This is a genomic window from Rhodococcus sp. NCIMB 12038, from assembly GCF_002165735.1.
Lineage (GTDB): Bacteria > Actinomycetota > Actinomycetes > Mycobacteriales > Mycobacteriaceae > Rhodococcus_F.
This window is the reverse complement of sequence record NZ_NHML01000030.1, coordinates 57,672-105,714: the sequence shown is the minus strand read 5'-3', so window position 1 is coordinate 105,714 and position 48,043 is coordinate 57,672. Positions and strand designations below refer to the sequence as shown.

Annotated in this window: 38 protein-coding genes (1 of these 38 running past the window's edge); 27 read left to right on the top strand and 11 right to left on the bottom strand. The window is 62.6% G+C overall.

What is annotated here, in order from left to right:
- Positions 1-258: 258 nt before the first annotated feature.
- The 8 genes from CA951_RS33595 to CA951_RS33555 all read left to right on the top strand — a co-directional run bounded on the left by CA951_RS33595 (position 259) and on the right by CA951_RS33555 (position 13,445).
- Entirely contained in the window at positions 259-915 is a 657-nt protein-coding gene (locus CA951_RS33595; protein WP_087560998.1) for an alpha/beta hydrolase, read from the top strand.
- Positions 916-928: 13 nt separating this feature from the next.
- Positions 929-2,002 carry a maleylacetate reductase gene (locus CA951_RS33590; protein WP_087560997.1) on the top strand — a complete coding sequence of 358 codons (1,074 nt, stop codon included), beginning with the start codon at positions 929-931 and terminating at the stop codon, positions 2,000-2,002.
- Entirely contained in the window at positions 2,002-2,964 is a 963-nt protein-coding gene (locus CA951_RS33585) for a 3,4-dihydroxy-2-butanone-4-phosphate synthase (RefSeq protein WP_087560996.1), read from the top strand. Before CA951_RS33590 ends, CA951_RS33585 begins: the two co-directional genes overlap by 1 nt.
- 246 nt (positions 2,965-3,210) lie before the next feature.
- Entirely contained in the window at positions 3,211-6,504 is a 3,294-nt protein-coding gene (locus CA951_RS33580; protein WP_087560995.1) for a protein kinase, read from the top strand.
- A 202-nt stretch (positions 6,505-6,706) separates the two neighbouring features.
- A complete protein-coding gene (locus CA951_RS33575; protein ID WP_087560994.1) occupies positions 6,707-7,801 on the top strand; it encodes a zinc-binding dehydrogenase in 1,095 nt (364 codons plus the stop codon).
- A gap of 280 nt (positions 7,802-8,081) precedes the next feature.
- Positions 8,082-10,118, top strand: a complete 2,037-nt coding sequence (locus CA951_RS33565; protein ID WP_087560992.1) for a hydantoinase/oxoprolinase family protein — start codon at positions 8,082-8,084, stop codon at positions 10,116-10,118.
- Complete coding sequence (locus tag CA951_RS33560; RefSeq protein WP_087560991.1) at positions 10,118-12,076, top strand: hydantoinase B/oxoprolinase family protein; 1,959 nt, start codon at positions 10,118-10,120, stop codon at positions 12,074-12,076. The genes CA951_RS33565 and CA951_RS33560 overlap by 1 nt, the downstream gene beginning before the upstream one ends.
- A gap of 124 nt (positions 12,077-12,200) precedes the next feature.
- Positions 12,201-13,445, top strand: coding sequence for an acyl-CoA dehydrogenase family protein (locus tag CA951_RS33555; RefSeq protein ID WP_087560990.1), 1,245 nt, complete (start codon positions 12,201-12,203; stop codon positions 13,443-13,445).
- 684 nt (positions 13,446-14,129) lie between these two features.
- Here CA951_RS33555 and CA951_RS33550 read toward each other — a convergent pair.
- Positions 14,130-14,531 (bottom strand): carboxymuconolactone decarboxylase family protein, encoded by a 402-nt coding sequence (locus CA951_RS33550; RefSeq protein ID WP_087560989.1) that lies wholly within the window; start codon positions 14,529-14,531, stop codon positions 14,130-14,132.
- Between the two features lie 203 nt (positions 14,532-14,734).
- Here CA951_RS33550 and CA951_RS33545 point away from each other — a divergent pair, with 203 nt between their 5' ends.
- From CA951_RS33545 to CA951_RS33520, 6 genes are all read left to right on the top strand, one after another.
- Positions 14,735-15,589: an N-acyl homoserine lactonase family protein gene (locus tag CA951_RS33545; RefSeq protein WP_087560988.1), complete on the top strand. Its 855-nt coding sequence runs from the start codon at positions 14,735-14,737 to the stop codon at positions 15,587-15,589.
- Positions 15,586-16,581: an NAD(P)-dependent oxidoreductase gene (locus CA951_RS33540; protein WP_087560987.1), complete on the top strand. Its 996-nt coding sequence runs from the start codon at positions 15,586-15,588 to the stop codon at positions 16,579-16,581. The genes CA951_RS33545 and CA951_RS33540 overlap by 4 nt, the downstream gene beginning before the upstream one ends.
- Positions 16,578-16,991: a cupin domain-containing protein gene (locus CA951_RS33535; protein ID WP_087560986.1), complete on the top strand. Its 414-nt coding sequence runs from the start codon at positions 16,578-16,580 to the stop codon at positions 16,989-16,991. Before CA951_RS33540 ends, CA951_RS33535 begins: the two co-directional genes overlap by 4 nt.
- The gene (locus tag CA951_RS33530) at positions 16,988-18,706 is read left to right on the top strand and encodes an NAD(P)-binding domain-containing protein (protein ID WP_087560985.1); all 1,719 of its coding nucleotides are present in this window, start codon (positions 16,988-16,990) and stop codon (positions 18,704-18,706) included. The genes CA951_RS33535 and CA951_RS33530 overlap by 4 nt, the downstream gene beginning before the upstream one ends.
- On the top strand, positions 18,703-19,548 hold the full coding sequence (locus CA951_RS33525; RefSeq protein WP_087560984.1) for an SDR family NAD(P)-dependent oxidoreductase: 846 nt from the start codon (positions 18,703-18,705) through the stop codon (positions 19,546-19,548). Before CA951_RS33530 ends, CA951_RS33525 begins: the two co-directional genes overlap by 4 nt.
- A 326-nt stretch (positions 19,549-19,874) precedes the next feature.
- Complete coding sequence (locus tag CA951_RS33520; protein WP_256974201.1) at positions 19,875-20,495, top strand: GntR family transcriptional regulator; 621 nt, start codon at positions 19,875-19,877, stop codon at positions 20,493-20,495.
- Between the two features lie 136 nt (positions 20,496-20,631).
- Here the strand turns inward: CA951_RS33520 and CA951_RS33515 are convergent, their stop codons facing one another.
- Positions 20,632-21,624, bottom strand: a complete 993-nt coding sequence (locus CA951_RS33515) for a DMT family transporter (RefSeq protein ID WP_179220411.1) — start codon at positions 21,622-21,624, stop codon at positions 20,632-20,634.
- A 162-nt stretch (positions 21,625-21,786) separates the two neighbouring features.
- Complete coding sequence (locus CA951_RS33510) at positions 21,787-22,413, bottom strand: flavin reductase family protein (protein WP_087560981.1); 627 nt, start codon at positions 22,411-22,413, stop codon at positions 21,787-21,789.
- 482 nt (positions 22,414-22,895) lie between these two features.
- On the opposite strand from CA951_RS33510, the gene CA951_RS33505 reads away from it, so the two are divergent.
- The 5 genes from CA951_RS33505 (at position 22,896) to CA951_RS33485 (ending at position 27,469) form a co-directional block, all read left to right on the top strand.
- Positions 22,896-23,843, top strand: coding sequence for an alpha/beta fold hydrolase (locus CA951_RS33505; protein ID WP_087561000.1), 948 nt, complete (start codon positions 22,896-22,898; stop codon positions 23,841-23,843).
- Positions 23,840-24,601 carry an SDR family NAD(P)-dependent oxidoreductase gene (locus CA951_RS33500; protein ID WP_087560980.1) on the top strand — a complete coding sequence of 254 codons (762 nt, stop codon included), beginning with the start codon at positions 23,840-23,842 and terminating at the stop codon, positions 24,599-24,601. The genes CA951_RS33505 and CA951_RS33500 overlap by 4 nt, the downstream gene beginning before the upstream one ends.
- A gap of 175 nt (positions 24,602-24,776) precedes the next feature.
- Positions 24,777-25,907: a zinc-binding dehydrogenase gene (locus tag CA951_RS33495; RefSeq protein WP_087560979.1), complete on the top strand. Its 1,131-nt coding sequence runs from the start codon at positions 24,777-24,779 to the stop codon at positions 25,905-25,907.
- A 142-nt stretch (positions 25,908-26,049) separates the two neighbouring features.
- Positions 26,050-26,295 carry a hypothetical protein gene (locus CA951_RS43050; protein ID WP_143543145.1) on the top strand — a complete coding sequence of 82 codons (246 nt, stop codon included), beginning with the start codon at positions 26,050-26,052 and terminating at the stop codon, positions 26,293-26,295.
- A gap of 226 nt (positions 26,296-26,521) precedes the next feature.
- The gene (locus CA951_RS33485; RefSeq protein WP_087560977.1) at positions 26,522-27,469 is read left to right on the top strand and encodes a LysR family transcriptional regulator; all 948 of its coding nucleotides are present in this window, start codon (positions 26,522-26,524) and stop codon (positions 27,467-27,469) included.
- 182 nt (positions 27,470-27,651) lie between these two features.
- Here CA951_RS33485 and CA951_RS33480 read toward each other — a convergent pair whose 3' ends face one another.
- From CA951_RS33480 to CA951_RS43615, 3 genes are all read right to left on the bottom strand, one after another.
- Complete coding sequence (locus CA951_RS33480) at positions 27,652-29,019, bottom strand: MFS transporter (RefSeq protein WP_087560976.1); 1,368 nt, start codon at positions 29,017-29,019, stop codon at positions 27,652-27,654.
- A gap of 223 nt (positions 29,020-29,242) precedes the next feature.
- Positions 29,243-30,178 (bottom strand): AraC family transcriptional regulator, encoded by a 936-nt coding sequence (locus CA951_RS33475; protein WP_179220410.1) that lies wholly within the window; start codon positions 30,176-30,178, stop codon positions 29,243-29,245.
- A 285-nt stretch (positions 30,179-30,463) separates the two neighbouring features.
- The gene (locus CA951_RS43615; RefSeq protein ID WP_179220409.1) at positions 30,464-32,644 is read right to left on the bottom strand and encodes a cytochrome P450; all 2,181 of its coding nucleotides are present in this window, start codon (positions 32,642-32,644) and stop codon (positions 30,464-30,466) included.
- Positions 32,645-32,922: 278 nt separating this feature from the next.
- On the opposite strand from CA951_RS43615, the gene CA951_RS33465 reads away from it, so the two are divergent.
- The 7 genes from CA951_RS33465 (at position 32,923) to CA951_RS33430 (ending at position 42,175) form a co-directional block, all read left to right on the top strand.
- Positions 32,923-35,100 (top strand): cytochrome P450, encoded by a 2,178-nt coding sequence (locus tag CA951_RS33465; RefSeq protein WP_179220408.1) that lies wholly within the window; start codon positions 32,923-32,925, stop codon positions 35,098-35,100.
- Between the two features lie 232 nt (positions 35,101-35,332).
- A complete protein-coding gene (locus CA951_RS33460; RefSeq protein ID WP_087560973.1) occupies positions 35,333-36,286 on the top strand; it encodes a VOC family protein in 954 nt (317 codons plus the stop codon).
- A gap of 263 nt (positions 36,287-36,549) precedes the next feature.
- The gene (locus CA951_RS33455; protein WP_179220407.1) at positions 36,550-37,794 is read left to right on the top strand and encodes an acyl-CoA dehydrogenase family protein; all 1,245 of its coding nucleotides are present in this window, start codon (positions 36,550-36,552) and stop codon (positions 37,792-37,794) included.
- A gap of 819 nt (positions 37,795-38,613) precedes the next feature.
- Entirely contained in the window at positions 38,614-39,003 is a 390-nt protein-coding gene (locus tag CA951_RS33445) for an EthD domain-containing protein (RefSeq protein WP_087560971.1), read from the top strand.
- A 70-nt stretch (positions 39,004-39,073) separates the two neighbouring features.
- Positions 39,074-40,468: an MFS transporter gene (locus CA951_RS33440; protein ID WP_087560970.1), complete on the top strand. Its 1,395-nt coding sequence runs from the start codon at positions 39,074-39,076 to the stop codon at positions 40,466-40,468.
- On the top strand, positions 40,465-40,803 hold the full coding sequence (locus CA951_RS33435) for a YciI family protein (protein WP_087560969.1): 339 nt from the start codon (positions 40,465-40,467) through the stop codon (positions 40,801-40,803). The genes CA951_RS33440 and CA951_RS33435 overlap by 4 nt, the downstream gene beginning before the upstream one ends.
- Positions 40,796-42,175 (top strand): FAD-dependent oxidoreductase, encoded by a 1,380-nt coding sequence (locus tag CA951_RS33430; RefSeq protein ID WP_087560968.1) that lies wholly within the window; start codon positions 40,796-40,798, stop codon positions 42,173-42,175. The genes CA951_RS33435 and CA951_RS33430 overlap by 8 nt, the downstream gene beginning before the upstream one ends.
- Before the next feature lie 206 nt (positions 42,176-42,381).
- On the opposite strand, the gene CA951_RS33425 is transcribed toward CA951_RS33430, so the two are convergent.
- The 5 genes from CA951_RS33425 to CA951_RS33405 all read right to left on the bottom strand — a co-directional run bounded on the left by CA951_RS33425 (position 42,382) and on the right by CA951_RS33405 (position 46,848).
- Positions 42,382-43,314: a VOC family protein gene (locus CA951_RS33425; protein WP_087560967.1), complete on the bottom strand. Its 933-nt coding sequence runs from the start codon at positions 43,312-43,314 to the stop codon at positions 42,382-42,384.
- Positions 43,315-43,344: 30 nt separating this feature from the next.
- Complete coding sequence (locus CA951_RS33420; protein ID WP_143543142.1) at positions 43,345-44,301, bottom strand: cytochrome P450; 957 nt, start codon at positions 44,299-44,301, stop codon at positions 43,345-43,347.
- A 310-nt stretch (positions 44,302-44,611) separates the two neighbouring features.
- Entirely contained in the window at positions 44,612-45,571 is a 960-nt protein-coding gene (locus tag CA951_RS33415; protein WP_087560965.1) for a PDR/VanB family oxidoreductase, read from the bottom strand.
- A gap of 64 nt (positions 45,572-45,635) precedes the next feature.
- Positions 45,636-46,382 carry an SDR family NAD(P)-dependent oxidoreductase gene (locus CA951_RS33410; protein ID WP_087560964.1) on the bottom strand — a complete coding sequence of 249 codons (747 nt, stop codon included), beginning with the start codon at positions 46,380-46,382 and terminating at the stop codon, positions 45,636-45,638.
- Positions 46,372-46,848, bottom strand: a complete 477-nt coding sequence (locus CA951_RS33405; protein ID WP_087560963.1) for a nuclear transport factor 2 family protein — start codon at positions 46,846-46,848, stop codon at positions 46,372-46,374. Before CA951_RS33405 ends, CA951_RS33410 begins: the two co-directional genes overlap by 11 nt.
- A gap of 187 nt (positions 46,849-47,035) precedes the next feature.
- Between CA951_RS33405 and CA951_RS33400 the strand changes: the two genes are divergently transcribed.
- Positions 47,036-48,043: the 5' portion of an alcohol dehydrogenase catalytic domain-containing protein gene (locus CA951_RS33400; RefSeq protein ID WP_087560962.1), read on the top strand. 15 nt of this gene lie beyond the right edge of the window; only the first 1,008 of its 1,023 coding nucleotides appear in the window; it begins with the start codon at positions 47,036-47,038; the stop codon falls past the right edge of the window.

The following is a 48,043-nucleotide window of genomic DNA, read 5'->3' as shown; positions in this document are numbered from 1 at the left end:
CCCCCCCGCCGGCGCACTGTTCGAACTCGCCGTCACCCACGACGACGGCGGCTGGGACTGCGACGAAAACCCCCAGGAACTCGGCACCCACTTCCAACTACCCAACCAATTCGAAGACCGCCGCGACGAAATCTTCAGCAACCTCGAACCCCTCGACGACTGACCCGGACCCCGAACCCGCGACGGGGCCCGGTCACCTGACCTGGGTCCTGGCACCCGAAGTCGCCAACAGCTGCATCGTCACTCGGAGGAATCCATATGGCCCACAACAAACACCTCGACAACGAACCGGTCCGGTGGGGTGCCGACTCAGATACCGCGCTCGGAGTCGTACTCGCGGTGCACGGACGCGGCCAGTCCCCGGCGTACATGCAGGAACAGGCTGCACGACTCGAAACGCGGGATTGGCACTTCTTCGCACCACACGCACACGCCGACACCTGGTATCCCCAGTCCTTTCTGGCTGCCATCGATGACAACGAACCCGACTTGTCGATGGCGCTCGACGCGATCGACCACTACCTCATCGCCTTGCAGGCTGCGGGATTCGGACCCGAGCGCATCGTAGTGTGGGGTTTCTCGCAGGGCGCGTGTTTGCTCGCGCACCATCTCCTCACCCGGTCCACACCTGTCACCGCAGCAATCCTGTGTACCGGCGGCTATCTGGGACCGGACCGTCTCGATCCAGCGATCGGCTCCCTGTCGGGTATCTCGACCGTTCTGCGAAGCATCGAAAACGATCCCTTCGTCCCATCACATCGAGTTGACGACACCGCGACACTGCTGCGCCTCGCTGGCGCGAGCGTCAACTGTCGCATCGATCCCGGCGACGAACACGTGATCTCCGATGAAGCGATAGACACCGCGAAACTGCTGATGCAACTCATCAGCACCGCAACTTCCCCGGCCACATAAGAGGAGCAACATCATGGAGTTCGATCACGAAACGCTCGGTCAACGGGTGCTGTTCGGGACGCACAAGGCGGCCGCTAATCTCAGCGAGGAGGTCCGCCGCCGCGGCGCTGAACGGGTAATGCTCATCGACGGAACGGGCGTCGGGCTCGGCGACAAACTTTCCGTTGGACTTCCGATCGCCTTCCGACACAACGAAGTCGGCGCGCACGTCCCGATCGAAATTGCCCGCACGGCGCGGGCAGTCGCAGTAAGCGGCAACGTCGATCTTCTGGTGTGTGTCGGTGGCGGCTCCACGACCGGCTTGGCCAAAGCCGTAGCCATCGACACGGGTCTGCCAATCGTCGCCGTTCCCACCACCTACGCCGGCTCGGAAGCCACCGACGTATGGGGGCTCACCGAGAACTCCCGCAAGACCACCGGAAGCGATGAGCTTGCCCTACCTCGGACGGTGATCTACGACGCCGCCCTGACTTTCGACCTACCGTCAAGTCTGTCGGTGGCCTCGGGCCTCAACGCGCTGGCACACTGCGTCGACTCGATGTGGGCGCCGCGCGCCGACCCTATCAACCAAGCTCTCGCCGCCGAAGGTATCCGTGTCCTCAATCGAGGATTGCCCCGTATCGCACGGGATCCGTACGACATCTTCGGCCGAGAGGAGTGCCTGTACGGTGCGTACCTGTCCGCCGTAGCGTTCGCGTCCGCCGGCTCGGGAATGCACCACAAGATCTGCCACGTGCTCGGTGGCGCCTACAATCTCCCACACGCGGACATGCACGCCTGCGTGTTGCCACACGTACTGGCCTTCAACGCGACTGCGGCACCTGACGCCGCATCGCGAATCGCGGAGGCGTTTGGAACCGTCGACGCCCCCTCCGGGCTCGCCCGGTTGCGTGCGGCTCTCGACGCTCCACACGCACTGCGCGACTACGGGTTCGACGAGGACAGCATTCCCGAGGCTGTTCAATTGATCCTGCCGGTCATCCCCGAGTCAAACCCCCGCCGGGTCGATGCTGATGTTCTCGCACAACTTCTGCACGCCGCCTGCACCGGCGTCACCTCGATCTTCGACCCCACGGACCGGTACTGATGAGTGCCACCCTGCCACCACAGACACTTGCTCGGTTACACAACAATCTCGCTCGGTCTGTGTGGGCACTGGATCACATCCACTATGCCTGCACCGTCCTCTCGAATGCCCAACCCGTCGTGCTCATCGACGACCGCCCGGGACGCGACGAAGGCTACATCGTCTACGCTGCCGCACACGCGAATCCCCTTCTGATGGCATTGACGATCCGACACACCTCCGGATTCGTCTGCGTCGCCGTCGACGGTGAGACCTGCGACCGGCTCGGGCTGCCTCCGATGTGGTGGCCGGACCACGACGGCCGGCCCCACCTGACCGTGACCGTCGACGCGGCGGTCGGCGTCGGAACCGGTATTTCTGCTACCGACCGCGCGCACACCGCTACCGTTCTCGCGAACCCCGATGCAACATCCGCCGATTTGACCCGACCCGGGCACCTCGTTCCTGTGCGAGCACAAGAGGCCCTGGCCGCCGACAGCCTCGGAATCCCCGAGGCTGCTCTCGACCTCGTGCAGACTTCCGGACACGGATCTGCAGCTGTATTCAGCACTGTGGTCGGCGTCGCCGATGCCACAACGAACGCCGGACGAGGCGAACTCGTCGAGTTCGCACTCGAGCACCGGATGCCGATTGTGACTCTCACTGACGTCCGGATCAGCCGAATCCATCGCGACGGTCACTGTGCACGCGCCGAAAGCGTGTCGCTACCTGACGCCCCGAGCAGCGACATCGAAGCGCTTGCCTGCACGAGTTGCGTGGACGAGCAGGCGCATCCAGTACTCTTTCCGACAGCCGCAGCGCCTGCGAACCGACTCGATGTCCTCACGCGGATGCGTGACGATCTGCTCCGGCTGAAAGCCGGGGCAATTACTCGCTCGCGACCGGCTCGAGCCCTTGTCGATCTCGATTGTCATTACGAAGCGGCTTCGCCATCGCCCGAGACGACGATCGCCGGCTTGTGACCTCGTCATCGGCCAGATGGCCGATTGATGTGCACGCCTGCATCTGAGCGTTGAGTTGGTCTGCGGTGGTTACGTATTCACCAATTGCGGTACTCGCCGACGGTGGTCGGGAACGCCCACAGCGCCCGTCCACCGTGGTTCGCCACCGAATGGCGGCGGCGAGCGATATTCTGGATTCACATCAGCGAGAGGTGTCCAGTGGTGCATTCTCGGCCGCGGTACGGACCGGACGAATCGACGTAGTCGATGACCGACTCCGATCCCTTCGCGACACAACAGGACGCGTCCGGTTCGCTCATTATGGAGCTGGCGGCGGCCGGGTTCGAGGCTGCCCAGGAGATCGGCCGGGGCGGTTTCGGCGTGGTCTACCGGTGCACGCAGGCCGCACTGGACCGGACCGTCGCGGTCAAGGTCCTCACCGCCGACCTCGACGAGCAGAACCGGAAACGGTTTCTGCGCGAGCAACGCGCGGCCGGCCGACTGACCGGACACCCAAATGTCGTCAACGTGCTCCAGGTCGGCGTCACCGACAGTGACCGGCCTTACATCGTGATGCCGTACTACGCTCAGGGCTCGCTCGACGCGCAGATCCGCCGCCACGGACCGCTCTCCCTGGAAGACGCGCTGCGACTCGGGGAAAGAATGGCCGGCGCGCTCGAGACCGCCCACCGCCACGGCATCCTGCACCGCGACGTCAAACCCGGCAACATTCTGCTCACCGACTACGCCGAGCCCGCGCTGACCGATTTCGGTATCGCCCACATCGCCGGCGGGTTCGAGACCACGGCCGGGGTGGTGACGGGCTCTCCGGCGTTCACCGCCCCGGAGGTCATCGCCGGCGCGCCGGCAAGCCCGGCCGCGGATGTCTACGGCCTCGGGGCCACGTTGTTCGCCGCGCTCACCGGGCATGCTGCCTTCGAACGCCGCAGCGGCGAGCAACTGGTGGCCCAGTTCCTGCGCATCACCGCCGAGCCCGTACCTGACCCCCGCACACACGGCATTCCCGACGACGTCAGCGCCGTCATCGAGGGCGCCATGTCCGGCGATCCGCAAGGCCGTCCCTCAGCTGCGGATCTGGCGCAGCAACTCCGTCAATGCCAACTTCGCCGGGGTGTCCCGGTCGACCGAATCGCCACGCACCCCGAATCAGAAGACCCGCCGCCCGATCCAGCGAATTCTTCCTCCTCGGCCGAGAGCCGGCCCCCCGGCGTGCTCGCCCGTTCAAATCGAACCGCCGAACTTCCGCTGGAACTGACCAGTTTCGTCGATCGGCGCACGGAGCTGGTTGAGGCGAAGAACCTGCTGTCGGCGTGGCGGTTGGTGACATTGAGCGGGATCGGCGGGGTGGGAAAGACCCGCCTGGCGCTACGGGTCGCCGCTAAGGTGCGTCGCGATTTCCCCGATGGCGTCTACCTGGTGGAACTCGGCGAGCTGCGCGACGAGTCGCTGGTGGCAGATGTGGTCGCCGCGGCAGTGGGGTTGGTAGACCGATCGGCCCGGCCGGTACAAGAGGTCCTCGTCGAGTTCCTCCGCCCGCGCACCATGCTCCTCCTGTTGGACAATTGCGAGCAGGTGGTGGATGCGGCGGCTACGCTGGCCGACGCCTTGCTTCGAGTCTGCCCGGACCTGCGGATCCTCGCGACCAGCCGCGAGTCCTTCGGTATCGACGGGGAGGCGGTGCTGATGGTGCATCCGCTTCCCGTGCCCGATCCCGATCATCTACCGCGGGGATTGCCACGCGGCGACGCGTTGACGTTGTTTGCCGAGCGAGGCGCCGCGGTCGTGCCGGGATTCGAGCTCACCGAGGCCAACAAGATCACCGTCGCTCGCATCTGCCGGCGACTGGACGGGTTGCCGCTACCGATCGAATTGGCGGCAGCCCGGCTCCGTGCGATGTCACCCGAGCAGATCCTGGCACGCCTCACCGACCGCTACGCGCTGTTGACCCGGGGCCACAGGGGCGCTCCGACCAGGCAGCAAACGCTGCGGTCATGCATCGATTGGAGCTTCGATCTGTGCACCGCTCAGGAACAACTCTTGTGGGGCCGGTTGTCGGTGTTCGCAGGCAGCATCGACCTCGACGCGGCGGAACAGATATGCGGTATCGGCTTCGCTCGGGAAGAATTCCTCGACGCGGTGACCTCCCTGGTGGAGAAGTCGATCTTGATCCGCGAAGAGTGCCGCTCCGGAGTGCGCTTCCGGATGCTCGAGACCCTCCGCGACTACGGCCAAGGCACACTCGAACAGACCGGTGAAGCTGCGCGCGTCCGTCGCCGACACCGGGACTGGTATGAGACGCTCGTACTCACTTCCGAGAGCGAGGCGATCAGTGCACGACAGATCGAATTGATCGCTCGACTGCGTCGCGATTTGCCGAATATTCGTGCAGCGCTGGAATTTTGCCTGGACGACGATTCCACCGCAGGCATGCGCATCGCTGCTGCGCTTCATTTTTTCTGGACCTCCCAGGGCCTTCACAATGAGGGAAGACGCTGGCTCGACCGCCTACGTCCACACCAGACGGGTCCACTCACCGTGACTAGGGCCAAAGCGCTCTACACCAATAGCTTCCTCGCCGCAGTGCAGGGCGATCTTCGTGCGGCAAACGCGCTGGTCGAGCGGGGATATGCACTCACCGACGAGGCGACAGAGCCGCTGGCGCGCGCACACCTCGCACTCGCAGACTGCTCGCTGGCATTGTTCGGGGGAGAACGTCACGACGCACGCTCTCGCCTCGAGAGCGCCGTCGAGGTGTACACCGCGCAGAACGACCTGCTATTCCAGGTCATCGCGCTCGGGACACTCGGAATGATTCACGATCGCCAGAACGACACGGAGCGTGCCATCGCCTGCTTGCAGCGTGTCGTCGCGATCACGGAAGCGCGCGGCGAATCTGTGTACAGGTCCTATATGTTGTGGGCGCTCGGTGTGGCGATCTGGCGATCTGGCGACAACGCACGAGCGATTCGGCTACTCGGGCAGGCACTGCAGTTGGATCGACTGGTCAACGACCCGATAAACGCCAGCATTTGCCTGCAAGCATTGGCGTGGATCGCCGCCGACGAACGGGACACTCGGCGCGCCGGTGTGTTGATGGGAGCCGCCGAGGAGTTGAGGTCCGGTGGGAGCTCAGCCGAGGTACCACCGGCGCTACTCGTGTACCAAAATCGGTGCGAAAATGTGGTGCGACAGGCACTGGGTGAGCAGGCATTCGCAGCGGCCCGCCGGGAAGGCGCCGCGTTCGGTTTCGACGCCGCTGTCGCGTACGCTCAACACGAACAGGTCTCGCCCGCAAAGACATCCACCGGGCCGTCGAGCACACCGACGAAAAGGGAACGCCAGGTCGCTGACCTGATCGCCGAGGGTCTGACCAATAAAGAAATCGCCGCACGGTTGGTGATCTCCCCACGCACCGCACAAGGCCACGTCGAACACCTACTGGTCAAGCTGGGATTCACCTCTCGTGCACAGATCGCGGCGTGGGTAGTGGAATCGCAGAACAAGCTCTCAGACCCGCGGGCATCGGAACCACCCACCTGAGCCGTCTCCGATACCCATCCTCGGCCCGACCAGACGAAGGGCTCATGTACGTGGCGCCGTAAGGGAGAACCCATGTGTCCCACCCCTGATCGACTCACTTCACTTGCACAGAGGCCCTGTACAAGAAGGTACGACTGTCATACAATCATTCGATAGTTGTGAGCACCATCTCACTCCGGCGCGAAAAGGCTGAACAACGACGATGACCAGAGCCGCGGTACTTAATATTCTTGGCGGTCCACTCGAGATCCGCGATGTCACCCTGTTTGATCCCGGCCCGGATCAAGTAGTGGTTCGAACGGAGGCGATCCCGTTCTGCAGTACCGACCACAAGAGCGCCAACGGAGAGCTCGACAAGGTCCCGCCGACCGTCCTGGGTCACACCGTCGTCGGGTATGTCGAGGACGTCGGAGCAACCGTCGCCAACGTCGCACCCGGCGACCATGTCGTCGTTCCCGGCACCCCGGAGTGTCGTAAATGCTTCTACTGTGGCATTGGCCGACCCGACCAATGCTCCGAGTTGTTCGACCAGGGTGGAATCTTCCCGACGGTCGGCACACTCGATGACGGTCGGACATTCACGGCGGCAGGCAACGTCGGCGGATATGCCGAACGTGTTCTCGTATCGAAGAATCAGGTGTGGCGGCTCGAGTCGGACCTACCGAATACCCATCTGTCGATGCTGGGTTGCGGTATCACGACCGGCGTCGGGGCGGTCTTGGAGACCGCGAAGGTCACACCCGGATCGTCCGTCGCCATCGTAGGTGCCGGTCACCTCGGCCAATGGATGGTGCAGGGTTCAAGAATCGCCGACGCCGAGCGAATCGTGGTGATCGATCCGCATCGTGAGCGTCGATCCCTTGCTCTGGCCCTCGGCGCCACAGACGTGGTGGACCCCGCCGATGCAGACCCCCTCGAGGTCATCCGGTCCCTTACCCAAGACCGCGGCGTCGACTACGCCTTCGAAGCCGCCGGCCCAGAAGACGCCTTCACCACAGCGTTCACACTGACCCGGCGAGCCGGAACTGTGGTCTACACCGGATTCCACCGACTCGGCGCCCAGGTGACCCTGCCTGCCGGCCCCTTGGCTCTGCACGGCCGCACACTTCACTCCGTCCAGAACGGCCGAATCTCGATGGGAGCCTTCATTCCCAAACTCACTCACTTGATGAACATCGGCGCGCTCGACGCCCGTCCCATTCTCAGCACGACATACCCGCTTGCGTCGATCAATGACGCACTGTCGGCGTCGCGGACGTATACGGACGTCTGCGGGATCGTCGAGCCCCAGAAATAGCCATTCCCATCCACAATCGTCGCAGGTCACCGAGGAGCCACCATGCACACATTCCTACGACCGACGGAGACAACGCTCACCGCAGAGCGTGTAACCGTCGACCACTGTTGCCCGCAATGCGGCGCTGACCATGTCAAGTCCTACCGAGTCCTCGGGGAGGGCGGCTGGTGGGACGTCGTGAAGTGCACCGAGTGCCTCGAATCCCTCGAGCGCACCCGCGCACCGCGTTTGGGCGTGTTCACTCCGCTCGTGCGCACGAACGACCAGACGGAGGTTTCCGATGTTCGGCGTTGACGTGGGAGGAACTTTCACCGATGTCGTCGCGGTTCGCGATGGCGAAATTTCCGTGACGAAAGTTCCCAGCAGTCGGTCCAATCCCTCGGCTCCAGTCGTCGAGGGGGCGCGGCGGCTCGGTGTCTCCGGTAGCTCAACCTTCAACCACGCGAGCACCATGGGGCTCAACGCGGTTATCGAACGCCGCCTGCCGAAAATCGCGTACCTCACCACGGACGGCTTCCGAGACGTCCTCGATCGCGGGAATGTCGCGCGACCACTCGAGGCGCAAGTCGACCCGCGGTGGCGACGCTCGTTCGGTGACGCAGGACGTCCGCTGGTTCCCCGGTATCTGCGCCGAGGGGTCGTCGAACGCATTCGCGCCGACGGGTCGGTTCTCATCCCTCTCGACGAGGACGACGTTCGCCGCCACCTGGCTGTCCTTCGCAAATGCGACGTGCAAGGAATCGCCATCTGCACAATCAACGGCTACGTCAATCCCGTTCACGAGCAACGCCTGAGGGAGCTTGTACACGAGGAGTTCGGCGAGCACTTCCCCGTTTCGCTGTCGTCGGAAACCTCGCCACTGGCCAAGGAATACGCGCGGGCATCTACCACCGTCGTCGATGTTCTGATGAAGCTGCTCTTCACCGACTACAGTGCGCGGCTACATGACGATCTCACCGCGCTGGGCTTCGACGGCGAACTGAACTTCGCCGATTGCGCAGCTACCTTGTTGCCGTGGCAGGAAGCCCTCGACAAGCCGTTCCGCATCGTCTTCGCTGGACCCGCCGCAGGGACGATCTCCAGTGCCCGACTCGGTGCCGCAATCGGCCGGAACAATCTACTGTGTGCCGACGTCGGTGGCACATCGACCGACGTTTCGCTGATTGTCGATGGAAAACCATTCATCCAGAACACCTTCGAACTCGAGCACGACCTGATCATCAACGCCCTGTCGACCGAGGTATCCAGCGTCGGCGCCGGCGGAGGAAGTCTCGTCACCGTCTCCGAATCCGGCGGCATCCGTGTCGGTCCGGGATCAGCGGGTGCCGAACCCGGACCCGCCTGCTACGGCCGCGGTGCAACCGTGCCAGCCGTTACCGATGCCTGCCTGCTCATGAATATCCTGGACGGCGACGCCTTCGCCGGAGGCGAGATGACCCTGGACAGGGAACTCTCCCGGCAGGCGTTCGACGACCTCGATACTCCAGTCGACCTGCACACTCGGGTGCAATCAGCCTACCGACTCGCCGTCGCGCACATGGCCGAGGAAATCCTGAATGTGGCGGTCCGCCACGGCGTCGACATACGTGACTTCACACTGATGTCCTACGGAGCGGCGGGGCCGATGCTCCTGCCGGCGGTTCTCGACTTGCTTCCGTTGAAGGCAGCCGTCATCCCGCCACACCCGGGACTGTTCTCGGCTCTGGGGCTCTTGTCGACCGACCAGGTCTTCTACGATTCACGCAGCGCATATGTCGTCCTCAGCCCGGACAGCGCGGACGAAATCGAACGAGTATTCGACGAGATGGAGGCCCGGCTGCGCGAACGAGTCGGTGCAACTGCCGACGGGCTGCCGGTCCGTCGCAGCTTCGACGGGCGCCTGCTCGGGCAGAGTTGGGAGACGCCATTCGTGGAAATCCCCGATGGCCCGATCACCGATGAGACCATCGGTCGACTCATCGAGTCCTTCCACATCGCATACGAGTCCAGGAACGGCAACCGTTTCGAGCAGATCCCGGTCGAGGGCGTCACCTATCGAGTCGAGATTGTCGTGCCGGCCGCCAAGGTCGAATATGTTCCTTCCGAAGCGGTTACACCGTTTGATGCGGTCCCCGACCGTCCCATCCGTCTCGAGTACACCTCCGACTCGGGCCCGGTCGACGGCTATCAGTATCGACGCGAAAATCTGATGCCCGGCGCCCGGTTGTTCGGCCCTGCCGTGATTCGCGAGGATCTGTCTACTACTTACGTACTCGCCGGACAGCGCGCAACAGTCGGTCGCTGCGGTGAAATCGTCATCGAGAGGAACGATCACTGATGTCTCTGCTGGACGACGTCACCCACCAGAATCCAGGACTAGCACCCACCCGCACCACCATCCGCGACCTCGACGAATCCGAGTTCGCCGAACGGTACGGCTGCGATCGCTATACCGCCACAGTGCTCGCCAACCGGTTTGACTATCTGGTCGAGCACATGAGTATCCGATTGCTCACCGGCGCATTCTCTCCCGTACTTCGAGATTTCTACGACCTTGCATGCACGATCAGCGCACCGCGCGAGCTCGACTATGCCGTTCCCGCGTGCAGCAACGGCATCGTCCTCATGGCGGGCACAACGATTGACGCTGTCGCAAATGTCGTCGAAGAGTTCGGACCGACGAATCTCTCTCCAGGCGACGTCCTGATAGCCAACGACCCCTCACGAACCGGCAACCACAACAACGATCTCCTGTTCACCCGCCCGGTATTCGCGGATGGCGAGATCGTCGGATTCGTCAATCTCAATGCGCATCAACTCGACATGGGTGGCACCATTCCGGGCGGATTCAGCGCAACCAAACAGAACGTCTACGAGAACGGCCTGGTGCTCTCACCTCGCCTGCTCGTCCGGCAAGGTGAGCTCGTCCCCGAGTCCTGGAACTTGATCTTCGACAATGTTCGGATGGCCGACGTCCTGTACCCGGACATGCGAACCATCTGCGCGAGCCTCGAACTCGGAGAGAGTCTCGTACTCGATGCGATCGATCGCTATGGTGTGGCCGCTGTCCACGGCACCATGCGCTACGTCTGTGATATGGGCGCGGAACGGATTGCGAACTCGCTTTCGGTACTGCCGGACGGCGACTGGTCGGCGACCGAGACAATCGACTGCGACGGTGTCGACGACACCGAGGAATACCGCATAGAGGTCGCGCTCTGCAAACGTGGCGAACGACTCGAGCTCGACTTCTCCGGCACCTCGCGCCAAGCTCGAACGTCGATCAATGCCACTGCGTGGGACACGAAGACCGCCGTCGGAGTAGCGTTGCGCTATCTCTTCGACCCCGAGGGCCGTTTCAATTCGGGCCTGTACAGGAACGTCGACATCGTGCTTCCCGAGGGAACTCTGCTGTCGGCGCTTCCGCCGGACGGCTGTGTGTTCATGTACTTCGAACAGTCTCAAGCCGTCCTCTCCACCGTGCTGCGAGCGATGAGCGGAGTTGTCGGCGACGCGGCGCTGGCCGGTGACCGCGGCAGTGCCGACCTTCACACCGCGTTCGGTGTATATCCAGACGGTGCCCCATGGGTCTCGGCCCTGCAGTGTGGTGGTGAGATCGGCCCCCTGGGCGCCAACCAGTACGGCGATGCGGACTCACAGTGCATGTCATACATGGCCAACGGTGTAGCACCTGCCATCGAGGAGATAGAGAAGAGCAGCCCAGTCGTCGTCTTACGACACGAGCCGCGGGCCGATTCCGCTGGGCCCGGACACTTTCGGGGAGGTGCTTCTATCCTCCGCGACTCCCTCTGGCTCGAACCGGCCACCCATTCACTGACCGAACTCCGCTACAAATCGCGGCCGGGATTCGGTGTGAGGGGTGCCTCCGAGGGGGCAGGAGGCGGGGTGTGGATGTACCCGCCGGCACCCGAGGGCGTGGTGACGGTTCCGCCGACGAAAACATTCGACACCGCCACAGTCTGGGCGGGAGTCGTCGACCCCACTTCGCATGCTCCCGTCCACGAGGGCGAGTACGTCTATCCCTTTCAGCCCGGCGCCAACGTGACCGTTGCAAAATCCGTCGTTCGCTACCTCACGAACGCCGGTGGAGGATGGGGAGATCCGTTCACGCGAGACGCGCAGAAGGTTCTCGTCGACGTCCGAGACGAGTATGTCTCGACCGAAGGAGCTGCTCGTGATTACGGCGTGGTGGTAGTCGGCGATCCGGTCTCCGATCCCGAGGGACTTCGTATCGACGAGGATGCAACCCAAGCTCTTCGCGCTGCTCGCCTCTGACACCCTCTGAACGCCGCCGGCGGGCCTCACAAGCCTCGTCGGCGGCGTTATTTTCCTGAACCAACAACCAACTCCGCATTATCATCATACTGTATGGCAATCAAATACCAGGAGCGCATCCCCGATGACCGAGAGCCTCTACACACGATCAATTCATCCCGTTCAGGGCGACGTACCCGCCGCCGACGATCTGGTGCAGCGCGCTCGCGATCTGCGCCCGAAACTGCGGAAGCTGCACGCCGAACACGAGGCGCTTGGCGGTTACTCCGAGGAAATCCATCGGGAATTCGAGGAAGCCGGCTTCTACCGAGCACTGGCACCCAAACGATTCGGAGGACTCGAGCTCGGCTTGGACGACTTCTTCCGCATCGGAATCGAGATTTCGCGGGGTGATCCCGGGGTCGGATGGTCCTTCATCCTCGGCGCCGGTCACGCGTTCCATGTCGGATCCTTCTTTTCCGAGGACGGCCAACGCGAACTCTTCGGGGCTGACTCTTTCATCGCACCCGGTCGCACCGTGCCCGCAGGCAAGGCCGTAGCTGCCGACACCGGATACCGCCTGAGCGGTACCTGGGACTACTGCTCCGGCTCGATGTGGTCGACCCATGCCCTTGTCGTCGCGCCAACCGTGGACGCCGCGGGCACCGCACTTGGCCTACGAATGTTTGCGCTTCCCCGATCCGATTTCGACATTCTCGACGACTGGGGTGGCGACCGCACCATCGGGATGCGCGCGTCCAGCTCTAACTCGATCACGATTCAAGATGCCTTTGTTCCCGGGCACCTGAGTGTCGACTACAACTTTCGCGAGCACGAGCTGGGAACCGACGGCACGATCGGCTACCAGTTGCACGGAAATCCGATGTATTTGGGCCGGACGATGCTGTTCTTCAACGCTGAACTGATCGCGACACAGATCGGAACCGCTTGGGCTGTTGTCGACGAGTTCGAATCGCTTATGGAAACGCGACCCGCCAGCTTCCCTCCTCGGATTCCACGCGTGGAGTCTCCGGAGTACCACCGTTGGCTAGGTCGCCTTCTCGCTCTGACCGACGCGGCGGAGTCACTTTATCTCGCTGGCGTGCGACAGTACACCGAGCTGGGACAGCGTTGGGTGGACACAGGGCGTGAATTCACGCCGGAAGAAGACGCACGCCTCAGAGCTGTTGTCCAACAAGCCGCCCAGCTCGCCCTCGACGCAGTCGACCTCGCTTTCTCCACCGCAGGGTCCAGCGCCGCCAAGCGCGGATCCGCGCTGGAGAAGTACTACCGCGATTCAGCCATGTACAAGACTCATATCGCAGCTCAGTGGGACGTCACCTACAGCTCCATTGCGCGGTACCACGTCGGCCAGCCGCTGACGTTCTGATCGACACTGCAGACGGGCCATGGCAACGCGTTCGCTGCCAGGTCAATACCGAATCCGCCATTCTGTCGGATGACTCCGGCCTTCGCACCATGGTCTGTCTGCAATCAACCTCGCATCGCGGTGGCTCCCGTGATGCGAGGTTGATTGTTCGGCGGGAGTATGACGTCGACGTCGAGGACGAGGAAAAGTGCGTCGATACGCGGATACCTTCCCCGTTTCCTCTGGACGGAACGTCGGCCCGCAGGCAGCTGACGACACCCACAAGAGATCCCTTTCGCGATCCCGTGACATCCCCATGCGACGGCCCCGTGAACGAACCTAGCCCAGGGCGTCTTCCCGTGCCCGGTTGAACTACGGATCGGCCGTGGGGACCGATCTAGTGGTGCGCACGGGGAATATCGCGTCCTTCGACCGAAACCTGTACCGCCATCGCGATACCCAGCTATCGAGGACCGCTCGAGTATTGGCTCACTACTTCAGCCGTATGGCGCCCACTACCCCTCACCGTGTACGCGTGCCACATCAGTGAACCGAATTTATCGGCGCCGGCAACGGAGCCGCTTGCCCCCACACTGCCGACGCCGATAAATCAGTTCCCTCCATCCACGTCCCGTCAGATCGACGGATCGTCGCGTCCGTGGCTTTCTGCCATGGACCTCAGGCAGGCACTGCCGTCCGTGTCATTTACCGAATCGCGGCACTCAGCTCCGCCAATGTCCCCTCCGCCACGCGGAAGGATTCCAACGCAGCCGGCACTCCCACATACACCGCCGCCTGGAGGAGCACCTCCTGAATCTCCTGTTCGGTACATCCGTTGGTTACTGCACCTTTGACGTGCACTGCCAGTTCGTGATTGCGGTTCATGGCGGTCAACATCGCAAGGTTCAGCAGGCTGCGTGTCCGCTTGTCGAGACCGTCCCTCGTCCACACCGTGCCCCAGCAGTATTCGGTGACAAGTTCCTGAATTGGCCTCGAGAAGTCGGTGACGTTACTGAGCGACTTCTCGACGTGTGCGGCACCGAGCACTGCCTTTCGCATGGCGATACCGTCGTCGTACGTCTGCTGGTGGGTGGTCTCGTCGGGCATGGTTGTCCCTTTCTCCTTGGCTTCGTCCGGGAGCGATCGACGCCGATCGATTTTCAGCAAGATTGTATGACACTCCCGGATTGGGTGATCCTATCTTGGCATCGAGAGCCTGTAAAACACTTGCTGGCCTCGACTCTTGTGCGACGTCGAGTTTGCTGAGATGATCGTCGGACAAACCGACAGAAAGTCAGCAGAGGTGCGGTGTGGACACCTACGAAGTGATCGCGGTCCGATATGCGTCCCGTCGGACTCTCCGGAGCCAGGTCTATCTGAATCATCATGTCTACGGCGAACCCGACGCCCCGATAGGCATGGACTACTACTTCTGGGTGTTGCGGAATGACGCACGGACAATTGTGGTCGACACCGGTTACAGCAACGTGGGTGGACACAATCGTCAGCGCGGACACATCATTCACCCGTCACTTGCTCTCAATCGACTCGACGTGCACCCTCGCGAGGCGCTCGTGATCCTCACTCACGCGCACTACGACCACGCCGGCAACCTCGACCTGTTCCCGGAATCAGAGGTGGTTGTGCCGCGCCGGGAATACGAGTTCTGGACCGGCCCGTTTGCCCAGCGCCCGATGTACCACCACTCCATCGAAGATGACGACATCGGTGAGATGCGCCGGATCCACGACGAGGACCGGATGCGGTTCGCTCCGATCGACGGCGTTGTCGCGCCGGGCGTCCGCATGATCGAACTCGGCGGCCACTCCCCCGGCCAGGCCGTTCTCCTCGTAGACACCAATGACGGTCCGGTGCTACTGGCCTCGGACGCGACCCACTACTACGAAGAACTCGACCGCGAGATGCCATTCCTGGTGGTCGACAACCTTGCGGCGATGTATGCAGGTTTCGACACGATGAAGGCAATTATCGACGAGCACGATGCGATCCTGGTGCCTGGACACGATCCGGCCGTATTCGAGCGGCACGAACCGGTTAATGCAGAGCTTGCCGATATCGCAGTCCGGATCGGCCACCCGACGACTCCGCCGGCTCTGCTCCTACCCGCTTCCGCTACCACCCCCGAATCGAGGCAGACACGATGACCGAAACTGTACCCATTGATCAATCACACCAAGCTGTAACAGCATTCACCGGTAGGACCGGCTTTATCGGGCTCGGGAACATGGGTTCACGTATCGCCGCCTGCATTGTGCGCGCAGGTATCGACGTGCTCGGATACGACACGCGGTCGGACACACCCGAGAGTTGCGGCGCCACTCCTGCTCCGTCCATCGCTCACGTGGTGGAGAACTCCGACGTCATTTTCCTCTCGCTCCCCGAGAGTCGCATTGTCGAGCGCGTCATACGCGGCGAGGACGGTATCGCCGCCCATGCACGACCTGGGCAGGTCGTGGTCGACCTATCCACTTCATCGCCGGCATCGACTCGAGAACTGCACGCGCTGCTTGCCGATCGCGGGGCAGTGCTGCTCGACGCCGGTATCTCCGGGGGTGCTGCAGCTGCCAGTAGGGGTGCGCTGACTCTGATGGTGGGCGGAAGCCGCACGGCGCTCACTTCGATCCGCCCCCTTCTGGATACTTTCTCCCGTCACGTCTTCGTGTGCGGCGACATCGGTGCTGGTCACACGGCTAAGTTGCTCAACAACTTCCTCAATGCCATCGCACTTTCGGCCACTGCGGAAGTGATGGTGGCCGGGCGAAAGGCCGGATTGAATCTCGAAGTGCTCCTCGAGGTGCTGAACAACAGCTCCGGCGTGAACTTCGCGACGCTCAATCGTTTCCCACACATCATCCACGGTGACTACCTCGAGGGCGGCCTCACCAACGCCTTGATGATGAAGGACGTCGTCGCGTACGTCGATCTGGCCGCCGAACTCGGCGTAGCCAGTCCCAACTCTGCGGCGCCGCTCGCCGCATTCGGATTGGCCGAACGGCTCGGATATTCAGATCGGATCAGCAACACGGTCGTCGATGCGATCGGCGACGTGTCCGGGCGGGTCCGTCTGCACGAGCCCGGCCGCGGTGACGATTCAGACAGAGCAGATACGCGCGAGGGAAACGGATCCAAGAAATGAAACTGATTCACGGAACCGAGCAGGCCGGGACCGCCGGCAAGACGGGTTCGCAGTTCACCGGGACGGTCTACAACTACCTGACAATGCCCGGCACCGACGGGGTCACGATCAACACCGTCACCTTCACACCTGGTGCCAGGACGTTCTGGCACAGCCATGAACATGGGCAGATTCTGCAGGTACTTGCCGGGGAGGGGTTGGTCGGCACAGAAGCGGAGGGCATCCGCACGCTCAAGGCCGGCGACACCGTCTGGTGCCCTCCCGGAGAACGCCACTGGCACGGCGGCGCTCCAGGAGCATTCATGACGCACACTGCGATCTCACTTGGACGGACCGAGTGGGAGTCCGCGGTCGCTGACGACGAATACGCGGCCACTGCGTTGCAGGCACCGTCGGAGATTGCTCGATGACCGCCACGGAACAGTCGCGCATCACGGACATCGCGGCGTCCGGCGAGGCGTTCCATCGTGTTGCGTTTCTCGGGCTCGGCAACATGGGACTCCCGATGGCCGCTCGCCTGGTGACAGCCGGGTATACCGTCCAGGGATTCGATCTGGATCCGGCAGCGCGGTCGGCACACGCAGCGGCAGGCGGCATTGCGGTGAACGACCCTGCCTCTGCAGTCGACGGCGCTGACGCAGTGGTGCTGATGTTGCCGAATTCTTCCATCGTCGAATCGGTCATCGACGGTCTTCTCACCGCGAATGCGCTCCGTCCGGGATCGACGGTCGTCGATATGAGCTCCTCGGAACCTATGTCGACGCGAACGCTCGCGCTCCGGCTGGCCGAGATGTCGGTTGCTCTGGTGGATGCGCCGGTTTCGGGCGGCGTCGCAGGGGCCGAGAAGGGTGCGCTCACCATCATGGTGGGATCCGCCCCCGACGTCTTCGAGACGGTGCGACCACTGCTCGAACACCTGGGTCGGCCGCGCCGCGCCGGCGACGTGGGCGCCGGTCACGCCACCAAGGCGATCAACAACCTACTGTCGGCGACCCACCTCTTGGCCACAGCCGAAGGCGTGCGTGTCGGTCAGGAGTTCGGTCTGGACCCCGATCTCCTGGTCGAGATCATCGACTCCTCCAGCGGCCGTAGTGGTTCCACCGCTAACAAATTCCCGAATTTCGTGCTCCCCGAGACGTACAACTCGGGGTTCGGGCTGCGCCTGATGTTGAAAGATATGAAGATCGCCACTGATCTCGCTCGCAGTCTGGGCTTGCGCACCCCATTGGGGGACGAGGCCGTCGCGCTGTGGGATGAAGCCGCTGATGCCCTGCCACCTGACGCAGACCACACCGAAGTCGCCCGGTGGAGCGCCGCGCAGCCGGTCGAAGTTACGACCGAGGTGGCCCGCGGCAGCATCGAGTCCGATTCGAGCGCGCTGCGGAAGCGGATCGAGGCAATCCACGGTGAGTGGAGTGACGACTGGCAGGCGGTGCTCGATCTCCGACCGGAGTTTCTCGCCGCCTACACCGGATTCGCCGGTGTCCCGGTCACGCGCGACGCGCTGGGCCCGAAGACTCGTGAACTGGTGTACCTCGCCGTCGACGCTGCAGCGACCCACCTGCACGCTCCTGGAATCCGCCAGCATGTTCGTGCCGCGCTCGCCGCAGGCGCCACACCCGATGAGGTGATGGAGGTCATCGAGCTGTCGAGCACAGTAGGTGTGCACGCTCTGAATATCGGGGTCCCGGTGCTCGTGGAAGTACTCCGCGAATCCGGACAACGGACCGGGCCCGCGCCCTTCACTCCGCAGCAGGAGGAACTGCGCCGACAGTTCACCGAGCAGAGGGGGTATTGGCATGCCTTCTGGGAGGAAATGCTCGAACTCGATCCTGAGATCTTCGCTGGTTACACCGAGTTCTCCTCGGTATCCTGGCGAACTGGCACGCTGCCGCCCAAGGTCAAGGAATTCGTCTATATCGCCTTCGATGCGGCGGCCACGCACCTGTACGTGCCCGGGCTGAGATTGCATATCCAGAACGCACTCGGCTATGGCGCGTCCACCGAGGAGATCCTCGAAATCCTCGAGATCGCCGCTGTCATGGGAATGCAGTCGGCGACCACCGCCTTCCCGATCATCGCCGACGAGCTCGCCAGGCGGACGGACGGAGGAAACCAGCGATGAACGGGCTGTCCGGAACAGTCGCAGTTGTCACCGGGGCGGGGGGTGGCCTCGGTGCCGCAGCGGTGGCACGCCTCGCGTCCGAGGGTGTGCACGTCGTCGCGGTGGACCTCAATGAGGAAACCGCAGCGAAGGTCGTCGCTGCCCTTCCCGAGAACGCGGCTGCGTCCGTCGCTGTCGGAGCGGACGTCTCGACCTCTGAGGGCGTGGCGCGATATGTCGACGTCGCCCTCGACCGGTTCGGGGCGCTGGACCACCACTTCCTCAACGCAGGGATCGCCGGCTCTCTCGCGGATCTGACCGATGTGACGGTCGACGAGTGGGACCGCGTCATGGCAGTGAACCTGCGGGGGCCGTTCCTCGGTGTGCAGGCCGCGTTTCGTCACTACCTCACTACCGGTACGACCGGGGCGATCGTCGTTACCGCCTCCATCGCTGGATTGCGCGGTAGCAATGACCTCCTGGCGTACACCACGTCCAAACACGGCACTCTCGGGCTGATCCACGGCGCTGCCGTGTACGGCGGTCCGATCGGGGTCCGGGTTAATGGAGTCGCGCCGGGTATCGTCCCTACGTCCATCTTCGGAGACGCCGGCCGCGCGGACATGGAACGTCGCGCGCGCACATCTCCCTTGCGCAGAGCGGGTCGGCCAGAGGAGATCGCCGGCACGGTGGCGTTCCTGCTCAGCGACGATGCCAGCTACATCACCGGGGAAATCGTCTCCATCGACGGCGGCGCGAACATCCAAAACACCAATCGCCACGGTGGCGGCGCGGGATTGTGGAATCCGGCTCCTGTGGACGAGGCACTCGTCGAGCGACACCGGGCCGGCGGCATTCACTGAGGGGCTTATTTCTGTTCCCCCGTCATGGGACTCTCCAGCGCTGTTCTTCGCCATTCCGCTGGAGGGTCTCATGACGGACCCGGGAGGGCCTCTGCCGCTCACCAGGCAATGTCCTGCACCGAAAGGACGGCGGATGGGTGATGCGTTCCACCCACAAGCTTGACTTCGAGCCGTCATACGGCCTTTCTGGCACCAGTAAGCTACGCTTGCATTGTATGACGAGATGCTAAACGGAGGCGGACACATTGACTGGGTCGAATACCATCACGGCGGCCCTGGGCGCGGCCCCTCATGTTGGTCGTGTGGCTGCGCCGTTGCGTGCGCAAGTGATCGAGACCTTGCGCCAGGCGATCCTGCATTTTCAGCTTCAACCAGGTCAACGACTCGTAGAGCGGGAGCTGATCGAAACTCTCGGGGTGTCTCGGACTACGGTACGGGAAGCACTGCGGGAGTTGACATCCGAAGGACTTGTGACGGTTGTGCCACAGAAGGGCGCGATCGTCGCGGCACCGTCGGTGGAAGAGGCGAAGGATCTCTACGCTGCCCGGGCCGCGCTCGAAGCGGTGATGGTGCAACGTTTCATCGCGAATGCTTCGCGTTCGCAGGTAATACAGCTCGAGGCGGCAGTAGAAGCGTTCGCCGAGGCTGCTGACGCAAATGACGAGGCCGGTCTTCTGGCGGCGAAGGATCTTTTCAATTCGATCATCGCCGACGGCTCACGGAGCACCGTGCTCAGACAACTGACCGAATCGGTACAGGCTCGGGTGCGGGTTCTGCGAATCGCTGCAATGACTCCAGGCCACCACGTCGAGGCTGTCGACGAGCTTCGTGCTGTGGTAGATGCCATCCGGCGCAAGGACACCGCCGAAGCGTCCGCCCGCTATGTCGCGCACATAGAGCGAAGTGCTGCCACGGCCGCCAAGGAGTTGGAGGCAAAGCTCGGGTGATCTCTCGGCTCTCTCGTGCGCGGGATCGCCCCACACGAGAGTCAGCCTGGTTCCGGGCGCGCCCTGCATCTTCTGGGGCGAATAGCACGCTGGACTGATTCCCGCCGCAATCAGCACACCGGGCGGAGCGCCGGCCTCACCGCCCCGACCTGCGGCCGTGGAAACCTGTCACCGCACCCGGGCGGGGATGGTACGTGACCCACACGGCGGCACTTGCGAGGGTGGCGCCGAGAACCGCCCCAGCACCGACATCGTGACCATTGAGCGGTGCCGCCTTGTCGAGAACGAGTGCACCGATGTTCTGTCCGGTGATCTGCGAGATCATGAGGGCCATTACGCCGATCCGGCTGACTGCATAGCCGCCAACCACGGCGATCGCCACGCCGAGGATGCCGCCCGCAACGCCCCATAACGGAATCGAGACGTCCTCGCCTATCGGCAGGGCACCGTTCGCGGTCAATACCACCGCCGTGAGCAGCGCGCCGGCGGCGAAATTCACCGCGCCCATTGCCAGAGGCTCCCCGGTCACGACAACGAGGTGACCGTTGCCGCTCTGCTGTATCGCGATACCGATCCCCGCCAGCGCGACCAAGGCCAGGAAAAGCATCGCTGCAGGCGAGGTGTAGCCGATCGGCCCCACAAGCACCGACGCCAGTGCGCACGCGGCGCCGGCCACGCGGCGCCCGGTGATGCGAAGGCGACCACGGGGCGACAATCCGAGGGCATCGACAGTCAATCCCCCAGTCAGTTTCCCGAAGACCGCAGCAAGGGCTACCAGTGCAATGCCGGTGACCGGTGCGGCTGCGGTGTTAGCCCACATCGCAGCAGTGCCGAGACAACCGCAGAGGAACCACCACCTCCGAATCGGCCTTGTGGCCCGGCGGGCCGAACGCCACGCACGTAGTACAGCGCCGCTGCCGAGCGCCGCGACCAACGCAACGATCAATCCGCTCAGGGTGCTCACCCCGGCGGCGAGTTGCGACGAGCCGATCTCGACCCCCAGCCGCCCGTTCAGATATGTCTGTACCGACACAGCGACCCCAGCGGCGAACGACGAAACGAACGCTGCAGTCACCCGAAGAGGACTGCTGTCATCCGGCCGCTCGCGCACGGCCTCGGATCCCGTCACCGTCAGCTTGACCCATCCTCGGGCAGCAAATGGTTCAATGGCTTGCTCCTTGTCACATCGGTAATCGCGCGAGCAGCGAGTTTGGTGGGCTCGCCGTCCGGCGCCCCTCATGTCACGGCGCGGATTGACACGCCGTGCGCCGCCTGGTGCTGGTGCTGGCGCTCAGGCGCTACGGGATTCCAGACGGCTATTGTCGGTGAGGACGAACCATCCGCGATCGTGATAGACGAGGGCGCCCGGATCGTCACCACGAGCGTCGATCTCGTGCAAATTCGCCGGCATTTCCATCACCTGAGCGATGATCACAGTTGCCGTGCCAGCCGTCGTTCGCTCAACGACCTGCGCGCGCATCCATCGGCGCACGCCGTGGACGATGGGCTCACCGGTTGGCAGCGTGTGCCACTGGCTTGCATCCGCGAACCGATCGATGCCACTGGTCGCGAAACGCTGCGCAACCTCGAGCGAGTCCGGATCGATGAGGTGGATCATGACAGAATCCGCGACTGCGATCGTCGGGGCAGCGGAGGATTGCGAAGACAACGAAAACCCGATGAGCGGCGGGTCTACGGACAAAGAAACCACCGACGTGGCAGTCAATCCGGCCGGGCCCGCTCCGGCATCTGCGGTGATGACAGCTACGCCGCCCGGGTGGTTTCGGAACGCGGAGCGATAGGCGTCGGCGATCGCCTCGCCTTGGACTGTCCTGGATACAGGATCGTCAGCGTGCAGCAAGTCCACGCCGGCGTCATCGATCCTGCGGTTTTCGGGAAGTGGTTGTTTGTACGTCATCGTCGCTACTCGATTCGCTAGCGTGGTCCGGAATGAAACTTCACTTTGTATGATGGTATGAAAATCTTTCTGGGGCAAGTGTCTATTCAGCCCGAGCCACGCGGGGCGGAACACCAACCGCGCACACGTCTCGCCGAGGGGCGAATGGTGCGCAGACAGACCATCGCCGTGCACATTCGGGCGATGTCGTGACTCGGCATACCTCGTAACGTGCGTGCTATGCGCCGCAGCGAGCCGATGAAAGGAAATCAATCGATGACCACAGAAGTGACCAAGCTGTCCCCGGCAAGGGCATTCGACGCCGAGGCACCCCGTCCGCTCGCATCGGCGGCGTCAGTCACTGCTCCGTGAACGCGTCCGCCGACAACACTCCAAGCCGGCGCGAGTGGCTGAACGCCACCGCCCGTACGACCCGCCGCGGCGGGTTCTGGATTCCAGGAGAGGACCTGTCGACCCCTTTCGGGACCGTCCAGCGCGGACCGATGTGGGTCGAATGGGAGGCGCCGGCAACCACCCCGGCGCACCCCCTACCCGTGATACTGGTCCACGGCGGCGGCGGCCAAGGTACCGATTGGATGATCACCCCGGACGGTCGACCCGGTTGGGCACCGAATCTCGTGGACAACGGCTTCGAGGTATACGTCGTTGACCGCCCCGGACACGGACGATCTCCGAACCACCCGCAGGTACTCGGCCGACCCGGCGCACCCTTCCCGGCTGAAGCCGCATCGAGCTTGTTCGCCCCGTCCGACGCCGCCGACACCCACACCCGATGGCCATGGGGACGTTCGCTTTCGGATCCCGAGATGGTTGCGTTACGCGCGAGCACGGGACATTTGCTCGCCGACCTGTCGGAGTCTCAGTGTCTGGACGGCGAGCGACTCGCCTCGCTGCTCGATCTGGTCGGACCGGCGATTCTCATCACCCACTCAGCGGGGGCGCCCAGCGGGTGGCTGGCCGCAGATCTCAGGCCCGACCTCGTCGCCGGAATCCTTGCCGTCGAACCAATAGGTCCACCTTTCGCGGGCCCACCCGGCCTTGCCCCGCTCCGGTACGGCCTGACCGCGGCACCGCTGCGTACCGACCCACCCCTCCCCGTGACCGAGTTGCCCGCGCGAGTTGGCGAGTACTGCGTGTCGGGCCTGCGCGGCACACCCGTCCGAGTAGTGACGGGCGGGGCATCACCTGCTGCCGACGGCGCCCGCGCGATTGCCGCGCACCTCGAGGCGACCGGCGCCGACACAGACCACCTTCATCTTCCTGACGAAGGTATCGACGGCAACGGCCACGGCCTGATCTTCGAGTCCAATTCGCGAGAGTTGGCAGCCCTGGCCACCGAGTGGCTCACCACCGTCACTCAGCGCACCCCGTCCACCGGTAGTCGAACCCCACTCTCCATCGCATCCAACACAGGCAAGGATTCGCTATGACCCAAGATCTCGCTTCATTCGAAGGAAAGGTTGCGCTCGTCACCGGCGCCGGGTCTGGAATCGGTGCGGCAACAGCATCGCTGTTGGCTCGCCGAGGTGCCACGGTGGTCGTCACCGACATCGATCTGGAGGCCGCAAACCGAACCGCCTCAGCCATTGCCGAATTCGGGACGAAAACGCTGGCACTGCGCCACGACATCTCGTCCGCCGACGACAGCGAGAATGTGGTCCGGCAGACGATCGACGTCTTCGGGCGGCTCGATTGCGCCGTCAACAACGCAGGCGTGACAGGCGATTACGGTCCCGTAGCCACCAGCGACGCGGACTCGTGGCGTCACGTCATCGACGTGAACCTCACAGGCACCTATCTGAATCTGCGCGCCCAACTCGCTCGGATGGTCGCGCAAAAGGCCGGGGCGGTGGTGAACGTCGGATCCATCACGTCGGTGAACGGACAGGCCAACACGCCCGCATATGTCGCCAGCAAACATGGTGTGAAGGGACTGACCTCGACAGCAGCCCTCGAAGTCGCCGAGCACGGTATCCGCGTCAACCTCGTCGCTCCCGGATACGTGCGCACACCTCTGCTCGACTTCTTCAACGAAGAACAGTGGCAGAACGTCGCAGCACTGCATCCCCTCGGCCGAACCTCTCAGCCGAACGAGATCGCGGAGATGATCGTATTCCTGCTATCGGATGCTGCGTCCTTCATCACCGGAAGCACACACCTGGTCGATGGCGGATTTTCGGCCCGGTGAAGCGGTGAACACTACCTAGCGGGGAAGAGTAGGTAAATCGCCGAAAATTGCCCGACTCGCAACGGCGACAACCGTCGTCACCCCCGTCCTGCCGAGTGTGAGGATGTCGCCGCGATCTACGTGCGGCCCTCATAGGAAATGTCCGCGGCGTGGACTGTCAAAACCAGGAGACCACATGAAAGCCGTCCTCAACACCGCGCCCGGAGTTTTGAGCACCGGAGATGTTGTGCTGCGTGACCTGCTTCCCGACGAGGCACACGTACAGATCCACGCCGCCGCGCTCTGCATCACCGACACGTTCGTGGTCGATGGCATCGCACCGACACCGTTTCCTAATATCCCCGGCCACAGCGCCGTTGGGACGGTCTTGGCCACTGGGTCAAACTGTTCACGGGTCCGCGTCGGCGACAGCGTCGCGGTGGTCGGTTCCTCTCAATGCGGTCGATGCCACTCGTGCCTTGCCGGCTGCCCCAGCGCCTGTGTCGACAACGGTAACGGCTTCGAACGAACCATAGGTACCGATGCTGAGGGGACGGCGGTATACACCGGCGTCGGAATCGGAGCACTCGCCGAGGAGATGCTCTATCGCGAGTCCAACCTTGTGCCGATTGAGGCCTCCGCTCCCACTCCGTATCTCGCCCTGCTCGGCTGCGGCATCAGCTCGGGTGTGGGTGCGGTACTCGAAGTCGGGAAGATCTGCCCAGGAAACTCCGTGGCTATCTTGGGATGCGGTCATCTCGGCCTCTGGATGGTGCAAGGGGCCGCACTGGCCGGAGCATCTCGCATCGTGGTCATCGACCCTGACGAGAACCGCTGCCGACTTGCGGCACAGCTCGGGGCAACCGACATCATTGTCGGCAGCGGAGCCGAAGCAGTACGCCAGGTTATCGAACTGACCGGGGGGCTCGGCGTGGACGTCGCCTTCGAGGCCGCAGGTCAGGTCTCGGCCGTATCCGATGCTTTTGGGATGGCGCGCGGCGGCGGCACCGTCGTCGCAACCGGGATGGAGTCACCCACCGCCGCGGTTGAAATCGACAACTTTTCGCTGATTATCGGCGCCAAGACAATCGTGGGATCTCAGACTGGTGGCGGCGACATCGTTTCCACCGTCCCGCGATACGCACGCCTACTCGCTCAGGGCACACTCGACGCCGAACCGATCGTCACTGCAATCTACTCACTCGACGACGCGGCAATCGGCATCGATGCAATGCGGCACGGTGGCGCGTTGACCGGTGTCGTCATCACCTCGCCCTCAGGTCAACTCCCCTCCACTTTGGCGACTGAGAGCAATGCATTGCCGTGAAGGCGGGTGATCGCGGGCGGGTGAACCAGGGTTCGAGCAGCGCCGCCATCCGTCACGGGACTCGAACCGTGAGCACTGGGAGCACTCAGTGTCACTCGGAGGAGATGGACGGACGATGGCGCTACAGAGGAAGAACCCGCGCGTGGAAACATTCGATGAGACGATTTTGGAATTTGCGCGCCGGTGGATTCCATACGGCGGCCCACCACAGGAGGAAATTCTGGTCGGATTCGGTCTGACGCCAGAGCGATTCGCAGAACGTGCGCTGGCCGCGCTCGGGCGGATTGCAGGCCGCCGACTGACTGCGGAGGAACAGGAAAGTCTGCGGCGACAACTGATCTGCTTATATGCACGCCACGTCAGTCCCGTCCTTTCAGGATGGGACTGACGCCTTCGCGAGAGGTTAATCAAGCTGGTACGAAACGACTTCAGCAAGGCGGGGCGGCTGTCGCGACACCACAGCACGGGTTATCATACTGTATGACAATCTGTTCCCTAGGGCGGAAGTATTTTCCTCGCGACGTCCTTCTTCCGCGAACACCTGGCGGAGGGCACCCCGCTCAGAGTGCACACCACACGAGCGAGCCGCGCCCAGGACACCTGAGCATCACATCATGAGCACCCACACGTCATCGACGCCATCCTTCACACTCCGTCAGCTCGAACACTTCGTAGCACTGGCCGAATGCTCGAGCATCCGGGAGGCCGCCGCCCGGATCCATATCTCCGAGTCAGCCCTCACAGCCTCACTCGACCAGCTCGAGAAGGGCCTCGGATTGCAGTTGTGTGTGCGACGGAAGGCGCAGGGGATCAGTTTGACGCCGAACGGCCGCGACATGTCGACACAGGCCCAGCAGCTGCTCAGAGCAGCGCGAGAACTAGGGTCCGCGGCAGCACATCTTCGAGGCTCCGTATGCGGGACTGTCCGCATCGGGTGCGTAACTGGCCTTGCCCCAACCACACTGCCACGCATCATGGCTGCTGTTCACTGCCGGCATCCCGAGGTCACTATCACCTTCGAACTCGACAGCCGTCGAGACATCATCGCGGGAGCGCGCGCAGGCCGGTTCGACCTCGCCATCGTTACCGCAGGTGACCTCCCGGAGGGTCTCACCTCGGTCACGCTTTACCACAACGATATTCGCGTCGTCCTCCCGGGCGAGCACCCCCTCGCAGAGGCTGACGTCGTCGAACTGAGCGACCTTGCCGATATACCGATGGTTCTCGTCGACACCGTGGAAAGCGAATCGAACGTCAACGCGATCTTCGCGTCGATCAATACGCAACCGACTGTGGCAGTGCGCGCACATACCCTTGATCTCGCCCGGGCGTTCGTAGGGTGGGGTTTTGGCTATTCCCTGCAGTTACAACAGGATATCGGCGACTTCAGATGGGAAGGGCGCTTACTTGCGATCCGACCGGTGCGACCGGCACCGCCACGCCAGCCAGTTGTGATCGCCTGGTCTTCGTATGCCGAAGTGCCCGTTCGGATCAGCGCCGTTGTCGATGTCGCGGTTTCGGAATTTCGCCGCGACACGCCCGTACGGTCTCTTCAGCCGTGACACATTGCTCACCGAACAAGATGCTCGCGTTCCGCATCGGCCGCAATTCATGCGTGCAACCACGCAACGCCTCATCATTCGGACTCGGGAACGTGCTGACCCTCGCCCCGGACGAGTTCCGAAACGAGGGTCCAGCAAATCCTTGTGGTGCCGTACAGGCACCTATTCTGTCGAAACCACAGTCACATCGCTGGTGGAGCTGACTCCAAGTCTGCGGTCCGGTCCGGTGCAACTACGGGACCGGCAGTACCTGCCGTGACAATCGAGGTCAGGCGAAGCAAGGCGAGCATACTGATTCCGATCGTTACCGCAACATAGGTTGCGACAGCGTAGCCGCTGCCTGTTGCGTCGAGCAGCAGCGTGGCAATCAACGGCGTGAGCCCTGTGCCGACTACGTTTCCGAGCTGGTATCCGAGCGACATCCCGGTGTAGCGAACGCGCGAGTCGAACGCGTCGGCGAACAGCGATGGCAACGCACCGAAGCTGATTCCGTAGAAGATCGCCTGACCCACGGCGTATCCCACGAAGACACCGAGTGGGATACCTGTGTTCACCCCCGCGAAGAGTACAAAGATTCCGATGGCGGCCAGCGGAGGCCCGACCAGGAACAGCTTTCGGTGCCCCCATCGATCAGCAAGGCTGCCGGACACCAGCAGGACCGGCACCTGAATGACGTTGGCCATCATCATGGTGGCAAGCAGGCTGCTCGGGGCCACTCCGACCGTGCCGGTGCCATACTTCACCATCCAACTGATTCCCACCGCGGCAAAGGCACCAAACCCGAAGTATCCTGCCACAACGAGCAGTACCCGCGACATGTCGTTCCGGATCACCTCGAGCAGCGGAACCCGGGCCTCCACCCCGTCGTTCTTCACTTCCAGGAAATCTGGGGATTCGGCAATGCGTGAACGCACGAAGATCCCGATCACGACGAGTACTGCACTGAACAGGAACGGGATTCGCCAACCCCACGACAGCATCTGCTCTTCCGGCAACAACGCAACCAACGCGAAGACACCGTTACCGGCGAGCGCGCCTACTGTCGGACCGACCTGAGGAACAGCAGCGAAGAATCCGCGGCGGTTGGGCGGCGAATATTCGAATGCCATGAGAACGGCCCCGCCCCACTCACCACCGAAGGCAATGCCCTGCGTGATTCGGAGTAGAACCAGTAGGACAGGAGCCCAGACCCCGACTTGCTCGTGCGTCGGAAGCAGTCCGATTGCCGTGGAACACACTCCCATGAGGACAAGAGTGATAACAAGCATCGGCTTGCGTCCGATGCGATCACCGAAATGTCCGAACAGGATGCCTCCGAGGGGCCTGGCGATGAATCCCACCGCGAAGGTACCGAACGACGCAAGCGTCCCGACAACCGGACTGGAGCCCGCGAAGAACAACTGGGGGAAGACAAGGGCCGCCGCCAGGCCATAGATAGCGAAGTCGTAGTACTCGATGGCGGTACCGGCGAGGCTGGCAGCCGCGACCTTCCCCACCGTGGTGCGAGGCGGCGCGGTAATCTCCGCACCGCTGGCCGTCGATGATGTCATGTCGCGCTCCTGAGTTCTGCTTGCGGTGGTGTGGGTCACTCACCACGGGACCTCAAAAGTATGACGGTCGTACAAACTGAAACCAACGAATCGAACACCGGTTTTCCGGGCTTTCCCGGATGCTCTTCAACGATTCTCCCGGGATAGGTCACTGCAAGCCCGGAATCGTGAGTCCCTTGACGAAGGAGGTGTGCCCAGCAGACGATCGTTACTTTGCGGCTTGCTAGTCCGCGAGGGCAGATGACCGAAACATTGCCGGGGTCATTCCAACCGCTTCCCGGAAGATTCGACCGAAATGCGACGCACTGGTGAACCCCCACCACGACGCAATCCGGGCCACGGGCACAGTTGAAAAAGCCGGATCTGCCAGCGTCCGGCATGCGCCTTCGATGCGGCGGCCACGAATGCGTCCGGCAGCAGTCTCGCCGCTGTCTTGGAAGACGGCATGTACGTATCGGGTTGAAACGAAATGCGCCCGAGCAATGCTTGCGACATCGAGGTCCGGTTCACCGAGGTGGTCGTCGATGTATCGATGCAGTCGGTGCAGCACGGGGACTGATCCTCGAGCGGGCTCCATGGGATCGGAGATCTCATCGATCAAGACCGATCCGACCAGGTTGAGAAGGCCACCGATCGCTCTCGGACGAGCTGCGGTCGCAATCGTATCGAGGGAGTCGCTGAGTGAGACGAGGAGACCGGCGAGAGCCGGCACCAGCCCCTGGTCTGCGGGAATTGTGAGGCCATCGCGCGCGAGGACGTCGAGCCCGGGAACGGCCACCGCGGCCGGCGAGAACTGAACCGCAATTCCGCGGTAGTCGTCATCCGTGCGGAACGTACAGCGGCTTTGAGTCGAGTAGATGCCCACGTCTCCAGGACGCATTACGAACGGCGTGCCACCGAAGTCCATGCTGGCCGTGCCCTGTACCTGTAATGCCAGAACACAAGCCGGAGGTGCCGCCCGGTCGAATCCGGGGCGCGCCGCCCTGTGCGGCCCGGATTCGATCTCGACGATCGATACCCCATTGCTCTTCCGCACGACGAGTCGGCCATCAATTCCACTCGGTGAGGCCGCAAGCACCTCGAAGGGCATCAGTGCCTTCGAAATCGCTTCACCCCAGCGAGCAGCGGACAAGCTGACAGGTTGCGCAGCGGTACTCATTGGATCACCTGATTGGAGTGCGAACAGTCGTCCAGCCTGGTCCCGGTAGCATCGGACACCTGATCGGCGCAGTCGGACATGACCTTCTCTTTCACAGCGGAACACGCAATGCCAAATTGTATGACTAAGAATACATCGGGTGGCATCGATTGAGAACAGCATGAAGCGGGTCGACCCAGCACGGGGCGCCGTAGTTGCTGACGGCGCCGGGCGGCGGATAGGTGTCGTCCCCGGCAGGCGGACGGACGATCAGGGGGTGAGCGCCTGGCAAGGATTGGCCGGACGTCACAGATCGAGCGTGAGCGTGGGGCTGTTGGCTCGAGAGACGCAAATCATCATCGTGCTGGTACTTCGCTGCTCTTCACGAGTTCTCACCGAGTCACGATGGCAGGGCGTGCCAGCAAGGACGGCAGTTTCGCATGTTCCACACGTGCCCTCCATGCAGGAGGACAGCACATCTATGCCCTCCTCGCCGAGTACTTCGATGATCGTCTTTGACGGAGGAATGTGGATGCGGCGATCAGATCGAGCCAAAACGACAGTGAAGGGATTGGACGGGAGATCAGTCACCTCGACAGGAGTGAAGCGCTCAACGTGCAGACGCATCCCTGGACGATCATCGACGAGCTTCTGGAGACCGTCCAGAAGGGGAGCGGGACCACAGGCGTATATCGGGGCGGAGCTGTGGGACGTCGTGTCGTCGGGAATCAGCAATGCCAGGTCGGGTGGACCGCTCTCGCTGTCTGCCCGGACGGTTACACGGTCGCCGTATAGCGCCACAAGCTCTGTCGCGAAAGCCATCCGTTCCCGGGAGCGTCCAAGATAGAGCAGCGACCACTTTGCGCCCCTCTCCTCAGCCTCGCTGATCATCGCTGAGATCGGTGTGATGCCGATACCTCCCGCCACGAAGCGGTACTCGGACGCCTCCCCCAGTGGAAAATGGTTGCGCGGAGCGACAATTTCCAACTCATCGCCGACTGCGATCCTTGAATGGATGTGGGCAGACCCACCTCGTCCAGCGGCTTCCCTCAGCACTGCCACCCGATAGGTATATGGGTCCACCGAATGCGGCGCACCGCACAACGAGTACTGGCGCTCCATTCCGTCAGGAAGAATCAGTGTTACATGGGCGCCGGCATCCCACTTCGGCAGTTCCGCTCCGGAGGGTGCGACGAACTTCATCGCTACGACGTCGTCAGCTACGACAGTGGCGTCCGAGACCTGGACCCTCAGGACCGCCCTGCCCTGTACCGACCCGGGGCGGCCAGGGTCGTTGATCCCGGTCCAGGTCATGGGGAGAGACTCGAGTCCGCGGAAGGTCCATCCCCGGAAGATCGCGGTGGCAGGATCCGTGGGGCGAAGTCCGTCGAACATCTCGTACATCATCGGCCACGCCACTTGGCCCACGGCGCACTCGGCGACCCAACGCCCGGCGCACATGTGCGGACCGCTTCCGAATGCGTAGTGAGGGAGCGGATCCCGATGAATATCGAATGCATCGGCGTGGGCGAATCGGCTGCCGTCTCGATTCGCTGACTGGATACTTGCGCCCACAGGTGAGCCGGCCGGAATCTTGATGCCACCCAACTCGACCTCGCGAGTGGCGTTGCGGGTGACCATTCCCACTGGAGACAGCCAGCGCGCGACCTCGTCGAAAGCAGCGGAATACAGCGACGGATCAGCCAGAAGCGACCGCAGTTGATCGGGATGTTGAGCGAAGGCCCACGCTCCACTTGTGATCATGTGCTGCGGCTCGTTCATGCCGCCCGCGACCGACAGCCGAACGTTGGCTCGGGCGGCTTCTTCTGGCAGACCTGCGTCGAGCATCGCTCCGAGAATCGACGGGTGGCCTCGACCGGTCAACTGCGGGATCAGTTCGTCGAGAACAAGGTCGAGTTCGTCGACGGCTTCCTTGGCCTGGCGCCAAACCTCGGGGTCCTCACTCGCATTGGCCGTTCCTGCGATGAAGGCAGCCGACCAGCGCCGCACGTCCTTCCAGTCCACCCCGTCGAGCCCCACCAAAGCCGCGAGGTTCGTCGCTGCGTACGGCGCGGCGAAGTCCTCGTTGAGGTCGGCGCCTGGCCCCAACTCGGCGAACGCAGCCAGGAGTTTGCGCGCATTGTCGGTGAAGATCGGACGCCAGATTTTCTGCGCTTGCTCGACTCGCAGGACATTGTTCACGGCGCGTCGATCGTCGGCGTGTTCGGGATCATCCTTTCGCAGCATGGTCACACCATGAGTGCGGTTCATACGATGACCGGGGTCAACAGCGGTGAAGGTGCCCTGATCAGCCTCCACATGCCGACAATCGGCAAACCGCGTGAGGAAGAAGCGCCCCGCCGCGGGCACCCATGCGACCGGGCTCTCCTCTCGCAGCCTCGCATAGATCGGGTACGGGTCTCGGTCCAGATCCTCCAACGTGACCCAATCGGCAACCGGTACGCACGTGGCCGTCTCCAGCGTCATCGCCTGTCCTCTCAAACACCGTCCAAGGTACTCACCGGCGGGCGAACACCATCGGTGACCAGTGTGCCTCACGCCACATCACAAGAAAACTGCTAATCCAGATGATTCAATCGCGAATTATCCGTGATAGAGACGTTTTTCAGCCGCTCTGTGATCACGATGGCCGACCCGCGCACACTTCTGTTCCATTCGTGCACCGTCTTCTCGAACTGTCGACCACGGGTTGTGGTGCATGCCACATTTCACGCTCCAGTCGAATTCGAAGAATGGAAAGGCCGATGATGACAGCGATCATCCCGATCGAGCTGCCGATCCTGGATTGGGCCAGCCCCGACCAACTCGAGGCGGATCCGTTTCCCCTCTACCAACGGCTGCGGGCAGAAGCACCCGTCGCCTTCGTCCCTGCCACCGCTCACGCCGTCGTCAGTCGCTATGACGACTGCAGGGCGGTCGAAGCAGATCAAGAGACCTTCACCGCGGTCAAAAAGGTGGCTGTTCTCGACCGCGCCGTCGGCTCGTGTCTGATGACGAAGGACGACCCCGCCCATGCGCCCGAGCGGCAGACGATCAACACCACGCTCCGGACCAAGCAGGTTCAAAATCAGTGGCGACCGGTTTTTCAGAGCAACGCCGAACTAAGTCTGCGGATCCTTTGCGATGCCGGGCAGGGTGCCGATCTCAACGAGCATTTTGCAGCGCCATTCGCCGCAATGAACCTGCGGTCCCTCGTCGGGCTGCCAAATGTGGCATGGCAGGACATCGTCCGGTGGTCGAGGTCTTTTGTTGCTGCGAGCGCAAACCATCTGGAGGATCCGCAGATTTGGGAATCCAATGCTGTGGTACATGCCGAAGTAGACGAGGCCATTGCCGAGATGATTCCGCGTCTCCGTGAGAACCCGGATTCATCGATTCTCTCCGCCTTCCTGACGGCTGGGCACAGCGAAGAGATTGCAAGGGGAAATGTAAAACTTGCCATCGGTGGTGGCTTCAACGAACCGCAGCATGCGCTCACCAGTGCGGTATGGGCACTCACAAACCACCCCGACCAGTTGTCGGCAGCGCTAGCTGATCCCGGACTCTTTCCGGCAGTCTTTGCCGAGACGATGCGGTGGCAATCACCAATCGGCATGGTCTCTCGGGAGGCCACAGTGGATACGGAAATTGCCGGCGTCCCGATTCCGGCCGGCATGCTGGTCGGGGTCTCCGTTCACTCCGCCAACCGTGACAACTCTCGATTTCCGAACGGCGATCGATTCGACATCTCGAGAGACACCACCGGTCACTACGGGTTCGGCAGCGGCACACACATGTGCGCTGGTCGCTGGGTCGCCGAGTGCGCGGTCGGTCAAGTCGCACTTCCGATGCTTTATTCGGCACTGCCAGGGCTGACAGTCCCGGATGCTGACGCTCTATCGCCGACTGGTTGGATCTTCCGCGGGCTGAAAAAGCTTCCCGTCGAATGGGACGTGAGGTCCACTTCTCGCGTGACCACCGTGACCGCTGCAGGCGGTGCGGGACACCAAATGACCGTCCTCGACCGCAGACAGACTGCGTCCGACGTTGTCGAACTCGTCCTGGCATCGGTCGACAACCATCGACTCCCTCCGACCACTGCGGGCACCCATGCGACTCTGCAGCTACCAACCGGAATCGACCGGCACTACTCGCTGATCGAAACCGGTCGTGACCTCCACTCATGGCGCATCGCTGTTCGCCGCGCACGGGATGGTCGCGGCGGATCCGCGTACCTCCACGATCACCTCTCGGTCGGTGACACATTGACGGTGTCGGGGATCAGAAACAACTTCGTTCTGAGCCCAGCATCCACGTACTGCTTTGTCGCCGGCGGAATCGGAATCACTCCGATCATGCCGATGATTCGGGAAGCTGAAGAACGAAATACCCCTTGGTCTCTGCTCTACCTCGGGACATCCCGCGACCGCATGGCGTATCTCGACACCCTCACAGAATTTGGCGACAAGGTGACTGTGTGGTCAGGTGATGAGCGCGGTACCGCGCCACTCGACCAACTGCTGAGCGCACATTGGGGCACCGCGGACGTGTACGCATGCGGTCCAGCCTCGATGCTCGATCACCTCGAGGCGATGGCCGCCCACTCAGGTTGTCTTTCCCGTCTCCACGTCGAGCGGTTCAACGCCATCGCACGCGGCGCCGAGACGGACCTGCGTCCATTCCGTGTTCGATTGGCCCGAAGTGGCAAAGAGTATGAGGTGGGCGCCAACCAAACAATCGTGGAAGCACTCGACGAAGCCGGCGTTGCGACTGCTACATCTTGCCTCGAAGGCACATGTGGAACATGCGAAACCCGAGTACTCGAAGGGTGCCCCTCTCACCGCGACGCGGTGCTATCAGCCATCGAGCGCCAGGACACCATCGACCGCATGATGATTTGCGTCTCCCGCGCCGCCACGGACCAGCTCACCCTCGACCTGTAATCCCGCAACTTCGCATTTGTGCTATCCGACTTCACACTCAGTCGATGACAGTGACCTGACCCACTGAATAGTGTCGTCAGTGACGCCAGTCGCCCAGGCACTCGCGGTCCGGCTGCCCCCACCAAAGGTGAGCGCAGTGCGGCAACTCTCAACGCGATACACCAGCCCGGGACAACTGGCCCCCGACCGAAAAACCAGCCCCCATCCGGGTACCCACCCCGAGGAGAACACCATGGCCTACGTCGAAGGTTCCCACCACGTCACCCTCTCCGTCGGATCGGCGCAAGAAGACGTCGACTTCCACATCAAGACACTCGGCATGCGGTTCATCAAACGAACCGTCCTGTTCGACGGATCACTGCCCGTCTACCACCTCTACTACTCCAACGCCAACGGCGACCCCTCCAGCGTCGTGACCACCTTCCCCTGGGCAAAGCAGGGCCGCACCGGCAAGCCCGGCACCAACCAAGCCCGCGAAGTACTGCTCTCCGTCCCCTCCACCTCACTCGACTACTGGCACAAACGNCTCACCGAACACAACATCGACGTCGAAAACACCCACGCCTTCGACCAACGCCGCCTCGCCTTCCACCACCCCTCCGGACTCGAATACGTCTTCGTCGGCAACGACAACGACGACCGCGAAGGNCACCCCGGCAACGGAGTCCCCCCAGAACACGCCATCCACGGCATCCACGGCGTCGGCATCCACGCCACCACCCCCGAACGCATGATCGACTTCGCCACCGACACCTTCTACGCCCACAACACCATCGNCGAAGACGGAGACCGCGCCACCTTCCAGGTCGGCAACCAAAAAATCGGCAACCACATCGAACTGATCGGCAACCGCACCGACGACCAAGGCACCTGGAACTACGGCGCCGGCACCTACCACCACTTCGCCTGGAACCTCGACACCCTCAAAAACCANGACGAAATCAAATTCGAAATCGAAGGCGCCGGATACACCGACATCTCCGAACTCAAAGACCGCAAATACTTCAAATCGGTCTACGTCCGCACCCCCGCCGGCGCACTGTTCGAACTCGCCGTCACCCACGACGACGGCGGCTGGGACTGCGACGAAAACCCCCAGGAACTCGGCACCCACTTCCAACTACCCAACCAATTCGAAGACCGCCGCGACGAAATCTTCAGCAACCTCGAACCCCTCGAGGACTAGTCTCGCGGATAAGCGAATTCCATGCGGGCCAGACGTTGAGGCCCGGACCGACCTCGCGTAGCAGCTCTGCAGGATCAGGTTTCGACGGACACACTCCGACCCATGAGGATGTGTCCGTCGATACCTGGACACGGATCCCGAACCGAGGAACCGAGCACCCGATTTCGACTCGCATCAGTGTTGACAATTCCTCAGCGGGTCAGAACCGTTCGGCAATCGACCCTGGCATCAACTCCGATCGACGCCCAACTAGGAAGATGACGATGACTACCACAACGACCGCGATGGCTGATCGCCCACTTGCTGCAGGCGAACCCAACGCCAACGACTTGATCGCCGCTGCAGTCGCTTTGCGTCCACGACTTGTCGATCGGCAAGCGGAGGTCGAGGAGCGAACCTACTTCGACGAGGAGATGCACGAAGAGTTCCGCCAGGCGCGGTTATACGATATGTACGTGCCACGGCAATACGGTGGACTCGAGGTCGATGTACCGACGTTCACCAAGGTCGTGATCGAGTTGGCTCGCGGCTGCATCAGTACATCCTGGTGCTTTGCGCTCTCGGCGAACCACGCCTTGCAGGTCGCCTCATGGTTCCCAAAGTCAGTGCAGGATGAAGTCTTTGGCAGCGGCGAGTTCAGATGCGCGTCGGTTGCGGCTCCCACTGTCACGGCCGAACGCGTGAGCGACGGGTGGCGTCTCAACGGAACTGTGGGGTATTGCTCGGGCATTCCCTACTCCACCTACTTTCTCGGCCAGGCCATGGTCCATGGATCCGACGGTGCTCCTCAGATGGCTATGTTCATTGCCCCTCGCAGCGCCTTCGAGATCTTGAACGATTGGGGTCGTACCCTCGGCCTCAAGGGCACCGGATCGCACAGCATCCGGTTCACCGACGCCGTAATTCCCCTGGACTATCTCCAGGAGAATAGCGACATGACCAATATGCCAGTCGAGGGCGGCACAGTAGGCGGCGCACTGCATCACAACGGCATGTACTCCGGTCGTGGACTCGGTGTCTTTACCATGTCGCTCGCGGCATCAGTGGTTGGTGGCGCGTACAACGCTCTCGACGAGTACGAGCATCAAATGCGAATTCGCAAGACTGCGCTTCCCCCTATGGTCCCCCGCATCGAAGATGCGGACTACCAGCGGTGGTACGGTGCCGCGGCTACGAAGATCCTCACCGCCGAGGCCGCGCTCCTGCAGGCCGCGAAGATGCATATGGATTACAGCGAGGCTAATCACACCGGCGTTCGCCCGTACACGTTCGCCGACGACTTTTGTGTAACCGGTGTAGCGCGTGAAGCCATTCTTCAGGCCTGGGAGACCGTCGAGACTGACCTGTTCAGAACTGTCGGCTCGAGCGCCGCCGCGAACGGTGAACGCTTCGAACGAGTTTTTCGGGATCTGTCTCAGGCCGCTGGACACCGCAACCCCGCTCTGCGCGACTCCGGATATCGAGCAGTCGCACAGATGTTGCTGGGCATCGCCCCCTCCCAGCCCTAGGAGGTACGAAATCGCACCGGGCACAGATGCTAGCCGCCGCACGTGCACTGACCATGGAAAATCCGTACCTCGTGGAGACGGCGCGGCGGGTACCGCTCGCCTTGAACATCCCCGCGCCGCTCCACGAGACAGCCACCACGCGGTGCGGACGTCGGCAGCCAGTGTCCACTCCCTTCGCCTATAGTGCGCGACGGCGCCCGCCGCAGCCGAATCAGAAAATCGACCGTTTCCGACACCCGCACCGAACAGCGCATTCAGCGGGAATAGGTTGTCGCGCCGCGGACATCCAAGTCGGCCATTGCAGGCGGGCGAAAGCGTCACGGCCGCGACTCGATCTGGTGCTGCAGCGGCTGCGGCTGCGACTGCCTACCCCCGAACGTGCCCGACCTGAGGGCACGAGCCCCTACTCGCGCCGAGCCAGCGCACCATCGCACTGACCTCGCTGTGGTCTGGCTCCATCCCGGTCCCGATCACCGTGGAACGGTCATCAGCCAGCCGACGCGGTAGTCCTTTATCGGCTCCACCGAGGCCGGACGTGCAATCCGCGCGCCACTCCACCGTCAACGACAGCGTGCGGCGACGGCTCGACGAACTGTGCACGACGAAACTCGATACCACCGCGCGGAAGCGGCTGCCTACCTTCGTCACCCTATGCAGGCAAAACTTCTCCAACCCCTCCTTGGCGGACGTTGTCGATACTCATTCCTCATCGCGGAAGGACGCACCGACAGCCACTGCCCTCAGGAAATCTGTTCGGTAACCGGTCGACTGACGCAGTGTCGAGCCCGGGAGACGACCACATCTGAGGAGGCGATCAGGTTGAGCTCACATCATCCAACCACTCTGTTCGAGGTGTACCGCTGGGCGGGAACGACCACCGCAGAATTCCGCGAACACTACAAGAAAGTTCATGCAGAACTGGGCAAGAAGTTGCCGGGCCTGCTCTGGTACGAGACCTTCTTCAACGAGGACGCGACGGAAGGCTGGCAGGTGCAGGAACGCCCCCGGCCCGACGCGTACGTGATCATGAAATGGGAATCGCAGGAAGGCCTTGACGCCCTGCGAGGGACGGATGCCTGGGAGATCGCTAAAGCAGACGACATCGGGTTTGCGAGCCATTCGGCATCGTGCCGCGTCGAGCGCGTGACCTGGATCAAAGATCCGGAGAATGCCGTCGAGTTTCGCGCCGTCGAGTCGAGAGCCTTCTAGGCTTCTCGACCGCCGCCGCGACCATCCCAATGCCATCTTCCACTCGGATCTACGCTCAGAGGTGCACAGCATGACCGATCTCAGCGCTGGGACAACACAGTCGCAGCCATCAGACGCCGCCATCGGCAGCAGTTCGAAGAAGGATCACGGCAAGCGATCTGCCGCCGCCGGATTCTTCGGTGGAATGCTCGAGTATTACGACATGTCGATCTATGCCTCGGCTTCTTCGCTGGTATTCGCACGAATATTCTTCCCCGATGTCGGTGCCTCCGCCCTCCTCCTGTCCTTGGCCACGTTCGGCGTCGCCTATCTCGCCCGCCCACTGGGTGGTCTCATCGCGGGACACATCGGCGATCGCTTCGGCCGTCGCAACGTCATGATCGGCACTCTCCTCACGATGGGAATCGCCACGTTTCTCATCGGATGTCTTCCCGCGTACAGCGCGATCGGCCTAGCGGCACCTGTGATGCTTGTTGCCCTCCGTCTGGTTCAGGGCCTATCGGTCGGCGGAGAGCTTTCTGGTTCGATCGCCCTCACCCTGGAACACGCCCCCGAAACAAGACGCGCAAGCTACACGTCGTGGCAGGTGAACGGAATCTGGGTCGGCTACATTCTCGCAAGTCTCGCGTTCATCGTGGTCGGCACGCTCCCGCAGGATCAACTCCTTGCGTGGGGATGGCGAATCCCCTTCTGGTCGAGCGCACTCATTGTCCTTGTGGGACTGATCATTCGTCGTGCCACCAAGGAGCCCGAAATCTTTGCCGACGCCAAAGACAAGGGGGCGATCGCGAAGGCACCACTCGGAGACCTCTTCAGATTCCAGGCCCTCGACGTCGTCAAGGTTGTCCTCATCGCGCTGTTGATCTCCTCAGCCAATATCATCATGGTCTTCGGATTGGCCTACGCAACAAGTGCGGTGCGAATTCCATCCACGACGATGCTCTGGATACTGATCGTCGGTTACGTCGGATGCCTGGTCGTCCAGCCGGCGGCTGCAATACTCAGCGATCGGATCGGAAGACGCCCAGTTCTGATCGCAGGAAATCTGCTTGCGGTCCCGGCAGTCTGGCTGTACTTCTGGGCAATCAGCACCGGAAATGTCCTGCTCATCATCGTAGGCACGATCCTTACGCTGTCTGTTGCGTTCGGCGCGGTCAACGTCGTACACCCGGTGTACTTCGCCGAGACGTTCAACGTCAGATTCAGAATCACCGGCATGGCCCTCGGGCTGCAACTCGGTGCGGTGATCTCGGGATTCGCACCGACGATCGCGCAGGCGTTCGCCGGCGAACACGGCGACATTTGGTGGCCCGCCTGCGTCTTCGCGATGAGCGCGTCGTTGATCTCCGCATCGGCTGTCTTCTTCTCGCGCGAGACCTTCCGCACGCCCCTCACCCAGCTGGGGGTACGAGAGACAGCAGGCACGGGCCGACGGTCCGTCAGTGAGAGGACCATCCAACTGTGACCGTTTTCGCGGCAATCTACGCCTATTCCGAGGACAAGGCCGATGCTCGGGCGAAACTGCTCGCCGAGCATCGGTCGTGGCTCGCCACTGTCGACAAGAACGGCAACCTGCACGAGGCGGGAATCTTGGTCGAAAGTCAAGGCGCTCTGCTGGCATTCGAGTTCGACTCGCTCCACGAGGCGGTGAGCACTCTCGACGAGGACCCGTTCTACACAGCCGGATGTATCGAGCATCGCACGATCACCCAGTGGAAGGTCGGTTGGGGTGTCGTGGCGGAGGCGTCGAACAGCCACCAGCGGTCCGGTACCGGGACGGAGGAGGCAGACAATGACTGAAAAGACCGTATGCGACATCGTGGTAGTCGGCGGAGGAATCGCCGGACTCACGGCCGCGCTCTCCGCCCACCAGGCGGGAGCCACCGTCGTCTTACTGGAGAAGTTGGACAGCGTGGGTGGCAGTTCGGCGATGAGCGGAGGCTTCATCGCCTTCTCCGGAACCGATGAGCAGCACCAGCGCGAAGTCTCCGACTCCACCGAACTCTTCCGCGCTGACCTCCTCGCACTTGGAGGCGGAGCGGCGGACACACGCCTGGTCGACGCCTACCTCGCAAACCAGCACGACACATATCGCTGGCTCAAAGCGAATGGTGTCGAATTCGACGATGTCGAGATCAGTTCCGGCCAGTCGGCAATTCGGAGCCACCACACCGATATCCGCAGCGTTCTGGGCCTGTTCGCCGATCGTTTCGTAGAAGCAGGTGGCACGCTACTACTCGGCTGCGCGGCGAGGAGCCTGTCGACCGATGCGAACGGCGCAGTCATCGGGGTGGTGGCCGAACGGAACGGCCAGAGGACGGAGCTGGTCGCGTCGGCGGGCGTGGTGCTCGCGAGCGGCGGTTTCAGCCGCGGAGTCGACCTCCTGCAGACCTTCGCACCCGCCCAGTTGAAAGCCATCCCGTACGGCGGTCTCGGCAACACCGGCGACGGATTGAAGATGGCGTGGCGGCTCGGCGCGGGTATGGCCGACATGGGTTACATCACTGGGACATACGGCTCACACCCGGATACAGGTCCTGAATTCCACGAGTTACTCACCGCCTACTACATGGGCGCAATCATCGTCAACGAGCGCGGCGAGCGATTTGTCGACGAGTCACGGTCGTACAAGGTGCTCGGACGCGAGTGCCTGAAACAGCCCCGAGGCCTCGGGTTCGAGGTCTTCGATCGGCGCGTACGTGCAAAGTCGCATGCCATTCCACTCAGCGACATCGAGATGCTCGAGAACATCGGGCACGTGTTCAAGGCCGATACGCTGGCGGAATTGGCGCGGTGTGCCGGCATCGACGAGGCGGGTCTGCTCGCTACAGTGGCCAGTTACAACGCCTCTGCGCGCGGCGAAACGGCCGACTCCTTCGGCCGCACGTCGCTGGTCAACGGTGTAGGCGACTTACTTACCGTCGAAGAAGGACCGTTCTATGCATACCCCGCGAAGACCCTGATGACTACAACGTACTGTGGCCTGACCATCACCCCGGATGCCGAGGTGCGGCGCGTCGACGGTTCACTGATTCCCGGCCTGTATGCGATCGGGGAGGTTACCGGCGGATTCCACGGCGAGGCATACATGACGGGTACGTCACTGGGCAAGGGTGCCGTCTTCGGACGGATAGCCGCACGTCAACTCACCAAGTCCTTGGTCGGCTCCTGAGCTGACACGGACTATCCAGGGCCCGAACCTGATGACAACCGATCCCGGCCGTGCTCGCTGGTATTTCCACCCGCGTGTCACCGCCCACGAAGGCGGGTCTCCTTCGACGCCGATGGTCTTCGATCACCATCAGCGAGTCGAAGGAGACCCGCGTTTCATGCCGGCGCGGCAGGACATGGATCGAGGCTGTCGGAAGTTCTATCTCGTCATCCGGCCCGGAAACCCCACACCACACCCTTGGATGTCTCCGGGACGGTGACGACGGTGCCGTCCTCCGTCCGACGGAGGCTCACTCCCTCACGCTCGAGATGTGCAGCCGCGGCTTCGGCGTCGACGACGTCGAAGGTGATGCCCACGTACTGATCCGCGTGTGTCGGTGCACCGCTGAGCACATCGACGATCGGAGCCGATCGGGGCGTGGCGAATCGAATCCTCGACTTGGCGAAGGAAACGTCGATGCAATCAGCGTCCAGGTGCGCGTCGTAGCGCTCGCCCAGCATTTTTCCACCGAGCACATCGACGAACAGCCGACGGGCACGGTCACGGTCTTCTGTCAGCACCGTGTGGAAGGCGCATCGCACAATGCCGAGGGGATCCCCCGGAACAACCCGATCCGGCACCCACTCGGGTGACAACCGCGGATCTGCGCGCTCGGAATACTTGGCCCAGTGGCGACGCCCCATCGTGTAGAACTCGTACGTCAGGCCGGTGTCTTCGGGAAGGGTCCAGATCATCGGACAGTCCGCCACCAGATTCGATTCCGGAACTGCGCCCTCGCTGATGATGTGGCCCTCTTGATCGCGAGTACGAAAGCCGTTCCGCTCGAGTTGGAGTGAGACGTCCTCGATGCCGTCGGTGAACCATGCGATGTCCGACAGCCCCTCTCCCCTCGGATACACGGCTTTGCGGTCACCGGGCAGGACGAGCAGTCGCGGGCAGAGAACATCGAGGCTGACGTCACCAAGCACGTAGAAGTACGAGTAATTGATGGGATACGTAGGGTTGAGCAGATCGAGGTCCCATTTCTCCTCCCAGCGAACTTCCCGGCGGCCGAAGACTCGGCGGAACCATCGGGCCGATTCTTCGAGGTCGTCGACCACCAGGGTCGGATGGAACATCATCGGGTACGGGTTCCACATGCCGTGGCACTCCTTTGTGGCAGGGGATGGTCAGCGTGCAATCGGCGAGAGCCGAACGGGAACAGTCGCGTGGCCGAAGCCCTGCATGTTGTCTGCAATTTCCGGTTCTGCGGTCATCGTCATCGCGCCCACGTGCCGCAGTAGCGCGTTGAGCACGGCCCGGGTTTCCATTCGTGCGATGTGCTGGCCGAGGCACGCGTGAATACCCACGCCGAAAGTCATGTGCCCGTTCAGGTTGGACCTCGTGATGTCGAACGTGTCTGGATTCTGCCAGAATCGAGGGTCACGGCCGCCGCTCAGCCACATGGTCATGATCTGACCGCCTTCCCGGATGAGATGGCCGTCGATCTCGACATCCCTCGTAGCGATGCGTCCCGTGTAGCGCACGGGCGGATAGAAACGCAGAACTTCTTCGATCGCGTTGTCAACCAGGGTGGGGTCGGTCGCGAGAAGGTTCCATTGATGCGGATTGTCGGCGAAGGCGCGGATCGAGTTGGCGATCGAGCCGACCGTCGTGTCGAACCCGGCGGCAAAGATCAACTTGACCAATTGTTCGCCGTCTGCTTCGCTCAGTCGTCCGTCGTCGACCATTGTGTACACCTGCTTGCCCCAGCCTCGCTCGCCGACGGCTTCCCGCTTCATGTTCTCTTCGACCCAATTCAGCGCCGGTGCGCCCGAAGCATGCTTGCGGCGGTACCGGTCGTTCTTCGGCGCGGTCGAATTGAGCGCTGCGTCAGCGAAATGCTTCAGCAACTCCCGCCCCTCCTTCGGCGCGCCGAGGGCGTCGAGGAAGACCTCTGAAATGAACGTGGACGCAATCGCGTCCACCGCATCCACCTCCACCTCACCGTTCCGCATGAGGGTCGAGATCAGACGCTCCGCTTCCGCGTTGAAGGCACCCTCGAGCTTGCGAAGCGCCTCTTTGGAGAAAAGTTCGAGCGCAAGCTTTTTGATCGCGGTGTGCTCCGGTGGGTCCTGGAGGAGCATCAGGGTCGGCTTGTACGGCGACGGGTCGGCGAATGCCCGGGACTCGGACGAGAAGGTCCTTCGGTCCCGACCGACGATGCGCAACTCTTCCTGTCGCGTCACGGCGTACACGTCGTACTTGGAAAGGTAGGCGACCGAGGCAAAGTCCCGGAGTTCGCCGTCGTAGCGGAACGGGTCGGCAAGAGCCTCTTCCGTGAACGGGTCGTAGTCGCTGGTGGGAGCGTCGTTGATACTGACTGTCGTGGACACGATTTCTCCTCGTGGCAATGATTGGTGGAACCAGGGACCGGTGGCCGAAGGTGTTGTAGCGCTACAGTTCGAGGACAAGACGGGGGCAGGCCGCTCGCGAAACGCAGATCATCATGGAACGGTTGTCCGCCTGCTCTTTCGGCGTGAGCACCGAATCCCGGTGATCGGCTTCGCCGGCGACGATCATCGTCTCGCAGGTACCGCATGTGCCTTCTCCACACGAAGAGAGGACATCGATTCCGGCTTCGTCGAGCACCCGGAGTATCGACTTGTCCGCCGGCACGTCGACCACGATTCCGCTCTCGGAGAGTTCGACTTCGAAGGAGTCGTCCGGCCTCGCCCCGTCCTGGTGGAGAGGGACGAACCGCTCGATGTGGAGCGCGTCCTCGGGCCAGTGCGCGGTAGCCCGCTGAACGGCGTCGAGCAGCGGGCCCGGGCCGCAGCAATAGATGAGGATTCCCTCCCGGGGCTCCCCCAGGATCGCGTCCAGATCGATCAGCCCCAGCTCGTCCTGCGGAACCAGACTGACCCGCTCACCGTATCGTTCGACGAGGTCCTCCGAGAAGGCCATCGAAGCACGTGTACGCCCGCCGTACGTCAATTTCCACGGCGTGGCACGTCGTTCCGCTTCGGCGATCATGCTCGTGATCGGAGTGATGCCGATTCCGCCCGCGATGAAAATGTAACCATCTGCCGGTTGAAGCTGGAAGTGATTGCGGGGGCCACGCGCGCGAATCTTCATTCCCGGCGCGATCGCGTCGTGGATCTCGCGGGAGCCGCCACGACCCTCGACTTCGCGGAGCACTCCGATGTGCCATCTGCTCGCGTCCTCGTCCAGCTCGACGAGTGAGTATTGCCGCACCAGCTCTTCGTTGAGAACCACGTCGATATGCGAACCGGGCGTCCAGTTCGGGAGTGGTGTGCCATCCGGGTATTCCAGGTGGAGCCCGACGACGCCCTCCGCGATATCCTCGCGAGTAGCGACCACTAATTCGATATCGATGTCTGTCTGCTTGCTCATGTTCTTACTCTCACGTCGTTCTTCTCGAATCGGATTGTCGTGCCGGGCGCTACTTCATCGAACCTCAACGCACCATGGCCAGGCCGCCGTTGACAGCGATGAGTTGTCCGGTGATGAAACGCGCGCCTTCGCCGGCCATGAAAACCATCACTGGCGCAAAATCTTCCTTGATGTCACCGAGCTGCCCGCCGAGGGGAACGGTTGCATACACTGCCCGGCCTTGCTCGCCGCCGTTGTCGGTCATGGGGGTCTTGATCGCTGGAACGATGCAATTGGCTCGAATTCCGTGGGAGCCCCATTCGGCTGCGATCGTGCGCGTCCACGACATGACGGCGCCCTTCGAGGCAGCGTATGCGGCGATACCCGGCATCGCGACCAAGCCGCCGTCGGAGCCGATGTTGAGAATCGTGCCACCGTTGTCCCGCAAGTAGGGAAAGGCGGTCTGATTGGTCAGGATGGTGCCCATGAGATTCACGCCCAGAAGAAACTGGAGGTCTTCATCTGTGAATTGTTCGGGCCGCTTCTTCCGCTGCACGCCGGCGACGTTGGCCAAGATGTCGAGGCCGCCGAGCCACGAAGTTGCTGCGGCGAAGGTGGATTCAACTTCCGATCGCCGGACGATGTCGCAGTGAAAGAAGTGCGCCCGTCCCGGCCCCGCGTTGTTGACCTCGTCTACAACTTCCTGCGCCAGTTCGTCTTTGATATCGAGGACTGCCACGTCCGCGCCCTCCGCCACGAAGGCACGGACGGAGCCGGCGCCCATTCCGTGCGCGCCGCCGGTGAGGATGATCTTCTTACCTTCAAGCTGCACTGCTACTCCCAAGATGCTCGAGACCGCGCGGTGTCGTGGTGCCGGTCTCGGCAATCACCTGGTAGACGAGTTTCGACTGCCGCCAGCCGACAGGCTCTCTGACCCACTCTTCGACATAGTGGACGTAGCGCCGACGATCCTCGGGTTGATCCCTGAAGCGTTTCCAGGAGTGCAGTGCACAGCGAGATTTGGCTAGGTCAGCGGTTACGAAGTCGATTTCGAAGTTGGTTACCATGTGCAGGCTCGCGACCGTGCGGTCCACCTCCAGGTGGTACCACTCACGAATTGCGTCGATTCCGACGATGACCTCCGAGCCCGGTCCGTACTGGAATTCGCAGCCTGCGGTGAATACCGAAAGCATGGCCTCGACATCCAGCCGATCGGCGTGTCTACAGTACGCCGCTTTGGCTTCCATGATGGCCAGTCGATCTGCTGTTTGCTGCAACAGTGCAGTTGTGCCGTTCACGGCACCTCCTTACGAAACGCGATGTATTGCCGACTCCATGCTGTGCCAGGCGTTCCGGTCTCACAGCGGGATTCCTGATTGCGGAAAGTTCCCGCACACGTTCACTTGCCTGGTTGGATTCTCGTTGAAGTAGAGGCGGATCGAAGCAGATGAAGGTGGTGAACGGGCGAGTGATCGTCTGCAAGCAATGAAGGCGTACAGAATGAGCGGCTGGACTCGCCGCGGTGAGTTCCAGGACATCGATGTGCCGGCACCCGGACCCGACCAGGTTCTGATCGAGGTACGTGCGGCCGGATTGTGCCGTACGGACATCAACATCCTGGAGAGCGACCCCGGTTACTGGCCGGACCCTCCCTTCACTTTGGGGCATGAGATTTCGGGAGTCGTTGCCGAACTCGGCTCGAATGTAGGCACTCTCGGTGTCGGTGATCCCGTGTTGGTGTCTGCGATCAACTTCTGCGGATCCTGTTCGATGTGCTGCCGGGGCAGAGACCACGAGTGTCGGCTGATGACTCACATCGGCTACGGTGTGGGCCTCGACGGTGGACTGGCCCAACACATGGTGGCCAATGCAATTCATGTATTCCGGCTCGGGGATGTCGACCCTCGGCATGCAGCCCCGCTGGGTGACGCCGCTGCTACCTCGTACCACGCCGTGATGCAGGCCGGATCCTCGCTGTCGCCGGGGGCCAGAGTCGCCGTGATCGGGGTCGGAGGACTGGGCGGATATGCGGTGCAATTTCTGAAGCAACTCAGCGGAGCCTGCGTTCTGGCCGTCGACAACATGACCGACCGCCTCCAGCTTGCGCAACAATTCGGGGCGGACGCAGTCGCGCTCTCCAGCGAGGATCTGACCAGCACCATGCAAGACTTCGGTCACGGCTCAATCGATGTCGTCTTCGACTTCGTCGGAAGCACGCAGACCGTGTCTGCGGGCCTGGGCGCCATCGGCTCGGGCGGAGCCGTGATCATGGCCGGTATCGGTGGAGCCGAGGTCGTGCTCGGATGGGAGCGGATGCCGCGGAATTCTCGCATCGAGAACACTCGCGGATATACGCGAGCGGACCTGAACGCCGTCATCGCAATGGCATCGGCCGGTCGACTCAGCGTTCCTCAGACCCATTACGGGTTCGAGAGTGTGGAGAACGCGCTCGACGATCTGCGTGAGGCCAGGGTGGAGGGGCGCGCCGTCGTA

Coding starts and splice junctions, on each gene's coding strand:
- CA951_RS33420 (WP_143543142.1), bottom strand. CDS start 44,301: ATGCTCCTCCAGGACCCACCGGAGCACACCGCGATCAAAAAGCTTGCG.
- CA951_RS33415 (WP_087560965.1), bottom strand. CDS start 45,571: ATGAGCAAGCAGACAGACATCGATATCGAATTAGTGGTCGCTACTCGC.
- CA951_RS33440 (WP_087560970.1), top strand. CDS start 39,074: ATGACCGATCTCAGCGCTGGGACAACACAGTCGCAGCCATCAGACGCC.
- CA951_RS33500 (WP_087560980.1), top strand. CDS start 23,840: ATGACCCAAGATCTCGCTTCATTCGAAGGAAAGGTTGCGCTCGTCACC.
- CA951_RS43615 (WP_179220409.1), bottom strand. CDS start 32,644: ATGACGCTGGAGACGGCCACGTGCGTACCGGTTGCCGATTGGGTCACG.
- CA951_RS33555 (WP_087560990.1), top strand. CDS start 12,201: ATGACCGAGAGCCTCTACACACGATCAATTCATCCCGTTCAGGGCGAC.
- CA951_RS33560 (WP_087560991.1), top strand. CDS start 10,118: ATGTCTCTGCTGGACGACGTCACCCACCAGAATCCAGGACTAGCACCC.
- CA951_RS33485 (WP_087560977.1), top strand. CDS start 26,522: ATGAGCACCCACACGTCATCGACGCCATCCTTCACACTCCGTCAGCTC.
- CA951_RS33595 (WP_087560998.1), top strand. CDS start 259: ATGGCCCACAACAAACACCTCGACAACGAACCGGTCCGGTGGGGTGCC.
- CA951_RS33475 (WP_179220410.1), bottom strand. CDS start 30,178: ATGAGTACCGCTGCGCAACCTGTCAGCTTGTCCGCTGCTCGCTGGGGT.
- CA951_RS33425 (WP_087560967.1), bottom strand. CDS start 43,314: ATGTGGAACCCGTACCCGATGATGTTCCATCCGACCCTGGTGGTCGAC.
- CA951_RS33585 (WP_087560996.1), top strand. CDS start 2,002: ATGAGTGCCACCCTGCCACCACAGACACTTGCTCGGTTACACAACAAT.
- CA951_RS33535 (WP_087560986.1), top strand. CDS start 16,578: ATGAAACTGATTCACGGAACCGAGCAGGCCGGGACCGCCGGCAAGACG.
- CA951_RS33580 (WP_087560995.1), top strand. CDS start 3,211: ATGACCGACTCCGATCCCTTCGCGACACAACAGGACGCGTCCGGTTCG.
- CA951_RS33480 (WP_087560976.1), bottom strand. CDS start 29,019: ATGACATCATCGACGGCCAGCGGTGCGGAGATTACCGCGCCGCCTCGC.
- CA951_RS33590 (WP_087560997.1), top strand. CDS start 929: ATGGAGTTCGATCACGAAACGCTCGGTCAACGGGTGCTGTTCGGGACG.
- CA951_RS33540 (WP_087560987.1), top strand. CDS start 15,586: ATGACCGAAACTGTACCCATTGATCAATCACACCAAGCTGTAACAGCA.
- CA951_RS33510 (WP_087560981.1), bottom strand. CDS start 22,413: ATGACGTACAAACAACCACTTCCCGAAAACCGCAGGATCGATGACGCC.
- CA951_RS33430 (WP_087560968.1), top strand. CDS start 40,796: ATGACTGAAAAGACCGTATGCGACATCGTGGTAGTCGGCGGAGGAATC.
- CA951_RS33530 (WP_087560985.1), top strand. CDS start 16,988: ATGACCGCCACGGAACAGTCGCGCATCACGGACATCGCGGCGTCCGGC.
- CA951_RS33465 (WP_179220408.1), top strand. CDS start 32,923: ATGATGACAGCGATCATCCCGATCGAGCTGCCGATCCTGGATTGGGCC.
- CA951_RS33505 (WP_087561000.1), top strand. CDS start 22,896: ATGTGGGTCGAATGGGAGGCGCCGGCAACCACCCCGGCGCACCCCCTA.
- CA951_RS33525 (WP_087560984.1), top strand. CDS start 18,703: ATGAACGGGCTGTCCGGAACAGTCGCAGTTGTCACCGGGGCGGGGGGT.
- CA951_RS33455 (WP_179220407.1), top strand. CDS start 36,550: ATGACTACCACAACGACCGCGATGGCTGATCGCCCACTTGCTGCAGGC.
- CA951_RS33550 (WP_087560989.1), bottom strand. CDS start 14,531: ATGCCCGACGAGACCACCCACCAGCAGACGTACGACGACGGTATCGCC.
- CA951_RS33575 (WP_087560994.1), top strand. CDS start 6,707: ATGACCAGAGCCGCGGTACTTAATATTCTTGGCGGTCCACTCGAGATC.
- CA951_RS33565 (WP_087560992.1), top strand. CDS start 8,082: ATGTTCGGCGTTGACGTGGGAGGAACTTTCACCGATGTCGTCGCGGTT.
- CA951_RS33495 (WP_087560979.1), top strand. CDS start 24,777: ATGAAAGCCGTCCTCAACACCGCGCCCGGAGTTTTGAGCACCGGAGAT.